Genomic DNA, 56,492 nt, shown 5'->3' with positions numbered 1-56,492 from the left:
GGAGGCCGGCGACGAGCCGCTGACGCTCACCCTGCTGGCGGCGGCCGTGCGGGTCGGCGACGACGCGTTCACCGTCACCAGCGGCGGCCTGGGCGACGTACCGCCCGAGGTGGTCGACGCGGCGGTGGACCTGGGCGCCCGGCGTCTGGCGGAGGTCCGCCGCCAGGGGAGGGTGCAGGTGTGAGCGCCCGCGCCTGATCCGCTACGGGGTCAGGTCCGGTTCGAGGCGCACCCGGTGCGTGACGATGTCCCGGGCCGCCTCCGGAAGGGTGCGGCCGCGGGCGAAGGCGTGGGCGCGCAGCCGGGCCAGCGCCTCGTCGGCGGCGATGCGCAGCCGGGCCATGATCATGCCGACGGCCTGGTGGACCGTGTCGTGCGCGGCGGCCAGCTCGCCGAGCCAGGGCGCCCGCCGTCCGTCCGCGTCGCCGTCCTCGGACTCGCCCTCCTCCCCGCGCTGCAGGGTGGTCAGCGCGACCGTCACCACGCCGGCCACGAGCTGGGCCGTGCGCAGGTCCGGGGCGGACAGTTCGCCGGGGGCGTCGCGGCACAGGTCGAGGGTGCCGACGCAGCAGGGGTCGCAGCCGAGCGGCAGGGCGTACAGGGCCCGTACGCCGACGCTGGTGGCGAGGGGCGCGAACACCGGCCAGCGGTCCGCGTCCGGCCCGGCCGACAGGTCCGGGGCGAGGACGGGCGTCCCGGTGCGGGAGGCGTCCAGCGAGGGCCCCTCACCGAGGTCGGTCTGCAGCTCCATCACCTGCGCGGCCCGCTCACTGGTCGCGGTCAGCGGCACCGGCATGCCGTCGCTGCACAGCAGCACGCCCGCACCGCTCATCCGCAGCAGCCCGCCGGCCATGCCGCACAGTCTGCCCAGCAGCTCGCCGGGCTCCGCGCCCCGTACCTCGTCGGCCAGCGCGTCGAGGGCCCGGTCGCGTTCGTCGCTCTGCCCCACGGCGGACCCTCCTCCTCGCGGGACCGGTGTCGCTCCGGGGCCCGCGCGTGGAGCGGCGTCGCCGCAGGTGGCGGCGTCACCGTCCTCCGCTCGCGGGCGCCGTCCGACTACCCGGGGGGTGCCGGGCAAAACCATTCGTCACCGCATCTCCCGAGGGGCCGACGCGGCGGTCACAGGGGCGGCTGGGCGGGTGCGGGTCCGAGGGTGGTCGTGCCGGGGGCCGTACGGTGCCCGAGTCCGGTCCGGTACGCGTCGAGGGCCGCCTCCACCCGCCCGGTGCGCCGCAGCAGATCCCCGAGCATCCGGCACAGGTCGGCGAGGTCCCCGGCGGCTCCGGCCCGCTCCAGCAGGCTGAGGGCGCGGACGTAGTGCTCCTCGGCCGCCTCGGTGTCGCGGGCGTCCTCGGCGATGATGCCGAGCAGCCGGTGGGCGGCGGCGGAGTGCACGGCCCCGCGCTCGGACGACAGGTCCCCGAGGACGCCGTGCAGCAGGGCGGATGCCTCCTCGGACTTCCCGCGCCGGTGCAGTACGTCGGCCAGCTCCACGGCGACCTGGCTGCTGTAGAGGGCGGACCGCTGGGAGGCGAGCATGTCCTGGGCGGCGCGCAGCTCGCTCTCGGCGCGCTCCAGCTCGCCGTTCTGGGCGCAGACGTAGCCGCGCATCCAGTGGCAGTTGGCGAGCTCGGTGCGGATCTTCAGCTGCCGGTACATCTCGGCGGCCTTGGCGAGGGAGGCGTCGGCCTCGGCGACGCGCCCCTCGGCGAGCAGCGTCCGCGCGACGGACCGGTGCATCCGCGCCACCAGCGCCGGGTCGCCGGCCTGCGGGGCCAGCGCGAGGGCGAACTCGGCGGCCTGGGCGGCGCGGGCGTGGGCGCCCATGTCCATGTACGGCGCGATGGCCCCGGTGTAGAGCAGCAGCAGGGCGTCCGGGTCGTGCAGACCGCCCCGGTTGAGCTCGTCGAGGGTGGACTCCAGCAGGTAGACGGCGTACCGAAGTTCACCGGCCAGGTAGTGGGCGACGGCCCGCCCCCGCAGGGCGGGCACCCGGGCGGGCAGCGGCGCGTCGGCGTCGGACAGGACCCGCTCGGCCCGCTCGAAGTGCTCGCGGGCGGCGGTGATGTCCCCGGTGTCCAGGCCGCACTCCCCGAGCCCCAGCAGGGCGGTGGCCTGCTCCTCCACCAGGCCGAGCCCCTCGGCCTCCGCCAGCAGCCCGGCGTACAGCGCGGCGGCCTCCTCGGCCTCCCCGACCGCCAGCGTCCGCTGCGCCTCGGTGAGCCGCAGCCGCAGGTCGGTGGCGAGCCGGGCGGGCCGGCCGGTGGCCAGCTCCTCGAACTCGACGCCGAGCCGCTCGGCGAGATGCCGCAGCGCGTCGTCGGAGGGCCGTACGCGGCCGGCCTCCAGGGTGGAGACATAGGCAGGCGTGTAGACGGGCTCCGCCAACTGCCGCTGTGTGAGGCCCCGTTCGCGCCGGAGCCGCTGCACCCGCCGTCCGATGACCTCGGGGTCGTCCCTCTTGGACATGGGCCTCATCATGCCAACTCACGCCCCGCCCTTGTGCCTTGCTCGACCGAGCCCCTAACTTAAGCGACCAATTAAGCACACTTAACCAGTCTCTATCGAGAGGTCGCCGTGCCCATACGCAACAGCACGCGCACACGCTGGATCGCCTCCCTCGGGGCGGGAATCGCCGCGACGGCGGCCCTGATCGCCGCCGGAAGCGCCGTACCGGCCCAGGCGGCGGGGGGTTCGGGCGACATCCACGAGGTGGAGTACTTCACGTCGGGCCGCCCGCACCACACCGGCGTCCGCACGGACAGGGCCCCCGTCCGGCCGCAGGCCGCCACGGCCACCACCCCGGTCACGCCCTTCCAGCGGACCGGCCCCACGTCGGGCCGCCTGGACCTCGTCGTCATGGGCGACGGCTACACGGCGTCCCAGCAGGGCGACTTCACCGCCGACGCCCGCGAGAAGCTGGAGCAGATCTTCGCGATCGAGCCGTACCGCAGCTACCGGGGCCTGTTCAACATCTGGCTCGTGGAGTCCGCCTCCGCCGACTCGGGTGTCACCGGCGACCCCACCGCCGACGTCACCCGTGACACCGCCCTCGGCTCCTACTTCTTCTGCGACGACATCGAGCGCCTGCTCTGCGTCGACCCGGACGCCGTCACGGCCTACGCGAACAGGGCCCCGGCGGCGGACATCGTCTTCGTGGTCGCCAACTCCGCCAAGTACGGCGGCGCGGGCTACACCTTCGACGAGCCGCCCGCCGGCGCCACGTACCGGGGCATCGCCACGATGTCCTCCGACAACGCGCGCTCCTACCTGATCGGCGCCCATGAACTGGGCCACTCCATCGGCAACCTGGCCGACGAGTACCAGTACGCGGGCTACGGCGCCTACCCCGACCCCGAGCCGGCCACGGTCAACCTCACCACCCACCGCGACCTCGGCACGGCCAAGTGGTACCGCTGGCTGGGCGAGCAGGACCCGACCGGCTCGGCCGTCGGCACGTACGAGGGCGGCGGCTACTACGAGACGGGCATCTACCGCCCGACCGACACCTCGATCATGCGCACCCTCGCCTCCACCGAGTTCAACCTCGTCGGCCGCGAGGCGATGATCGCCGGCTTCTACGCCCACGCGGACGCGCTGACGTCTCCGATCCCGACGACGGTGCCCCTCACTCGGTCGACCCGTGTCACGGTCGACGTGGCCCCGGTGACCGGCCTGGCGGCCCCCACCGTGACCTGGTCGGTCGACGGCAAGCGCGTCACCCGCGCCACGGGCGACCTCTCGGTCACACCGCTGGAACTGGGCGTACGGGGTGCGGGGCCGCACACCATCAGGGCGAGTGTCTCCGACGGTTCAGCGGCCCTGCGTGATCCGGGTGCCCGGGCGGCGGCCACCAACTCCCTTACCTGGTGGCTCCGCTGAGGAAATCGGCCCACGCACGGGGGCTGAGGGTCAGCACCCCGTGCTCGGGGTTCTTGGAGTCGCGCACGGCGATGGCGCGGGGGAGGCCGGCGACCTCGACGCACTCGCCGCCGGTGTTGCCGCTGTAGGACGACTTACGCCAGCGCGCGGCTCCGAGGGTGGCGCACTCCACGCAGTCTCCACCGCTGCTGCCGCTGTACGACGACTTACGCCACTGGCTGCTTCCCATAGCGTTCCTCCATCACGCGAGTGATCAGCGCGGCTGACTCCCTCGGCGAGAGGGCCTCGGCCTGCAGCCGAGCGTAGCCGACCGAACGCTCCCTGATCACTTGCGGATTGGCTGTCATGTGCCCGTGATCGTAGTTCTCGCTGTAGTAGAGGTCGGGGTGGTTTTCGAAGCGCAGGAGGTTGAACGAGCCCATCACCCCGGTGTGCTCTCCAGCGGTGTAGGGCAACACCTGCAATTCCAGCCACGGGTTGCCGAACAGCCCCAGTAGGTGTGCCAGTTGTTCGCGCATTACCTCACGGCCGCCGATCTCGCGGTGCAGGCAGGCCTCGTCCAGCACAGCCCACAGGACCGGCGGCTCCTCGCGTTGCAGTATCTGCTGACGCTCCAACCGCGCGGCGACCATCTCGTCGAGCCGCTCGCTGTGCTCCACGCTCATCACCGCGCGGGCGTAGGCCTTCGTCTGCAGGAGCCCGTACACCAGCTGGCACTGGTATGTGGAGATGTAGGTGGCCTTCGCCTCCATCTCCGCATACGGCTGGAACCAACTCGGTAACTGGCTCTTCAGAACCAGCCCGACCAGCCGCGAGAAGAACCCGTCCGTCAGCAGCGCCGCGTCCACCCGCTCGGCGAACTCCCGGGTGGGAACCTTCGCCGCGGTCTCGATCTGACCGATCAGGGAGCCCGTGCAGAAGACGACGCCCCCCAACTCCTTCTGCGTGAGCCCGGCCGCCTCCCGCTTACGGCGGAGCTCAAAGCCGAAGTAGTCCAACGGCGAGGCGTTCGGGTCGAGTTCGCGCACGTGAACCATGCGACCGAGCGTAACGGCGCCACTCCGCTCCGCTCAGGGGAACCGGGAAATCCCCGTAACGAAAATCACGACAAAACAGCCTCTGCACACCCACCCCGCCCCCTTACCTTGGAGAAATGTCGCCTCTGGCCAGGATCAGCACCTCGTACGGACCCCGCTTCGCGGAGTTCGCGTTCGAGCCTGCCTTCACGGCCGCGGTGGACCAGCACGTGGCGGAGATCAGGGAACGGCTCGGGGTGACGACCCCCGACTTGAGCCCCCGGCCGCCCCATCCCGAGGCGCTCACGGACTACGCGCTGGGCTTTCTGGACGCGCTGGCGGAGATGGACTGGCGCGAACCCGTCGGGCACGACTACGCGGTGTGCCGCCTGACCGCCATCACCTGGCTGGTCAAGCGGCACGGCCTGCTTCCGGAACCCCGTAAGGCCCAGGACTGACTCACCTCTCGGTGGAGCCGGGCGGCATGTCGCGCCGCCCCTCCATGCCCCGGTCCATGCCCATGTCGGTGCGCTCGCGGGCGGGCTGGTTGCGCATGGCGTCCTCGCGGCCGGCCTGGTAGGCGGACATGCTGCCGCGGGCGGACGTGGTCTCCCGCTCGGCGGCGGTCAGCCACCGCTCCCAGCGCTGCCGCATCGGCATGATCATGCCGCCGCCGACACCGACCACGACGACACCGACGATCATGGCGAGGGCGGCGTAGAGGATCGGCCCGGTGATCGCGGTGGCGATGCCGGCCTGGCCGAGCGCGGCGATGACGCCGAGGGCGACGATGGCGGCCCAGGCGATGGCGGCGACCGTACTGCCATAGGGGAGGGACGACAGGGCGCCGGCCACGATGGAGCGCACGGCGTTGGCGATGGCCATGGCCACGACGACGAGGACGACGGCGACGATGCCGCGGGGCAGCCAGGCGACGATGCCGTTGATCATCGAGCTGACCGGGTTGGGCCCGAAGACGCCCAGCGCGAGCTGGATCGTGATCAGCATCAGCGCGTAGAACACGATCCGGCTGATGATCCCGGTCATGTCGTACTTGGAGTCGCGCAGGAGGCGTGCGGTTCCGGCCCGTTCCGAGAGGTTCTCGGAGCCGACCTTGCGCAGGACGCGGTCCAGCACCTTGGAGATCATCTTCGAGATGAACCAGCCGATGGCCAGGATGACGAGGAAGGCGACGAGTTTCGGCACGAACGTGGCGATCTTCGACCAGGCGTCGTTGAGGCCCTGGGTGAAGTCGACGGCGAGGCTGGCCATGGCGGCACTTCCTTCGGTCGGAGGCAGAGGCTCGCGGTTCCCCCTGCATCCGGGATATCAGCGGGCCCGAGCGGGCGGCCCGTTGTGCACCCCCATCCGAGTGGTTGTCAGTGCCGTGACCTAGGGTGCGGCTCTACATTCTTTTCGTACCGGGGGGTTCGAAACAGCGTGCGTATCCGCACTCTTCCGGCTGCCACCGCCCTGGCAGTCCTCTTCAGCTCAGCCGTCCTCACGGCGACGCAGGCATCCGCCGACACCGACCGCCCGGTCGCCGTGTACGACGCGGACGACACCGTCGTGGACGGCGTGCACCAGCGCATCTTCTTCAGCGACCGGTCCCGCGATCAGATCGTCGCCACCACCTACTCGGGCACGGTCGTCGGCACCGTCAGCGGCCTGCCGCAGGTCCGGGACCTCGTGATCACTCCGGACTCCAAGACGGTGTACGCCGCGGTGCAGGGCGCCGACAAGATCGTCGCCATCGACACCGAGCAGCTCACCAAGACCGCCGAGTATCCGACCGGCACGGGGACGATCCCCTCCACGGTCGCCTACACCGACGGCACGGTGTGGTTCGGCTACGGCGACCAATGGGACTCCGGTCTCGGCGCGGTCGACCTGACGCCGCCGGCACCGGAGCCGGCGGAGACGCCCGCACCCGCACCGACCGTGCGCCTCGGGCTGGACGCCGGCCACGACTGGTCCAGCCCGCCCATGCTGTACGCCGACCCGGACAACCCGGGCACGCTCGTCGCGCTGGACGGCCACATCAGCTCAGGGCCGATGGTCGTGTACGACGTCTCCTCGGGCACCCCGGCGATCCGGACCTCGGCCACACCGGGCGGCTTCCACCGGGACGCCGCGCTCAAGCCGGACGGCCAGTCGATCGTGGTGGCCGGTCCCGGCAGCCGCGCGCTGACCGAGTACCGCCTGTCCGACCTGTCGGTGGCGCACACCTACCCGGTCGCGGACCAGCCGCTGTCGGTCGACGTCGCCCCTGACGGCACGGTCGCCGCGACCGTCCGTGACGTGGACGACCTCGGCGACACGTACGTCTTCAGCGGCGGCCCGGCCAAGCCGGCGAGCGTGCGCAACCTGACCCATCAGTGGATGCCGGAGTGGGGCCACCAGCTGAACTGGTCCGCCGACGGGTCCAGGCTGTTCGTGCTCACCGGCGACAGCGAGAACACCCGCTTCCACCGGATCGACGAACCCCGCAAGTACCTCACCACGGCGACGGTCAGCGCGCCGGCCACCGCCCCGCGCGCCAAGCCCCTCACCGTCACCGGGACGCTGGTGTCCGGCGCCAAGCTGCCGGCCGGCACGCCGATCACCGTCACCCGCACCGACATGGAGTCGCCCGACGGCCGGTCCCTCGGCACCAAGACCCTCGGCACCGGCGGCAAGTTCTCCTTCAGCGACACCCCGTACTCCGGCGGCAAGGTCAGGTACACGGTCCGATACGCGGGCGACGCGACGCACACCCCCGCCGCGGCCTCGGACACCGTCGAGGTCTCCCGGGCCACGCCCGCGCTGACCCTGAACAACAACGGCAGGCTGTACAGCTACGGCGCCGACGTGCGGTTCACCGCCCACCTCGGCACCACGTACAAGAACCGCACCGTCGAGCTCTGGGCCGACCCCTTCGGCACCGACCGGCCCAAGCGGCTGATCAGGTCCGGGACCGTCAACTCCGCCGGCAACATCTCCGGCGTCGTCGACATGGCCCGCGACACCACCGTCTACGCCGTCTTCAAGGGCGACTCCCGCTACAAGCCGCGCACCGTCAAGGTCACGGCGTACGCCAAGGTGCGGGTCTCGACCTCCGTGTCCCGGCACTACCGGACGGCGAAGATCGGCTCGACCACGTACGCCTGGTTCCACAAGAACACCAACCCGCTGATCACCACGGCCATGCCCGCCTACCCGGGCCGCATGCAGCGCTTCGACCTCCAGGCCTACTACCAGGGCGGCTGGCACACCCTGGCTTAGGAGTACTTCACGCTCGGCACCGACGGCAGGTCCGTCGTGGAACTCGGCGCCCCCGGCGAGGCCGGCGTCAAGGCCCGCGTCCGGTCCGTCTACGTCAACGGCTCGTCCGGCGACTCGGTGAACTCCACCACCTACGGCAGCTGGAAGTACCTGTACTTCAGCAACTGATCAGGACGCGGCAGGCACGGCTCAGCCGGCGACCGACTCCAGCCGGCTGAGCCGCCCCCGCACGTCCTCCAGGGCGCCCTGCCGCCGGCCGGGCACCCTGGAGCGCAACTCCGCGAGCGCGGGCCCCAGTTCACGGGCCCGCGCTTCGTCGTCGATACGGCCCCACTGGTGATGGGCGCGGTCCACCGCGGCCTCGACCTCCGGGGCGTCCGGGCCCTGTCCGGCCGCGAGCCTGGCGGCGGCGACCGCGAGCCAGGTGCGGCAGCTGCCCACCGGGTCCCCGGCCAGCATCGCCAGGTCGGCGCGGACCTCCGTCCAGTGCAGGGCCTCCGCGGACCCGGGCCCGTGGGCGCGTACGGCGGCCACCTCCCAGCGCGCGGCGAGCGCGTCGGCGTCGGTGTGGCGGCCGGCCTCCACGGCGGCGGTGATCGCGGCGTGCGGGTCGGTCCCGGCGTCCTGGGCGACGGGCGGCGCGGGGGTGCGCAGCTCCAGACCGACGGCCTCCTCCGCGGCCACCCTGCCCAGCGCCTCCTCGTGCAGCCGCTCCAGCGGCGGCCGGTGCCCGCTGCGCAGCACGGTCGCGACGGCCTTCATGTACGACGGCCGCCCCACACTCCGTCTGCCCGGCGGCGGCGCGATCCTGCCGTACACCGTCGTACCGCGGCCGCAGTCCAGCGGCCGGTCCCGCAGCTGGTCCCAGGTCTCGGCGTCCGCGTGCAGGTCGAGGACGAGCGTGGTCGTGCCCGGCGGGCGCAGCCGCAGTTCCTCGCGGAACCAGTGCCAGGGCAGGGCGGTGTAGCGCACGGTCGCCGGGGTCGTGCGGGCCAGCGCGAGATGGGGCAGGCGCTGGCGGCGGTCGAGCTGGAGCTGGCCGGCGACGAACACGGTGAGCGGGCCGGGCGCCGCGGCGGCCGCGCGCAGCCGCGTCAGCACGGCCTGCGGGTCCAGCGGGTCGGCGAGCTCGACGACGTTGGCGGTGTCGGTGCCGGACAGCACGCCGGGCGCCACGGCCGCCAGCACCGGCAGCACCGCCACGGCGTCCACCAGCCGTCCCCGCCCCACCGGCGAGGCCGCGAGCAGCAGCACCGTTCCGGGCATTGGTCGCCTCCCCTGTAGATCACGTACCGCGGTGGATCACGGACCGCGCCCTCACCGTAACGGGTGGCCATCGGATGCCGCTGCGGAAGCCCGCCCGTTAGCTCTGACGCCGTACCGCGAACACCGTCGTGTCGTCGGCCAGCCGTCCGCCGCAGTGGCGCAGGGTGCCGTCGCGGACATAGGCGACCAGGCGGGAGGGGGCGGTGGTGCCCGGGTCGGCGGTGACGGCGCGGGCGACCTCGGCGGCGAGGGGGTAGAAGGTGCCGGAGCGGTCGCGGGCCTCGGTGACGCCGTCGGTGGTCATCAGGACGGTCTCGCCGGGGGCGAGGGGCATCCGGTGCACGGGCGGGGGCCCCGCAGCGGCGGCCAGCTCGCCGAGGCCGAGGGGGAGGCCGTCGGCCCCCGGGAGGGCGCGCACCCCGTGCGGGCCGACGACGAGCGGCGGCTCGTGCCCGAGGACGACGACGTCGACGGCGTCCGGGGTGTCCTCGGGGAAGCCCAGCAGCACCGCGGTGGCGAAGCGGTCGCCGTCGGGCAGGCCCAGGTCCGCGTAGTGGCCGCGGTGGCGGATCATCCGGGTCTCCAGGCGTTCGGCGACCGTGCGCAGGTCGGCCTCGTGGTAGCCGGCCTCGCGGAAGGTGCCGAGCAGCGCGGCGGCCGTCTCCACGGCGGTCAGGCCCTTGCCCTGGACGTCGCCGAGAAGGACACGCGTGCCGTGCGGGCCGGGCTGGATGTCGTAGAAGTCGCCGCCGACGCGGGCGTCGGTGTCGGCGGCCAGGTACACGGCGGCGTGCTCCAGGCCGCCGAAGCCGGGCGGCAGCGGGCGCAGCACGGTGCGGCGGGTGGTGTCGGCGATGTTCTGCATCCGCAGGATGTGCCGCTCCCCGCGCACCCGGACCACGCAGGCGAGGGTGGCGAGGACACCGCCCAGCGCGGCCAGCACGAAGTCGGCGGGTCCGGCGTCGTACTGGGTGGGCAGCAGGGCGTCGGCGACGAGGTAGACGATCGGCGCGAGCACCGCGAACGCGGCCGTGCCCGCGATGCCGCAGATCGCGGCGGCGATGCCCGGCACCAGCACCACCCAGGAGATCATCCGGAAGTCGGGGCCGGTCCAGTAGTCGGCGCCCACGACCGCGAGGAGCAGCAGCAGCGGCGGCACCCAGGCCACGCTGCGGCCGCGGAGCCGGAGCAGCTGGTGGCGGTGCAGGGCGTCCCGGTGCCCGGCCCGGGGATACCGGTCGAGCAGCCGCTGCCCGCCGCCACCGACTCTCACCGGACGACCACCGCTCACGGGCCCAGCGAAACACGGCCCGGCACACCCCGCATCCGCTCGGCTACCGGCCGACTTGCCTTCGGGGCGCCGCAGGTGTGCCCTGGAAGGCGGGGGCGAGAGAGAGGAGTGCTCTCATGGCTCATGCGGCACCCGCGCCGGGACGACGTACCGGCCGTACCTCCGCGGCGCCGACCGGGGCTCCGTCCAGGACCCCGGATGTGTTCGGCGCCCGCACGCACCGGATCGCACACTGGGCGGTCCCCGTCACGCTGGGACTGGTCTACGGCTACTGGGTCGCGGCCAACAACCGCAGCGGCGGCGAGATCACCGGCTGGAACGTGCTCCTCGGCTTCCTCAGCGCGCTGGCGTTCATGGCGCTGTGGACGGCCGTGCGTGCGGTGGCCCCGCGGATGAAGCGCGAGCTGCACGCCCTGCTGTGGGCGGCCTTCGCGGGTTCGGCCTTCGGGTTCCTGTACAGCCAGGCCGGGAACACCGTGCTGCGGTCGACGGGCATGGCGCTGGCGGTGGCGGCGACGGTGTTCGTGATCGTCTTCTACCGCTACTACACGCACGAGGACGCGGAGGGGCACCGCATCCGCTGAGCCCCGGCTCCGGGCGGACAGCCGTGAACCCCGGTGGGGTCGGCCGCCGGGGTTCACGTTTCCCTCATCCCTCCACTCACCGCACGACGGGGGAGCTGGTCCCGGCCGTCGTCCGACGAGGCTCAGGAAACGCTCCAGCTCCAGGAGCCGGAGACGCTCCACGACCCGGAGGCGCTCCAGGAGTCGCCGACGAGCGGGTCGTTCCAGTTGGTCCAGTGTCCGTCCCGCCATGCGGGACAGGGGTCCGCGCAGGCCGGCACATGGTGCCGGTCGGTGTCGACGAAGGCGGCGCTCGCCCAGCCCTGGGCGCCGACGAGCCAGTACCAGTACGGGTTGCCGTTGACGCTCTGCCCGATGACCTTGCACTTGATGCGGTCCTGGCTGCCGGGCGCGAGCCGGTCGACGGCCGGTGCGTGGGTGGTGGGTGCCATCCGCACGTTGAGCGCGGTGCGGGAGACGACCGTGCCCCAGATCGGACCGTGGGATCCGTCGCCGCCGTGATCGCCGCGGAGTTCGGCGGCGGACGTCGGTGGGGCCGCCGCTGCCGCCGTGGTCCCCGCCGCCGTGGCGGCGAGCGCGGCACCCGCGAGCAGGGCTGCGGTCAGGGTCCGCAGGGCCAAAGTGGTGCGCATGATCGGCCTCCTTTCCCCAACTCCAGGAAACACCCGTTCGGGTGAACGCTCCACCGGAGGCGAGAACGCCCAGCTCGGCGCGGGTGTGCACCCGTACGGCCGCGGACCGCTGGCGTGCGCGTGCTGGAGCGCCTTGCCTGGAAGGGTGTCCCCGCGCCTGCGGACCGCCCTGTCGGCCGCCCTCATCGCCCTGTCCTGCCTGCTGGTGCCGTTCGGCGCGCTGGCGGCGTGGGCCGCGTACGGGCTGGCGGACACGGGCCGTTACGTGCACGCGATGGCGCCGCTGGCCGGCGACCCGGCCGTCCGGGACGCGGTCGCGGACACGGTCACGGACGCGGTCGGGGACGGCCTGGCGAGGGAGCTGCGCGTCGAGGGCCTCGGCCGCCCGCAACTGCGGGACGCCGTACGGTCCTTCACCGCGACCGCCGCTTTCCGCGCGGGCTGGGACCAGGCGAACCGCACCACGCACGGTGCCGTGCTGCGTGCCCTGCACGGCGAGGCCCCGGGCCCGGTCACGGTCGACCTGGCACCGGTGGCGGCCGGCGTGCGCGAGCAACTCGCGGCGGACGGCGTGCCGTTCGCCCGGTACGTCCCCGTCACGCACCGGGAGGTCGCGGTCGTACCGGCCGGTGAACTGGCCCGTATGCGCGAGGGGTTCCGGGCCCTGGAGGTCGCCGCGTTCTGGCTGCCCTCGGCGGCGGCCGTGCTCGCCCTCTCCGGGATCGCCGTCGCCGCCTGCCGCCGCCGCGCGGTCACCGCGACGGCCCTCGGCACGGCCCTCGGCGGCGCGCTGCTCGGCGTGGCGGTGGCCGTCGGGCGGCACCTCACGGTCACCGACCTGCCCGCCGAGGTCTCCACGGCGGCGGCGGGCGCGGTCTACGACGCCCTGACCGCGACCCTGCGCACGGTGTCCTGGCTGCTGCTGGGGCTGGGCCTCACCGTGGCGGGGGCCGCCCGGCTCACGGGGTACGCGGGCCGGTCCCGCCGGGCGCCCTGACGGACGGGCTCACGGACGGGCCGCCTCGGGCGACAGCGGCCAGCGTCCGCAGCGCCCGCACCAGGTCCTCCTCGGGGGCCGAGGCGAGTCCCAGCCGGACCGCGTCCGGGGTGCGGGACGGGTCGACGGCGAAGGCGGGGCCGGGGGTGACGGCGATGCCGCGGGCGGCGGCCGCGGCGGCGAAGGTGTCCGCCCGCCACGGCGGGGGCAGCTCCCACCAGGCGTAGTAGGCGTGCGGGTCGGACCGTACGGAGAAGCCCGCCAGGTGCTCGGCGACGAGGCGCTGCCGCCGGGCCGCGTCCGCCCGCTTGGCCGCGACCAGCCGCTCCACGGTGCCGTCCGCGCACCACCGTACGGCCGCCTCCAGCGCGAAGCGCCCCGCGCCCCAGCCGCCCGAGCGCAGCGCGGCCGCGACCGCCGGCACCCGGTCGGGCGGGACGACGAGGAAGCCGACGGTCAGTCCGGGCGCGACCCGCTTGGACATGCCGTCGACGACATGGGTGACGTGCGGGGCGTGGGCGGCCAGCGGGGTGGAGCCGGGGCGGAGGAAGGACCAGATGCGGTCCTCGACGATCGGAACGCCCGAGTCGGCCGCGGCCCGGGCCAGTCGCGCACGGCGCTCCTCGCCCATGGTCCGGGACGTCGGGTTGTGCAGCGTCGGCTGGAGGTAGAGCGCGGACAGCGGGGACCGGCGGTGGACGGCGGCGAGCGCGTCGGGAAGCGGGCCCTCCTCGTCACCGGGGAGGGGCACCAGACGGATGCCGAGCCGGGCGGCGATCTCCTTGACCAGCGGATACGTCAGCTCCTCGACACCGGCCCGGCCGCCGGGCCGCACCAGTGAGGCGAGGGCGGCGGCGATGGCCTGGCGGGCGTTGCCCGCGAACAGCACCTGCCCGGGGTCGGGGTTCCAGCCGGGCGCGGCCAGCAGCGCGGCGGCGGCCTCCCGGGCGGGCCCGGTGCCGGTCGCGGCTGCGGGGCGCAGCACCTCGCCCAGCACGTCGGGCCGGCGCAGTGCCTCCAGGGCCGGCGCGAGCAGCTCGGCCTGGCCGGGCGCGGAGGGGTAGTTGAGCTCCAGGTTCACCGGCGCCGAGGTGTGGGCCTCGGTGAGGGCCCGCCCGCCCGCGGTGGGCGGCGCCGCCCGCACGAAGGTGCCCCGCCCGACCTCGCCCACCACCAGCCCGCGCCGCACGAGTTCGCCGTAGACCCGTCCGGCGGTGGACGCGGCGATACCGCGGCGGCGGGCGAACTGCCGCTGCGGAGGCAGCCGTTGCCCCGGGGCGAGGCGCCCGGAGGCGATGTCGGCGGCTATGCGGTCGGCGATACGCCGGTAGTCGTCCATGGCCCCCATGATGTGGCACGCCGTCGGCATTGCACCGAGGGCAATGATCTTATTGCGCCGAGGAGTTGGGGCCGCCTAGGGTCGGGGACATGGCACCCTTCCTCGCATACGAGGACAAAGGCGGCGATTCCTCGGCGACGCCGCTCGTCCTCGTCCACGGCCACCCCTTCGACCGCACGATGTGGGCCCCGCAGATCGAGGCGTTCGCGCCCGAGCGCCGGGTGATCGCCCCGGACCTGCGCGGCTACGGCGCCTCCCCGGTCGTCCCCGGCATCACCCCGCTGTCCCGCTTCGCGCAGGACATCGAGGAGCTGCTGGACGAGCTGGAGGTGGACGGCTTCGTGCTCGGCGGCCTGTCCATGGGCGGCCAGATCGCGATGGCCTGCCTCGCCCTCTTCGGCGACCGCGTGCGCGGCCTGCTGCTGGCCGACACCTTCGCCGAGCCCGAGACGGAGGAGGGCAGGCGCGCCCGCAACGCGATGGCCGACCGCCTGCTGGCCGAGGGCATGCGCGGTTACGCCGACGAGGTCCTGGAGAAGATGGTCGCCCCCTACGCCCGCCCCGAGGTCAAGGCCCACGTCCACCGCATGATGACCGCCACCGACCCCCGGGGTGCCGCCGCGGCCCTGCGCGGCCGCGCCGAGCGCCCCGACTACCGGCCCCTGCTGTCCGGTGTCACCGTCCCCGCGCTGGTCGTCGTGGGCGCCGACGACGAGTACACCCCGGTCGCCGACGCCGAGACCCTGCACGCCGCCCTGCCCGACTCCGCCCTCCATGTCGTCGAGGGCGCCGCCCACATGCCGAACCTGGAGCGGCCCGAGGAGTTCGACACGGCACTGGCGCGGCTGCTGGCACGCGTCGACGAGGGCTGACCGACAGCCGTCCGGACGGGCCGCGTTCACCGTCGGTTCACCCCGATTCCCCGCTCTCGCACACACGTGCTCCTAGCGTCCGAGGCGCTGAGTCCAAGGGGAATCCAGGGGAGAACCACGTGCGCATTCCGCTGCCGATCATCCGAACGTCGAACGATTCGCATCCGGGCGGCCGTTCCGCCCTGACCTGCCGCTTCCGCTGCGGTGACGCGTGTTACCACGAGGTGCCCAACACCAGCGCCAACGACTACGTCGGCGATGTCATCGCGGGCGCGCTGAGCCGGCGGAGCGTGATGCGCGCCGCTGCCGTCGTCACGGCGGCCGCCGCCGCGGGCACGGCCGCCACGGCCGCCGTGGCCCCGGAGGCACAGGCCGCCGCGGCGGACCGCCACGCCGCCGCCCGGGCCGCGCGCGGGCTGCGGTTCACGCCCGTCGCGCCGAACACCGCCGACCAGGTCACCGTGCCCGAGGGCTACGCGCAGAACATCGTCATCCGCTGGGGCGAACCGATCCTGCGCGGTGCTCCCGCCTTCGACGCGGCCCGGCAGAACGCCGCTGCCCAGGCGGGCCAGTTCGGCTACAACTGCGACTTCCTCTCCCTGCTGCCGCTGCCCGGTGAGCCCGGCCGGCAGGTGCTCGTCGCCAACCACGAGTACACCGACGAGATCCTCATGTTCCCCGGCTACGACCCCGCCGACCCGACCCGTGAGCAGGTCGAGACCGCCTGGGCCGCGCACGGTCTGTCCGTGGTCGTCGTCGAGGGCAACCGCGCCGACGGCAAGCTCGTCCCGGTCTCCCGGCACCCGCTCAACCGCCGCGTCACCGCCACCACCGCCTTCCGCCTGACCGGCCCGGCCGCCGGCTCGGACCTGCTGAAGACCTCCGCCGACCCGACCGGCACCCGGGTCCTCGGCACCCTCAACAACTGCTCGGGCGGTACGACGCCGTGGGGCACGACCCTGCACGGCGAGGAGAACTTCAACCAGTACTTCGCCAACGCCACCCGGCCCACCGACAAGCGCTACGGCCTGGGCACCGGCGCCACCGAGCGCAAGTGGGAGCGCTTCGACAAGCGCTTCGACGTCGCCCAGGAGCCCAACGAGGTCCACCGCTTCGGCTACGTCGTCGAACTCGACCCGTACGACCCGCAGTCCACGCCCCGCAAGCACACCGCGCTGGGCCGCTTCAAGCACGAGGGCGCCACCGTCCGGCTCACCGAGGACGGCCGTCCGGTCGTCTACAGCGGCGACGACGAGCGGTTCGACTACTTCTACAAGTTCGTGTCCTCCAAGCGGATGCGGAAGGGCACGTCCCGCGCGGTCCGTGAGCACAACCTCTCCCTGCTCGACGAGGGCACCCTGTACGTCGCCCGGCTGACCGGCGACTCCCCCGCATTCGAGATCGACGGCACCGGCAAGCTGCCGTCCGACGGGGAGTTCGACGGCTCCGGCGAGTGGATCCCGCTGGCCACCGCCACCGCCGACGGCGCCGTCAGCCACGTCGACGGCATGACCGCCGAGGAGGTGTTCGTCTTCACCCGCCTCGCCGGTGACAAGGTCGGCGCCACCAAGATGGACCGGCCCGAGGACATCGAGCCCAGTCCGCACACCGGCAAGGTGTACGTGGCCCTCACCAACAACTCCCGCCGCGGCACGGCCGGCAACGCGCCCGTGGACGAGGCCAACCCGCGCATCGGCAACAAGCACGGCCAGATCCTGGAGCTGACCGAGCGCTGGAACCGCGCCGAGAGCAGGTCCTTCGCCTGGAAGCTGTTCCTGGTCGCCGGCGACCCCGACGACCCGGCCACCTACTTCGCCGGCTTCCCCAAGGACCAGGTCAGCCCGATCTCCTGCCCGGACAACGTGGCCTTCGACCCGCACGGCAACCTGTGGATCTCCACCGACGGCAACCAGCTGGGCTCGCACGACGGGCTGTTCGGCGTGGCGACCCGCGGTTCGCGCCGGGGTGAGCTCAAGCAGTTCCTGACCGTGCCCGCCGGTGCGGAGACCTGCGGCCCGCTGGTGCAGAGCCGGCGCGTACTGGTCGCGGTGCAGCACCCCGGGGAGATCGACGGGGCTACGGCCGAGAAGCCGCTGTCGGCCTGGCCGGACGGGCCGGGGAAGGTCAACCGGCCCGCGGTGGTGGCCGTGTGGCGCAAGGACGGGTCGGACATCGGTATGTGACCGGTCAGGGGGTGCGCGGCGAGGCGATGGCCCGCGCCGCCGCCACCTCCTGGCGGAGCCTCTCCAGGACGCTGTCGGGCGGGCCGGTGAGGTCGGTGCGGACGGCGACCAGGGTCTCGGACCGGCGCACGCCCTCGGCCAGCTCGCGCAGCTGACGGGTGACCTGGACGATCTCCGCCTCGGACGGCGGCGCGGCTCCGTGCTTGACGCGGACCCGCGCCGCCGTCGTCGCGTCGACGATGCGCTCGACGGCGACGACGAGCGGCCACCAGGCGGCGGCCCGGCGTCCGGTGGGCGGCGGTTCGGTCAGGGCGCGCTGGAACTCCGTACGGATGACGGACAGGTCGCGGTAGAGGCGGCGGCGCATCCGGGCGCGGGCGGCGGCCTCGGTGGCGTCGCCGAACGCGGACTCCACATAGCGGGCGGTGTCCGCGACCGCGTCCGCGAGCCGGTCGCCGACACGGGTGTGCCAGCTCTCCGGCCACAGCAGATAGCCCACGGCCAGCGCGATCGCGCAGCCCATGAGGGAGTCCACCAGGCGCGGCAGCAGCAGCGCGGTGCCCTGGCGGTTCAGGACGTCCGACAGCAGCAGGATCACCGGGGTGATGGCCGCGGTCTGATAGCCGTAGCCGCGCGGTGTGAGGGCCGGGATGAGCGGGGCGAGCACGAGCATCACCGGCACGTCCCACCAGCCGCGGGGCACCTCCGCGAGCACCGCGGCGGCGATCACCAGCCCGCCGACGGTCCCGAGCGCGCGCAGCAGGGCGCGGGAGAACACCGACCCGAAGTCGGGCTTGAGCACGAAGGTGATGGTCAGCGCCACCCAGTAGGAGCGCGGCACCGGGATGATCGACACCAGCGCCTGGGCGATGCCGATGCACAACGCCAGCCGCAGCCCGTAGCGCCAGGAAGCGGCGGACAGCATGACGTTGCGGGCGCCCTGCGCGGCCCGGCTGCGCAGCGCGGCGGGGCGGCCGAGCCGGTCGTCGAGGGCGTACGGGTCCACGTCCGGGGCGGTGACGACCTCGGCGGTGTGCCGCAGGGCGTGGTCGACGGCCCGGCTGGTCTCGTCGGCGGGCGTGGGCAGGCCCAGCGCTATCGGCCCGGTGTAGCCGGTCCGCACGGCCTCCGCGAGATGCCGGACGGCCGCCGGCACCTGCTCCGGCAGCGGCTTGCCGCGCAGATGGGCGGCGGGCGCGGCCTCGACCACGGCGATGACGGAGTTCAGCTGGGCGAGCAGCCGGGTCAGGTCGGGGCTGCGGCCGTGATGGCGGGCGCGCCGGGCGAGCACCAGGTCGTACGACTGGTTCAGCGACTGGGTGACGGCGTGCCGGGCGTCGTCGTAGCCGTCGGTGCCGCAGGCGGCGAGCAGGTCGGCGACCGTGCGGTAGGTGTCGGCGACGGCGTCCCGCTCCGGCACCCCGGAGCGCAGCGGCCAGGCCAGCAGGGCGAGCACGAGGACGAGGAGTCCGCCCCCGGTCATCAGCAGCGGTGCCAGCCACCACTGCCCCGGCATGGGCAGTCCCGCCCCGACCACGGCGTTGAGCAGGAGCAGCAGCCCCGACACGGAGGCGACGGCCCCGATGGTGGAGATCATCCCGGACACCAGCGCGATGGCCGTGACGGCGACGACCGCCACCCAGCCCTGTCCGAAGGCGAGCGCCCCGAGGGTGATCCCGATCGCCCCGAAGGCCTGCGGGATCGCGATGTTCAGAATCCGCATCCGATAGGCGTCCGCCGTGTCACCGATGACCCCGGACAACGCCCCCATGGACGCCAGCGCCCCGTACTCCGGCCGCCCCGCGAGGAGCCCGACGACGAGCGGCAGCGTCATCGCGATCGCGGCCCGCGCCACGGCCGCCTTGTTCACCGGGGCGGCGGGCTGCGACTGCAGGTTCCGCACCAGCCAGTCGGGAGGAGTGAGGCTGATGGGGAACTCTCGCGACATGCGCCCATTATGGGTCGCGGGGCGCATTCGCCCGCCTGAGCGGGCAGCAGCCGCCCCTCCCCAAGATCTTCATTCCGGGCCGCTAACCTTACGTGTCCGTCCTGGCCAGCGATCGACGGGCTACAACTCACGCGAAGGGTTGCGCACATGGGCATTCTCACTCTCCTGCGGAACGCATTCGGCCGGTCACGCAAATCCCGTCCCGCCGAGCCGGAGGGTACGAACCCGACGTCCGCATCCCCCGAACCGACCCCGGCCCCGGCCCCGACCGCCCAGGTCCCCGAGCCCCGCACGTCCTCCTCCCCCCTCACCGAGGCCGAGGAACACGAGCTCGTCGCCGCGGCCTTCGACAACGTGACCGTCCCGAGGCCGGCCCGCTCGGAGGACGCCGAGGAACGAGCGGCGTCAGAGGAACCGACGAAGCCGAAGGCGGAGCCGGAGCCGGAGCCGGAGCCTGCGGCGGCTGAGGAGCCGAAGCCGACGACCGCACCGGAGCCTGCGGCGGCTGAGCAGCCCGAGCCCGAGCCGAAGCCGGTCGCGGCCGAGGAGCCCGAGCCGGTGGCGGCTGAGGAGCCGAAGCCGACGACCGCACCGGAGCCTGCGGCGGCTGAGGAGCCCGAGCCCGAGCCGAAGCCGGTCGCGGCCGAGGAGCCCGAGCCGGTGGCGGCAGCCGAGCCGGCGCCGAATGCCGAGGCGGAGGCGGAGGCGGAGACGCCGTTCGAGCCGGACCCCCAGGCTCTGGCGGAGCTGGTGGAGGTGTTCGAGAAGGGCACGGCGGAAGCGAAGCCGACGTCGGCCGAGGGCGAAGCCGAGGCGGAGCGGACGGCCCCCGAGCCGGAGGCCGCCGACGGCGAGACCGTCCCACAGGGGCCACCGGCAGCCGACGACGAAAGCCGCACGGGCGGTGCGGGTGGGAACCCGGAACCGGCCGAGGGCGAAGCCGAGGCGGAGCGGACGGCCCCCGAGCCCGAGGCCGCCGACGGCGAGACCGCCCCACAGGGGCCACCGGCAGCCGACGACGAAAGCCGCACGGGCGGTGCGGGTGGGAACCCGGAACCGGCCGAAGGCGAAGCCGAGGCCGAGCGGACGACCCCCGAGCCCGACGCCACCCCCAAGCCCGCCATCCCCCTCAGTCGCCTCAAGACCCGCGCCCCCTCCCTCACGACGGCGTACAAGGCAGCCACCAGCGCCCTCAAGAAGACCGGCCTCACCGGCACCCGCGCAAAGACCTACCTCGTGCTGGACCGCTCGGCGAGCATGCGCCCGTACTACAAGGACGGCTCCGCCCAGGCCCTCGCCGACCAGACCCTCGCCCTCGCCGCGCACCTCGACCCCGAGGCCACGGTCCACGTCGTGTTCTTCTCCACGGAGCTGGACGGCACCACCGACCTCACCCTCACCCCCGGCCACGAGACGAAGATCGACGACACCCACGCCGAGCTCGGCCGCATGGGCCGCACCAGCTACCACGTGGCGGTCGAGGAGGTCGTGGCCCACCACGACAAGCACGCCGCCCCCGGCACCCCCGCCCTGGTGATCTTCCAGACGGACGGCGCCCCGGACGCGAAGACCCCCGCGACCCAGGCCCTCACCGAGGCCGCGGAGAACCACCCCCACATCCACTTCGCCTTCGTCGCCTTCGGTGAGCACGACAACAAGGCCTTCGACTACCTCCGCAAGCTGAGGACCGGCAACACCTCGTTCTTCCACGCCGGCCCCACCCCGCGCGAGCTGACGGACGCCGAGCTCTACAGCGGCGTACTCGCCACCTGGAAGCCGTAACCGCGCAACCCCCCGAGGCCGCCCCTTCCACCCTGCAGAACGGGAAGCGGGCGGCCCACCCATGTCGGCTACGATTTCAAGGTTCGTACAACAAAACCCGACCTGGGAGCAGCCAAGCCATGGCTCGACACCTCATCACCAGCGCCCTTCCGTACATCAACGGGATCAAGCACCTGGGCAACATGGTGGGGTCCATGCTCCCGGCGGACGTGTACTCCCGGTACCTCCGCCAGCGCGGCCACGACGTCCTCTACATCTGCGCCACCGACGAGCACGGCACGCCCGCCGAGCTGGCCGCGAAGGAGCAGGGCCTCGCGGTGGACGAGTTCTGCGCGCAGGCGCACGACGCGCAGAAGGCGGTCTACGACGGCTTCGCGCTCGCGTTCGACTACTTCGGCCGCAGCTCCTCCCCGGAGAACCGGGACATCACCCAGCACTTCGCCCGCAAGCTGAACGAGAACGGCTTCATCGAGGAGCGGGCGATCCGCCAGGTGTACTCGCCGGCCGACGGGCGTTTCCTCCCGGACCGCTATGTCGAGGGCACCTGCCCCCACTGCGGCTACGACAAGGCCCGCGGCGACCAGTGCGAGAACTGCACCCGCGTGCTGGACCCGACGGATCTGATCAACCCGCGCTCGGCGATCTCCGGCTCGACGGACCTGGAGGTCCGCGAGACCAAGCACCTCTTCCTGCTCCAGTCCAAGCTGCAGCACGAGGTCGAGGCCTGGGTCGCCCGGCACGAGGACGACTGGCCGCAGCTGGCCTCCTCCATCGCCCGCAAGTGGCTGAACGAGGGCCTGCACGACCGCGCCATCACCCGTGACCTGGACTGGGGCGTGCCCGTCCCGGCGGACACCTGGCCGGAGCTCGCGGCGGAGGGCAAGGTCTTCTACGTCTGGTTCGACGCGCCGATCGAGTACATCGGGGCGACGAAGGAGTGGGCGAACGCCGCGCGGGACACAGACCTGGAGAACCGGGACTGGAAGTCCTGGTGGTACGAGGCCGACGACACCGTCCGCTACACCGAGTTCATGGCCAAGGACAACGTCCCCTTCCACACCGTCATGTTCCCGGCCACCGAGCTGGGCGTGCGCGAGCCGTGGAAGAAGGTCGACTACGTCAAGGCCTTCAACTGGCTGACCTACTACGGCGGGAAGTTCTCCACCTCGCAGAAGCGCGGTGTCTTCACCGACCAGGCGCTGGACATCCTCCCGGCCGACTACTGGCGTTACTTCCTGATCGCCAACGCCCCGGAGTCGGACGACTCGTCGTTCACCTGGGAGCACTTCACGGCGACGGTGAACAAGGACCTGGCCGACACCCTCGGCAACTTCGTCAACCGTGTCCTGTCCTTCTCGCGCAAGCGCTTCGGCGACGACGTCCCCGCGGGCGGCGAGCCCGGCGAGGCGGAGGCGCGTCTGGGTGAGGAGATCGCCCGGCTGCTCGCCGAGTACGAGGAGCAGATGGAGGCCCTCCAGTTCCGCAAGGCCGCGGCCGCGCTGCGCGCCCTGTGGTCGGCCGGCAACTCCTACCTGGAGGAGAAGGCCCCCTGGCTGGAGATCAAGACGGACAAGGACGGCGCGGCCCTCACGCTGCGGACCGCGATGAACCTCATCCACCTCTACGCGGTGGTCTCCGAGCCCTTCATCCCGGCCACGTCCGCGGCGATGCGGCAGGCCTTCGCGCTCCCCGACGACACCGCCACCTGGGTGTCGCAGGACGAGGCGAAGTCCCTGTCCGCCGTCCCGGCCGGCACCCCCTTCACCGTGCCGCCGGTCCTCTTCGCCAAGCTGACGGACGAGGACCTGGCCGCGTACAAGGAGCGCTTCGGCGGCGAGCCGGAGGCCTGAGCCGGGCGGTCAGTCGCCCATGAACCACACATGGCTGCCCGGCGTCGCCGCGCACTGCGCGAGGAGCGCGGCGAGGTCGAGCAGCGCGGCCTTCTCGCTCTCCCTGTCCCACCGCCCGGCGAGGCCCTCGGCCTCCCGCGCGGCGGCATCGGCTCGATTCCCGTGGCCATAGCCTCGCAGGCTGTGTCAGCAGCGACACAGCCGGGTAACAGCCCTTCTCGGGCCCTCGCCCACCGGATATACCTGGTCCAAGATCACGTGACCGGCCAAGGTCACGGGGCATTCGAGTGGGGGGTCCTCTCATGGCTCTTTTCGGCAACGCGCACCCGATCGACCCGGCGCAGGCGGCGCAGGACTACGCCCGGCTGCTGGGCCAGGGCGAGCAGGTGCACGCCGCCTACCTGCTGATCCGCGACACCATCCTGCTGACCGACCGCCGTCTGATCCTGGTCGACAAGCAGGGCATCACCGGCAAGAAGACGGAGTACCACTCCATCCCCTACCGCAGCATCACGCACTTCGCGGTGGAGACGGCCGGCACCTTCGACCTCGACGCGGAGCTGAAGATCTGGGTGTCGGGCGCGCAGCTCCCGATCACCAAGACCTTCACCAAGGGCGTCGACATCTACGAGGTCCAGGCGATCCTCACGCAGTACGTGGCCCGCTGATCGCCAGGTAGGATTCGGCCACTTGTGCGAGGGCGCGGGCCCTCGCTGGGGAGGGTTCTCACGTGGGCAGATTCGCCCCGGGACGGGGCGGTCTGACCGTGTCCGTCTCCTCGCTCGTGGTCGCCATGGCGGCGACGTCCCTCGTCGTCCTTTCACCGAAGGACGGCGAGGCCGTGGAGTCCGCCGCCGCGGACACCACCGGGATCACCCTGACCGATCCCAGCACCACCAAGGCACGCACCGAACGCCCGTACGTCGTGGGCGACACCGGCTTCCTGCACCGCCATGAGGGCCGGGACGGCCTGCTGTGGACGGACTACGCGACGGGCCGGACCGTCACCGTCGGGGACGCGAGCGGCGTCTACACGCCCGACACCGCCTGCGCCGACGTCGATGCGGAATGCCGCGACGCCTGGTACGGCTCGGACAGCGATGTGATCGCGCTGCCGAAGACGGCGTCCGACGCCCGGGCAACCTTGTGGGACCCGGCGGCGGGCACCACCAGGTCGGTGGAGTGGAACGCCACGGACCACGGCTACTACCGGGCCCTGGCGGGCGACACGATCCTCACGAGCTACTCCCTGCTGGACGAGGTCGACGGCACCTGGCGCACCCGTCCCATCGGCGGTGAGCCGACGAGCGTGGAGAGCACGGACGTACGCGCCGCGGACTCCTCCGGTGTTCTCGTGGCGTACGGCAACTACGGGCTCGCCTACATCGACGTCGAGACGGCCACGGCCACCGTGGCTTTCGACGACACGCAGTACCGCCCGGACACCGTGATGAGCGAGGACCGCGTCGGCTGGTACGACACCTGGAGCGGCTATCTGCACCTGAAGTCCCGCGCCGACCTCGCCGCCGAGGAACAGCTGGTCGAGGTGCCCGAGCTGTCCTCCGGCCTCGACGGCGAACCGGTCCTGGTCGGTGACTGGCTGCTGGTGCAGCGATACGTGAACGACACCACCACCAGGCTTGTCGCGGTGAACGTCACCGACCCGTCCGTGAAGTACACCCTGCTGCCCAGCGCCGGCGGGTACACGCTCGCGAGCGGTGACGGCTCCGCGCTCGTCACCGGCGGCAGCACGATCACCGACCGGTGGGTCCAGCGGGTGAGCCAGGCCGCGGACGGCACGCTGAAGCTGGAGAAGGTCTACCAGCCCCCGGCCCTGGAGAACACCAAGACCGGCATCGCGCTCAGCCGCGGCAGCCTGCGCGTGGCCGCGGACAACCCGGCGAGCACCACCACGGACACCACGTCCGTGCGCACCCTGACCACGAACGGCTCGACCACGCTGACGGCGTCCGCCGCCACGGCGAGCGGCTCGATGTATGAGCCCGTGTGCCCCTACCCCGGCACCATCTGCTCGGCGCTGTGGGGCAACGTCGACGGCGAGCACGTCTACCTGGACACCAACGGCGGCTCCGGCGAGGGCGGTTTCGGCGACGACGACCGGCTGGTCTCGATCGGCGGCTACAAGCTGGAGTTCGGCACGCGCGGCGGCTCGATCGTCGACGTCTCCGACGAGTACGCGGTCTACAACGCGGCCGGCACGCAGTACGTCGGCCGGTTCGGCTACGGCCAGCGGCTGAAGCGGACCGCCCGCGCCGCCGCCCTGAACGGCACCACGCTCTGGAGCGCGGGCACGCTCGGCACGATCTCGTCGTACGACCTCGTCGCGATGAGGTCGCTCGCCACGGTGACCGTGCCGGGCCTGTCCTGTGTGCCGAGCGAGCTCCAGGCGGCCGGCCGCTGGGTGTACTGGGCCTGCGGCTCGGCCTCGGCGGGCGTGTACGACACCAGGGCCCGTACAGCGAGGGCCGTCGCCCCCGGTGACGTGCTGCTCGGCGACGGCTTCACCGTCCGCCACGACCACGGCACCGACGAGCTGGTCCTGACCGAGGCCGCCACCGGCGCCACCCGCGTCGTCGCCTCCGGCCTGCCCGACACCGGCCTCGCCGCCGACCGCCGCTACCGCTGGACGGTCGACGAGTACACGGGCCTGGTCGCCTGGTTCGACGGCTACGAGCGCACGCACGTCGCCACCACCGGCATCACGCCGTCCGCCGTGACCGCCGTCGACTCGGAGACGGAGGACTACGCGGAGCCGTCGACGTCGCTGCCGTGGAACGGCCAGTGGCTGCTGTCCCGTCCGGTCACCTCCTGGTCCCTGACCTTCACGTCCGTCCAGAGCGGCGCCAACGGCAAGGCCACGCGCACGATCACCGGCGGAGCGACCCCGGCCCGCGTGGCGGTGCGGTGGAACGGCCTGGCGTCCGACGGAACCCGCTTCCCCAACGGCCACCTGACCTGGACCCTGAAGGCGACCGGCGTCGGCAGCACCTCCGCGAACACGGTGGCCACGGGCCGCGTCTTCCTCCAGCGGGGCATGCCGGTCCGCCGCGACTTCGTCAGCCCCGACGGCCCCGACGGCCTCGGCGATCTGCTCACCCTCGGCTCCACGGGCGCGCTGACGTTCCACGCGGGCACGGGCACGGGCAAGCTGGGCGAGCGGACGGCCGGCACCGGCTGGCCCACCTCCGTCACCGCCGTCCCCTTCGGCGACCTCAGCGGCGACCGCTGCAACGACGTCCTCGTCCGCCTGTCCAGCGGCGCCCTGCGCCTGTACAAGCCCGGCTGCAACGCCGCGCTCAGGCCGTCGACGCCGTACACCACGCTCGCGACCGGCGGCTGGACGACGTTCGACGTCCTCACCTCGCCCGGTGACGTGACCGGCGACGGCCGCCCCGACCTGATCGCCCGCACGGCGTCCACGGGCGCGGTGTACCTCTACAAGGGCCTCAGCACGGGCAAGCTGTCCACCGCGGTGAAGCTCTACGCGGACTGGCGCACCTACAGGAGGATCGTCGGCGTCGGCGACATCACCGGCGACGGCCGCCCCGACCTGATCGCCCAGGACCGGGCCAACGCCCTCTACCGCTACGACGGCAAGGGCAACGGCACGTTCGCGTCCCGCGTGAAGCTGGCGTCGAACTGGGGCAGCCGCTACAACGCGGTCGTGGGCGTCGGCGACCTCACCGGCGACGGCAGGGCCGACCTCGTCGCCCGCGACACCAGCGGGTACCTGTGGCGCCTGTCGGGCACCGGCAGGGGCACGTTCGCCTCACCCGTGAAGATCGGGACCGGCTGGGGCGCCTACAAGTCCCTGTCCTGACCGGCATACGCCACGAAGCCGGCCCACGCCTCCAGCGCGAGCGCGAGGCGGGGGCCGGCGTCGCGGTACTTGGAGTCGCGGACGTGGACGGTGCCGGGGGTGGCGGCGACTTCGACGCAGGAGTCGCCGTCAGGGCCACTGCTGTAGCTGCTCTTGAACCACGCCGGCTCGGAGGCGTCACCGGCGGGGGCCTTGCGGATCATGTCTCTCCCAGCAGTTGTTCGATGAAGGCCAGCGACTCCCCTGGCGGGAATGCCTGCGCTCGGATGGTGCCATATCGCAGCTCAAGAATGCGGAGCTGCCTCAGGTCGGTCACGGGACGCCCGTTGAACGCCCCGTCCGAGCGCCCCACCGCCGTACCGTCCTCGAACTTCAGCAACTCGATCCTGCCGCTCATGCCAGGGTGTGGCGCACTGTCCAGCGGCATCACCTGGAGGGAGACGTTGCTCAACCGCCCCACCTCCAGCAAGCGTTCGAACTGCTGCCGCCGGACCATTGTGCCTCCAACCCTGCGCCGTAGCGTCGCCTCTTCCAGGACGAAGCTCAGGGCCGGCGCAGGGCACCGCTCATAGACCGCTTGCCGAGCGACCCGGGCGGCCACTCGGCGTTCCAAGTCCTCCGGTGTGTAGGCGGGCAGCCATGACATCAGCAGCGCCCTCGTGTAGTCCGCCGTCTGCAACAGACCTGGGATGTTGCTGCTCTCGTACACCCCGATCTCGACCGCGCGCGCTTCCATCTGCGCCAGGTCCCGCACTTTCTTCGGGTATCGGACCTTGGCCACGTCCTCCTTCATCGCCGCGAGCAACCCACCCGCGCCCAGCACCTCGTCCGCTCTGTCCAGGAACTCCGGCCGGGGAATCCGCTTGCCGCTCTCGATCTTGTAGACCAGGTCCTCGCCGTACCCCACGGCCTTGCCGAAGTCGCCGGCGCGCATGCCGACGGCCTCGCGCCGGAGCTTGAGCTGCCGCCCCACGGTGGCGACCACCGCCACACCCCACTCGTCGTCCGGGTCGACCTCCCAGCCCGGCTCGTCAGCCTCGGTCCTGAGCTGCCGGACCTCGTCGTCCACCGACATGCGCGCGCCCCTCTGTCGTCGCCACGTACCAGCCCCGCCCTACCCGTACGCACCGCCCCGACAAGCCCGGACACCACCGGACAACCGCTGGACAGTCACCGTACGCAACCATGGGGTGACTCCCCACGGTAGGCACATCCGGCCACGCTGAGTGACGTGAACCAGAAACTCCCCCAACCCGGCGGCCACATCCGCAACTTCAGCGCCCTGCTGTCCCCCACGCCCAGAGGCGCCCGTCTCGCCCGGCTGCTGGCCGTGGAGCAACTGCGTTCCTGGGGGTTGCCGTTGGACCCGGCGCAGCTCGTCGTGGCCGAGCTGGTGAACAACGCCGCCACCCATGGCCGCGTGCCGGGGCGGAACTTCCGGCTGCTGCTCCATGCGGTCGGGCGGACCCTCCGCATCGAGGTCACGGACACGCGCGGTGACCGGGTTCCGGAGGAGCCCCGTCCCGTCGGCCCGGACGAGGAGTGCGGGCGGGGTCTCGCTCTCGTGGCTGCGCTGGCCGATCGCTGGGGGGTGGTTCCGGGCCTGCCGCCACGCAAGACGGTCTGGGCGGAGCTCACCTTCGCCGCCGCCGGGACACCGGAGCTTCACGGGCCGTGCTCCGGTCCGGCGGGTGATCTCCAACTACCAAGAACCGGGGAGAAAGAACCCTGCCAAGCCCCACCCCTCCCTCCCGCCGGGCAAACTCACTCCCGCGAGTGAATATGCCCAACTGAGCTGGCTATCGGCCCGGTTGCGTGCCCTACGCTCAGCCCCGGCGACACCCGGCCACCCCAGACATGCGACGGCCCTCGCCGGGACTGCCATCCCAGTGCGAGGGCCTGACCACCGAGGAAGAGAAGAGCTTCCCGATGGACACCGAAAACGGTACCGCGCCCACGCGCATCCAGTCCCGTATCCCGGCGAAAAACCACCCCGACGGGCACCGCACCGCCGGCGTCGTCCACGACCACGTCCGCCACACCGAGAACTTCACGGTGATCGGCAACGACCTGGCCCAGCACCCCGAGCTGTCCCTGCTGGCCATCGGACTGGCCTGCTACATCCAGTCGGTGCGGCCGGGCACCGCCGTCGACATCAAGACCCTCGCCGCCCGCTTCCCCGAGGGTCCCACCCGCATCGCCGGAGCCCTGCGACGAACTCGAAACGCACGGCTACCTGCACCGCACCCGCGAACGCACCGCCACCGGCCGGATCGTCACCCGCACGGTCTCCTGCAACAGGCCCGGTCACCGCGCTGCCTGCGAGTCGTCCGCCCGCAGGCCCACCCGGCGCACGGCCCCCGACGAGCCCGCGCCACGCAAGCGCCTCCCTGGCGTCCCTCAGCCGTCGTACCCCACGCCCGCCCTTCTCCAGTCAGCCGTCGACGTCCTCGCCTGCCTGCGCCGCCACGACCCCCGCCTGCTCCTCTCCGCCACCGACGCCGAGCACCTCGCCCCGGGCGTGGCCGCCTGGCTGGAGCGCGACCTCACCCCCACCGCCGTACGCCACGTTCCTGACCGCGAACCTGCCGAACGAGCCCCTGACCCGCCCGGCCGCCCTCCTGGCCCACCGCCTGGCCGCGCAGCTACCACCCCCGCCACCACTGCGGCCACCGGCCGCACCGGTCCCGGAACCCCGCCACCCCCTCCAGACCTGCGACGGCTGCGACCGCGCCTTCCGGGCGCCTGAGCCGGGCCGCTGCCGCGACTGCAGATCCGATCGACAAGCCGGGGGCGGCCTAGCATGAGAGCGACGATCCTTGCCCCTGGGCACAGACGACGAGGAGCGAGCGCCATGACCATCGCCCCGGACAACGCGCGACAGGGCGCCTCCCCACACCGGTACCGGGCCATGCGGGACTTCGTGGAGTCCACGGACGACACCATCCCCGGCAAGTTCGAGATCACCAAGGAAGGGATCGTCCACGACATGATGTCGCCGATCGGCCGACACGAACTGACGACGCTGCGGCTCCGGAAGCGACTGGAGAAGCTGATGCCGGAAGAGATCGTGGCCCATACCGGTAGGCCCGACGTGGAGGACGAACCCGAAGGCATCATGCGCCGCCCCGACATCATGGTGATCGCCGAGGCGGACATGGAGGGGCAAGGGGCGTTCGACCCCCGTACGCTCATCGCCGCCGTCGAGATCGTCTCCCGGTCCAACCCTGACAACGACTGGGTCACCAAGCTGCGCGACTACCCCCTGATCGGCATCCCGGTCTACGCGGTCTTCGACCCCCGCACCGGCACCGGTGCCGTCCTCACCGACATCCACAACACCCCCGGCGGCCCCCGCTACGCCACCCGCAAGGACTTCGTCTACGGCGAGGACGTCACCATCGCCGACTGGACCATCCCCACCGACGGCCTGCCCCGCTACGAGGCGGAAGGCGACGAGCGGCACTGAGCCCCGCTCACGCCGTGCACGTCCAACTCCCCTGCCACGCAGGGCTGATCTTCTTCACCGTTCGATCACACTGGACGTAGAGTCCCCCCGGGGCGGCACCCGCCGCCCACGGGGAGGGAACATCACATGGGCATATCAGCCCTGCCGCGGCGCCGTGCCGCGGCCACCGCGCTCGTCGCCGTCTCACTCGTCCTCGGGGGCGCCGCGCTGCCGGCCGTCCCGGCCGCCGCCGCGGACGGGCTGCCGCCCTGGACGGGCGCGGTGACACTGTCGAGTGAGAGCAGCAGAGTCCAGGACGTCGCCGTACGCACCGACGGCAGTGCCGTCGCGGTGTGGATACGGCGTGACGACAACGGCGACGCCGGCATCCTGTGGGCCGCCACCCGCGCGGCCACGGGCGACGCCTGGAGCAGCCCGGTACAGCTCAGCACGGCGCCCGTCCAGGAGGCCGAACTCGCGGCCCGGGCGGACGGCTCGGTCGTCGCCCTGTGGGCCGAGTTCCCGAGCCCGACCAACCAGGGCCCCGCCACGGGCCCGTCCCGCCTGTCCCGGGCCGTACTCGGCGCCGGGCAGACGGAGTGGTCGATACCCACCGACCTGGTCATCCCCGAGCAGCAGCTCGGTGTCCGCGGCCTGGACCTCACGGAGGGCCGGGACGGCACCCTCGCCGCCGTATGGACCGCCCTGCCGGTGAACGCCGTGGCGGCCACCTCGAGCGAGGTGTACGCGAGCGTCATCGCGCCGGACGGCAGCCACACCATGCCGCGGAAGGTCAGCAACGCCGCCGCGTACGCCGGGCCCTACAGCGGCATGCGGGTGAGCAACCCCGAGGTGGCCTCCGACGCGTCCGGCGAGATGGTCGTGTCGTACCGGATGGAGCCGTTCGGGTACGGCACCGTGCACGTCATGACCGTCGTCCGGCCCGCCGGGAGCGACGTGTGGCAGACCCCGCAGCTGGTCACCACCGACGTGGCCTCCCTGGGGTCCCCCACGCTGTCCGCAGGTCCGCAGGGGGCGGTGCTGGTGTGGCCGGACAAGAACAAGACGCTCCAGGTGATGCGCCGGTGGTCGTACGCCGGGGAGTGGGGGCAGCCGGAGACCGCCGCCACGGGCGTGGAGCAGCTCGCCCAGTCCCCGGACCCGCTGGTCGCCGCGGACGGTGATGTGACGCTCGTCTGGGCCGACCGGGGCGACCCCGGCATCCGGACCACCAGCGTCGACACCGACACCGGCCGGTGGTCGGCACCCCAGCTGCTGTCCACCGGCCGCCTCGGATACGACGGCATCTCCGTCCCGGTGTACGACGTGGAGATGGCCCCCGACGGGTCGGTCCACGCCCTGTGGCACCAGGCCGGTGAGTACCCCAACACCCAGTACCTGCTGGAGGCCACGCGCGTCGGCGGGCAGTGGACGACCGCGCGCGGGGTCAGCGGCAGCCTGCACGAGTACCTCAGCGGGCAGATCGCGGCGCGGTCGGCGACCGACGCCACCGCCGTCTGGCACTGGTCGCAGTCCACCACCACCTGGGCCGCGGGCCTCCAGGCGTCCCGCACGGCGTGGCCCGAGCTCGACGTCGTCACGTCGAACGTGCCCGGCTCGGTGAACTTCCAGAACATGCTGTGGGAGCCGACCTGGCAGACGAACCGACCGGTCGCGACCTGGACGCTCACCCTCACCGACCGGTCGGGCCGCACCCTGCGCACCCTCACCGGTGCCCCCGCGTCGACGTTCTTCCGGGCCTCCTGGAACGGCCGCACCACCTCCGGCGCCTGGGCCGTCAACGGCAAGGTGAACTGGACGCTGAAGGCCACTCAGCCCGATGTGCCGGGGACGACCACGCTGGCGAGCGGCTCGGTCATGGTGGCCGGCGCCGCGCCCGCCTTCCACGACTTCGGCGGCTCGTACGGCGTCCCGGACGGAGGCGGCGACCTGCTCATGCTCACCTCCACCGGGCGCCTGCACATGCGCCACACCGAACTGACCGCCACCCGCGAACTGGGCACCGGCTGGCCCACCACCGTCCGGTTCGTGGCGCTCGGCGACCTGAGCGGCGACCGCTGCAACGACGTCCTCGTCCGGCTGAGCACCGGCGCCCTGCGCGCCTACAGGCCCACCTGCGGCGGGGCCCTGAGGACCAGCACGCCGTACACCGCGCTCGGCACCGGCTGGAACCAGTACGACGTGCTGACCGCCCCCGGCGACCTCACCAAGGACGGCCGCCCGGACCTGATCACCCGCAACTCCTCGACGGGCGCGGTGTACCTCCACAAGGGCACGAGCACGGGCAAGCTGGCCGCGCCCGTGAAGCTCTACACCAGCTGGAAGACGTACAAGAAGATCGTCGGCGCCGGGGACCTCAACGGCGACGGCGTCGGCGACCTGCTCGCCCAGGACACGTCGAACAACCTGTACCGCTACCTCGGCACGGGCTCCGGCACCTTCGGCGCCCGGGTGAAGCTGGCGGCCGGCTGGGGCTCTTCGTACAACCTCGTCCTCGGCACGGGCGACGTCACCGGCGACGGCAGGGCCGACCTCGTGGCCCGTGACACGGCCGGGGTGCTGTGGCGGCAGACGGGCACCGGGACGGGGACGTTCGGGACGCGCGTGAAGGTCGGCACGGGCTGGGGCGCGTACAAGGGCGTGTTCTGAGCACTTCGCCGGGCGTCGTGAAGAGGCGTACAACCAACTGAAGCCGTGACATGTCCCCTTTTCCACAAGCGCGTTGGGGAAGGGGACAGACATGGGCAGATGGGGGGCGGCCGCAGTCGTGGCCGCCGGACTGATCGCGGGGACACTGGCCCCGGCCGGCCCCGCCGCGGCCGTCCACGGTGCCGCGCCGGGGGACTTCGACGGTGACGGCTACCGGGACGTGGTGCTGCCGATTCCGGGCGCGGACGTCGACGGGCACCTGCGGGCGGGCGCGGTCGTCGTCCTGTACGGCTCCGCGAACGGCGTGACGACCCGGAGCCGGCGTCAGGTCGTCACCGAGGACTCGCCCGGTGTTCCGGGACAGGTCGGCGCCTACGACCGGTTCGGCACCTCCACGGCCACCGCGGACCTGAACCGGGACGGCTACGCCGACCTGGTCGTCGGCACGCCGTTCGAGGGCGGCGGCGGCACGGTCCGGGTGCTCTGGGGCGGCCGGAGCGGCCTGGGCAAGGGCAGCTACCTGCCGATCGTCGCGGACGGCGGCGACAACCACGGCCTGGACGTGGCGGCGGCCGGGGCGGGGCCCGGCGACCGGACCAAGGTCCTGGTCGGCGGATCGGAGCACACCACCGTCTACAAGGGCCCGTTCAGCAGCACCGGCAACGCCTTCGCCTCGGCCTACCAGATCAGGTGGAACGGCGTCGTAGGGTCGGTGGCGCTCGGCGACTTCGACCGCAACGGCACTCCCGACCAGGTGTACTTCGGCCCCCGGCGGGCCGATGTGACGGGCAGCGACATCGTGCTGGTCGAGGACGGCTTCACGGGCGGCCGGGAGACCCTGCAGTGGGGCAACGGGCTCATCGCCGCGACCGGTGACGTCGACGGCGACGGCTACCCCGACCTGGTGGTCGGCGACCCGCTGACGCCGGTGACCCCGGGCGTCGACGGCGAGCTCGGCGGGCGGGTACTGGTCTGGCGCGGCTCGGCGGGCGGCCTCGACCCCTACGCAAGGCCCGAGGTGATCACCCAGGACACCGAGGGCGTGCCCGGCACCAGCGAGAAGCAGGACGCCTTCGGGGCCGCCCTCGCGGTGGCCGACCTCGACCGGGACGGCGCCGCCGAGATCGTCGTCGGGGCGCCGTACGAGGCCGTCGGCACGGTCCGGCGTGCCGGCATGGTCACCGTGATCCCCGGCCGCCGCTCGGGCCCGCTCGGCGCCGGCGGGTACTCCTTCCACCAGGACAGCTCCGGCATCCCCAGCGTCAACGAGACCCGCGACTGCTTCGGTACGACGGTGTCGGCCGGGGACGTGGACGGGGACCGCAGGCCCGAGCTGTTCATCGGCGCGGCCTGCGAGAACCACTACAACGGCGCGGTGTTCATGCTGCCCGGCGGCACCAGGCGGCCCACCGGCACCGACAGCCGCGTCTTCACCCTGGACTCCCTCGGCATGCCCCAGGGCTACGAGGGCTGGCTGGGCGGCAACGGGCTGTTCTGGGTCATCTGACCGGACCGCGGCCGGCTCAGGTGCCGGTGTGCGTGGCCCCGGGGTCGACGCCCACCGTGATCGAGCCGACCACGCCCTTGGCGATGTTCTTCCTGCCGTACGTCAGCTTGAGGAGCCCGCCGGCGGTGCCGCTCCCGTCGTAGATGGTGTCCTCGGTGAGCGTGGTGCGTTCCGTCGTCGAGGTGGAGTACGGCGCCACCTCGGCGACGGCCAGCACGGCCTCCTCGGCGAAGAAGAACTGTCCGGTGTGGCAGGTCGTGCCGCCCTCGTAGCCGGCCTCGGTCCACTTGCCGCCGACGTGCACCTTGGTGTGGATGTGGACGCAGCGGCCCCGATACCAGCCGGGGAAGATCGTCCGGAAGGTGACGTGGCCGCTGCTGTCGGTGCGCCAGGTGCCGCGCAGATAGCGCTCGTCGTCGGTGGGTTCCTCGTGGATGCCGCCGCCGGTACCGCCGCCCGGGCCGCCGGAGGGGGCTCCGGACGGGGGCTCGCCCGTCGGGGCGCCCGACGGCAGGTCGGTGGGCGCGCCGGAGGGCATGCCCGTGGGCGGCGTACCGCCACCGCCGCCCCCGCCGCCTCCGGTCGACAGGCTCTCGTAGCCGGAGTAGATGCCCAGGGCGTCGCAGTGCCAGATGTCGACGGCCGCGTCACGCAGCGGCCGGCAGGTCTCGGCGTCGATCACCCTGAGCCGCAGGACCAGCGGGACGCCGTCCTTGTCCTCGGTGATGTCCTGGCGGAGCTTGTCGGCGTCGATGTAGTAGGGGCCTTCGGTGGTCTCGGAGGTGAGCCGGTAGCAGGACTCGGCGCTCGGCGTGCTCTTGTCCTCGTCGGCGAACGCGCCGGCGGCCAGCGTGCCGCCCACGCCGGCCGCGGCGACGGCGCCCGCCCCCGCCACGAGGACGTTGCGGCGGGTCAGGCTCTTCTTGTGCGCAGGTGTTCCCGTCATGGCAAGCGACGGTAGGGACGCTCCCTGTCAGGAACATGAGCGCGAGCTGGGAGCCCGCCAGGAAGCGCGAAGGCGCCCCGGACCGGGAGGGTCCGGGGCGCCTCGGCAGCGGTTGCTGCTCGGCCTTACTTCGGCTGCGGCTTGCGCACCGACAGGTGCAGTTCCTTCAGCCGCGCCTCGTCCAGCTCGGTCGGCGCGCCCATCATCAGGTCCTGGGCGTTGCCGTTGAGCGGGAAGGCGATGGTCTCGCGGATGTTGGGCTCGTCGGCCAGCAGCATCACGATGCGGTCGACGCCGGGAGCGATGCCGCCGTGCGGCGGGGCGCCGAAGCGGAAGGCGCGCAGCATGCCGGCGAACTGCTCCTCGACGGTGTCGCGGTCGTAGCCCGCGATCTCGAAGGCCTTGAGCATGATCTCGGGCTCGTGGTTCCGGATGGCGCCGGAGGACAGCTCGACGCCGTTGCAGACGATGTCGTACTGCCAGCCGAGGATGTCCAGCGGGTCCTGGGTCTCCAGGGCCTCCAGACCGCCCTGCGGCATGGAGAAGGGGTTGTGCGAGAAGTCGATCTTCCCGGTGTCCTCGTCCTTCTCGTACATCGGGAAGTCGACGATCCAGCAGAACCGGAAGACGCCCTCCTCGAAGTGCCCGGCCCGCTTGGCGGCCTCGACCCGGACCGCGCCCATGATCTTCGAGACCTCGTCGAACTCGCCCGCGCCGAAGAACACGGCGTGGCCGGGGGCCAGGGAGAGGCGCTTGGTCAGCTCGGCGACGTTGTCCTCGGTGAGGAACTTGGCGATCGGGCCGGACAGCGAACCGTCCTCGGCCACCCGCACCCAGGCCAGGCCCTTCGCGCCCTGGGAGACGGCGAAGTCACCGAGCTGGTCGAAGAACTTGCGGGGCTGCGCGGAGACGTCCGGCACCGGCAGCGCACGCACGTGCTTGCCGGCGAACGCCTTGAACTCCGAGCCCTCGAAGACGTCGGTGATGTCGACGAGCTCCAGCTTGGCGCGCAGGTCGGGCTTGTCGGAGCCGTACTTCAGCATCGCCTCGCGGAACGGGATCCGCGGGAACGGCGAGGTGACGTGGCGGCCGCCGCCGAACTCCTCGAACAGCTCGGTCATCAGCTTCTCGACGGGCTGGAAGATGTCCTCCTGCTCGACGAAGCTCATCTCGATGTCGAGCTGGTAGAACTCGCCGGGCGAGCGGTCGGCGCGGGCGTCCTCGTCGCGGAAGCAGGGCGCGATCTGGAAGTAGCGGTCGAAGCCGGAGATCATCAGCAGCTGCTTGAACTGCTGCGGCGCCTGCGGGAGGGCGTAGAACTTGCCCGGGTTCAGACGGGAGGGGACGACGAAGTCGCGGGCGCCCTCGGGGGAGGTCGCGGACAGGATCGGCGTCGCCATCTCGTTGAAGCCGAGGGCCGTCATCTTGTGACGGATCGCGGAGATCACGGCCGTGCGCAGCATGATGTTCTTGTGCATGCGCTCGCGGCGCAGGTCGAGGAAGCGGTACTCCAGGCGCCGCTCCTCGTTGACCCCGTCCTCGGTGTTGATCGTGAACGGCAGCGGGGCGGCGGCGCCCAGCAGCTCGACCTCGCCGACCTCGACCTCGATCTCACCGGTGGGCAGCTCGGGGTTGATGTTCTCGGCGCCGCGGGAGACGACCTTGCCGTCGATGCGGAGGGTCGACTCCTTGGAGATCTTGTCCAGCGCCTCGTAGGCCGGGGTGCCGGGACGGGCGACGAGCTGCGTGATGCCGTAGTGGTCGCGCAGATCGATGAAGAGGATGCCGCCCAGGTCGCGCCGATTGTGCAGCCAGCCACTCAGCCGGACGTCGGTGCCGACGTCAGAGGCGCGGAGCTCGCCGCAGGTGTGGGACCTGTACCGATGCATCGTCGTTCATCCAGTCTTCGCGGATCGGGGTCTGTGTTCCAGGTTGTTTCACGTGAAACACCCCCAGCGTACCGGGCAGCCATGCGTCGCCTCCCCTTCATTGCGGGCGGGGCTTCGCGCGGGGGCTCCGCGCGGCCGGGGCACCCTTCGGTGGCAGGATGCGAACACCCTTTCTTAAAGTGGGGCAATGCGCACTGGTGAGCCCCTGCCCCTGCCCGCCGTGGAGCAGGTCCTCGCCACTCTCGCGACCGGCCTGTGGCACTGGGACACGTCGACGAGTCTGGTCAGGGTGGACGCCGAGGCGGCCCGGCTGCTCGGGCTGCCCGCCGAGGAGACCACCCTTCACGAGTCCCAGGTGCGGGCCCGGCTGCATCCGGTGGACTGGAACGAGATCACCGGGGTGGTGCAGCTGGCGGTCGCCGAGTCGACCCTCGCCGAGGTCCGCATCCGGATCATGGACGAGCAGGGCCGGATCGTCCGGGTGGTACGCAGCCGCTCCAAGCCGTCCTTCGACCCGCACAAACGGGCCTACGAGCTGATCGGCACCCTCCAGGAGGTCACCGAGCCCGTGCCGGGCACTCCGGCGGACCGGCGCACGGTCACCGGCGACTGGCGGCGCTCGCGGGAGGCGTTCCTGCTGGACGCGGGCCGGGCGCTGGCCGAGGCGCGGTCCACGGCGGAGGTGCTGCGGGTGGCGGCCGGGCTCTCGATGCCGGGGTTCTCGCCGGACGGGCTCGCGGTGTTCGGGGTGTCGGGCGACCGGCTGACGATCATCGGCCATCACGGGCACCGGCCCGGCGACGAGGGCCCCTTCGCCCAGATGTCGATGAACACCGCCTATCCGGCCGCGGACGTGGCCCGCACCGGGCGGGCCGTGTATCTGCCCTCCCCGGAGGAGTACGCCCGCCGCTATCCGCTGACGTGGCCGCTGGCGCAGCAGTTCGGCCGGCAGTCGTGGGCGTTCCTGCCGCTGACGGTCGCCGGGCGCACGATCGGGGCCTGGATGGCCGCCTTCACCTATCCGGTGGCGTTCACCCCGGACGAGCGCTCGGTGCTGACGACGGTCGCCCGGATGCTGGCGCAGGCCCTGTCCCGTGCCGGGACGGCGGAGTCGGAGCGGGAGCTCACCGACGGCCTCCAGCGCTCGATGCTGCCCTCGCTGGGCCCCGAGATCCCGGGCATGTCGGTCGCGGCCCGCTACATCCCGACCGGCGGCGGCCTCCAGGTCGGCGGCGACTGGTACGACCTCATCCCGCTGCCCAACGGCAGGTTCGCCCTGGTCATCGGGGATGTGCAGGGGCACGACGTACGGGCGGCGGGGCTGATGGGCCAGCTGCGGATAGCCCTGCGGGCGTACGCCTCGGAGGGGCACCGGCCCGATGCCGTGCTCTCGCGTGCGTCCCGTTTTCTGCACGGCATCGCCGACGACGGTGCCGACCTGCGCTTCGCGACCTGTCTGTACGTCGAGGTCGACCCGGAGACCGGTGTGGTGGAGGCGGCCCGGGCGGGGCACCTGGACCCGGTGATCCGGATGCCGGACGGCACGGTGCTGCTGCGGGACACCGCGGGCGGGCTGCCGCTGGGCATCGACCCGGACACCGACTACCCGACCACCCGGCTGGCACTGGAGCCGGGCGAGGTCATGATGATCTGCACCGACGGTCTGATGGAGACCGGCGGCCACGACCTGGACACCGGCTGGACCCGCATCCGCCGGACCCTGGAGCGGCACGACGGCGACCTGGAGGAGCTGGCCGACGCGCTGGTGCAGGCCGTGCACGGGCCGTCCTCGCACCACACGACCGGGCCGCTGGCCGACCGCCGCGAGGACGACATCGCGTTCCTGCTGCTGTGCCGCAGGGGCGAGGGCTGCGGCTGCGGCGACTCCCTCGCCGTGCGGCCCCCTGTGCGGCGCACGATGCTGACCGTCGCGCAGGCCGAGCCGGAGCGGATCGCGGTGGCCCGCCGGCATCTGCGGGAGCTGCTGCACGACTGGGCGTCCCAGGACCAGCTGGACTCGGCCGTGCTTCTCGTGTCGGAGATGCTCACCAACGTCCTGGTGCACACCGACGCCGACGCGCTGCTGGTCGCCCAGGTCACCGGGGAGGGCTCCGGGCGGCGCCTGCGCGTGGAGGTCTCCGACACCAGCGACGACCTGCCGCACCGGCGCCACCCCGGGGAGCTGGCCTCCTCCGGGCGCGGCCTGGTGCTGATCGAGCTGCTCGCGGACGAGTGGGGGGTCGCGCCGCGGGGCGAGGGCAAGAGCATCTGGTTCGAGCTGTGCGAGGGCGAGGACGCGACGCTCTACGACGGTGACGGCCCGGCCGGTCCTGCGGACGGGCCGCCCGGCGTGTAGCGGGCGCGCAGCTCGCTCACCACCCCGAAGGCCGCGGCCGTGACCGGCACGGCGAGCAGCATGCCGAGGACACCGGCGACGGAGGCGCCCGCGGTGATGGCGACCATGACGACCGCGGGGTGCATCTGCACGGTCCGGCTCTGGATCACCGGCTGGAGCACATGCCCCTCCAGCACCTGCACGGCGAGCACCACGCCGACCGTCCACAGCGCGATCACGAACCCCCGGTCGGCGAGCGCCACGAGCACCGCGACCGCGCCGGAGAGGAAGGCCCCGAGATAGGGGATGTAGGCGCCGACGAAGACCAGCGCCCCGAGCCCGACCGCGCCCGGCACGTCGAGGATCAGCAGCCCCACGGTGATGCAGACGGCATCGATGAACGCGATCAGGGTGGTGCCCCGCATGAACCCCTCGACGGCGCGGAAGGCGCGGCGCGCCATGGCCTCCAGGGTGTCGCCGGTGCCGCGCGGGGCGAGCGCGCGCAGGGTGCCGGCGGCCTTGTCGGAGTCGCGCAGGAAGAAGAAGACCAGCAGCAGGGCGAGTACGGCCATGGCGATGCTCTCGCCGACGACGCTGACCCCGCTGATCACACCGGAGGCGGCGGTGCTGCCGAACTTCGACGCCAGCTCGCGGGCGTTGGAGGCGAGGTCGTCGAGGGAGGTCCCGGCCGCCCCGAAGTGGTCGGCGACCGTCTCGGCGGCGTCCTTGAGGGAGGCGACGATCTGGTCCCCGCTGTCGATGAGCGCGGCGACGACGATGTACACGGCCCCGCCGACCACGCACACCACGGCCACGCAGGTCAGGGCGGCCGCCAGCGACCGGTGCACCCGCGCTCCGACCAGCCGCCGGTGGAAGGGCCCGAGCAGGGCGGTGCCGAGCAGTGCGAGCAGCACGGGTACCACCGCCGTACGGAACACGGCGCACAGCCGCACCGCGACCCAGCCCACGCCGGCGAGGAGCAGGAGAACGGCGCACCAGGCGGCGAGGCGGCGGACGGGGCGGGGGAGCAGCGGGGCGGAGTCCTGCACCCCTCCAGCGGACCACGCCCGCCGCGGGCGGGCCCGCCCGGACGGCCGGGCGGGTGACGGGTCGTCAGGGTGCTGCGACGGGGCACGCGAGCGCGGACGCCGGGGTCAGCGGCGCTAGCGGGCCGCCCGGTTCCTGGGGTGGTCGCGGGCGGTGCGCTCGTTGCCGAACTTGTACGAGCCGGTCCAGCGGGCCATCACGAGCTGGGCGTCGCCGGCGCCGGCCTCGTCGAGGAAGCGGACGGCGCGCTCGCCCCGCAGGGTGGCGGCGCGGCGGCCGCGGTGGGTGATGACGACGCTTCCGTCGCCGTGGGCGGTGTAGGTGAAACCGGAGGGGGCCGGCATGGATGCTCCTCGGGGCAGGTGTCGCCCCACATCCTGGACCGGCCCCGGCCCGGACCGCCCCCGGTTTTCTCCGGGTGTCAGGCCTGCGGGCCGCTCGCGTCCATGCCGTGGACGGCCGGGATCGTGCCGAGGCGGCCCTTCTGGAAGTCCTCGAAGGCCTGCATCAGCTCGTCCTTGGTGTTCATGACGAACGGGCCGTAGTGGGCCATGGGCTCCCGGATGGGCTGTCCGCCGAGGAGGACGACCTCCAGGTCCGGGGTGTGGGAGTCCTGCCTCTCGTCCGCGCGGACGGTCAGCGAGGAGCCGGTGCCGAACACGGCGGTCTGGCCGACCTGGACGGGACGCCGCTCGGCGCCGACCGAGCCCCTGCCCGCGAGCACGTACGCCAGGCCGTTGAAGTCCTCGCGCCACGGCAGGGTGACCTCCGCGCCGGGTGCCACCGTCGCGTGGATCATCGTGATCGGGGTGTGGGTGATGCCCGGACCGGCGTGTCCGTCCAGCTCACCGGCGATGACGCGGAGCAGCGCGCCGCCGTCGGGGGTCGTCAGCAGCTGGACGTTGCCGCCGCGGATGTCCTGGTAGCGCGGGGGCATCATCTTGTCCTTGGCCGGCAGGTTCACCCACAGCTGGAGGCCGTGGAAAAGGCCGCCCGAGACGACCAGGTGCTCCGGCGGCGCCTCGATGTGCAGCAGGCCGGCGCCCGCCGTCATCCACTGGGTGTCGCCGTTGGTGATGGTGCCGCCACCGCCGTTGGAGTCCTGGTGGTCGAAGATCCCGTCGATGATGTAGGTGACGGTCTCGAAGCCCCGGTGGGGATGCCAGGGGGTGCCCTTGGGCTCGCCCGGCGCGTACTCCACCTCACCCATCTGGTCCATCATGATGAACGGGTCCAGATAGCGGTAGTTGATCCCGGCGAACGCTCGGCGCACCGGGAAGCCCTCGCCCTCGAAACCGCTCGGCGCGGTCGTGACAGCGAGCACGGGACGTGCCACGGCGTCGGCGGGCGCGGTCACGCGGGGCAGCGTCAGCGGGTTCTCGACGGTCACTGCAGGCATGTCGGTACCTCCTTGTGCTCCGATTTTAGTTGACGGTTGAACTTTCTGCCACCCGCAACGCGAAAAACCCGGAGGGCATTCCCTCCGGGCTTCCCACGCACCAGCGGCTCACTCAGTCCCACGCCTCCCACAGCTCAGGGAAGAACCGGTGGGCGGCCCGGGCCCGCAGATAGGGCGACCCGCTGCTGCCACCCGTCCCCCGCGCGGCGCCGAGCTGCCGCTCGACCACGCGGACGTGCCGATCCCGCCACAGCGACCAGCCCCGGTCGTACTCCAGCAGCGCCACCGCCAGCTCACCCGCCGCGGTGCCGCCCCGCCCGATCCGGTCGTACGTCCGCCTGCGCTCGGCGCGGTTGCCGCAGGCCAGGCCCTGCGCAGCCAGCGCGGCGAGGAAGGCGTCCCACAGCGACGGCTCCAGCAGCCTGCGGTCCAGCCGGGCCCGCTCGGCGGGGGTCAGCCAGGCGCCGAGGCCGACCGGGGCCACGTCGGTGCGGCCGGAGAGCGCCTCGATCTCGTGGAACTGCGCCGACTGCGCCCCGCTGGCCGTGCCGAGCGCGCCCCGGAACACCCGGAAGTCGACCGGCGCCATCGTGTCCAGCACCTCCAGCGCCGCCAGCAGCGCGGCCTCGATCTCCCGGCAGCGCCGTAGCCGCAGCACGGGGACCGCGGTCTCCCCCGCCAGCATCCGGTCGCGGGCGTCGGTCAGCTCGGCGAGCAGCAGCTTGAACCACAGCTCGTGCACCTGGTGCACGGCGATGAACAGCGGCTCGTCGTGCGCCGCGCCACCCGCGCGCGGGGCCTGCTGGGCGAGCAGCGCGGGCAGGCGCAGGTACTCGGCGTAGGTGAGGGTGTCCGCAGCGGTCAGGGGCGTGTTGTTCATGAGCGCTCCAGGGGTCCGGCGCCGCTTCCGTCGTCGTCGAGGTGTCCGGCGCCGTATCGGTCGCCGATGGGTCCGGCGGCGCGTCCGGTGCCGCTTCCGTCGCCGGCGCGTCCGGTGCCGCTTCCGTCGCCGGCGCGTCCGGTGCCGCTTCCGTCGCCGGCGCGTCCGGTGCCGCTTCCGTCTCCGAGGTATACGGCGCCGCTTCCGTCTCCGATGGGTCCGGTGCCGCTTCCGTCTCCGAGGCCGTGGGCCGCGAAGTGGGCGCGGATGCCGGGGAGTTCGAAGACGCCTGTCGCGGCGCACAGCCGCAGCAGGGCGCGGGCCATCTCGTTGAGCCGTCGCTCCCCCGGCCCGTCCGCGTAGGTGTCGGCCACCACCTGCCGGGCCGTGTCCGCGTCCAGCCCCGCCAGCCGCAGGGAGGCGTGCACAGGGCCGAGGTCCCAGGTCAGGGCGGCCCGGATCAGCGCGGGCAGGGCACGGGCGGCGTCCGCCTGCTCGGCCGGGGTCAGGCGTACCCACAGCTCCTTGAAGAACAGGGAGAAGAAGCGATGGTGGCGTCCCTCGTCGCGGGCGTGGTCGCGCAGCAGGTCGCGGACCGGGGCGGCGACCGTCTCGTCGGCCGGCACCTCGTTCAGCACGGCCGTGATCAGGGTCTCGAACACCACGGCCTGGAGGAGTTCCGCGAGGCGGGGTGCCTGCGGGAGCTGGGCCCGTCCCGTCTCCCGCAGCCGCTCCACGAAGCCGCCGTAGTCCCAGCCGGGGACGGCGATGCCGGTCACGGCCGCGATCTGGCCGGCGAGGTCGAGGCTGTAGAGGGCGTGGTAGCCCTCGTCGCAGTAGACCTTGAAGGCGTCCAGGCGCAGTGCGGCCGGCAGGTCCAGGCCCGCGCGGCCGTTGGCGACCGGCTCGGCGGCCGCGTTGACCACCCGGGTCTCCAGATGGGTGGTGGACAGCAGGAACTGGTACAGGTGCCGGACCGTCAACTCCCGTATCCGCTCCGGCGGAAGCGCCCGTACCGCCTCATGGGTGGCGTACGGCACGAGGGCGGCCGGGAAGAGGACCTTGCCGCGCTCGGCGTCCTCGTGGAACATCCGGCGCACCCCGGTGCGCACGCCGGCCTGCTCATACCAGCGGTCGAGCGGTCCCGGCGGTGTGCTGTCGTCGCTCCGCACGGCGGCCTCCTCTCCCGTCCAGGAACCGGCCGAGCCGGGTCAGGGCCTCCGCGACGACGGCCGCGTCGAGCGAGTGGCAGATGCGGAACCAGCCGGGGCGCGGGGCGTGGAAGGCCTCGCCCGGCAGGATGCTGACGCGGGTGCCGTCGAGGATGTCCCGCCACAGGGCGCGCTCGCCCCCGAAGCCGGAGCCCGGCGGCAGCCACGCCCCGAGGTCGGCCCAGACGGAACAGCCCGCCCCGGCCGGGGCGTACGGGATGCCGTACGCGGTGAGCAGCGCGGCGGCCCGCTCGTACGAGGCCCCGAGGCGCCGGCGGTTCTCGGCGAGGAACGCGTCGACCCGCGCGGGCTCGGCGAGCAGGTCGGCGAGGACGGCCTGGGTGTGGGTGGACACGGGCGCGAAGTAGGCGAGCGCGCGGGCGGCCTCGCGCACCCGGGGGTCCGGTGTGTGCAGCACGCCCGCCTTGAGCCCGGACAGCCCGAAGTCCTTGGCGAAGCCCCACACGGTGTGCACGCGCGGCCCGTCGATCTCACGCAGAGCGGTGAAGGTGCCCTCGAACACCGACCCGGCGTAGATCTCGTCGGCGATCACGTCGACGCCGGACTCGGCCGCGACGGCGGCCAGTTCACGCAGGAGGGCAGCGCAATGGACGCTCCCCGTGGGATTGCCGGGCGAGGCGAGCGCGACGGCCCTTACGGCCGTCCCAGACCGCCGCGCCTGCTGAAGCACCCGCCGCACACCCTCGGGCCACAGCCCGTACCCGTCGGCCGGGTCCGGTGGCGCGGGCAGCAGCCGGGCGCCCGAGCGTCCCGCGAGGTCGGTGTCGAAGGCCCCGTAGTACGGCGTCGGTACGACGATCCCATCCCCGGGGTCGCACAGCACGCTCGCGATCACGTCCAGCGCGGCCGTCGCCCCGGCCACGACGACCAGGTCCTCGGCGTCGGCGCCCCGGCCGAGATGCCCGGCGACCCGCTCCCGCAGCCCGGCGCCGCCGTACAGGGGCGCGTAGCGGGTGGTGGCCTCGGTGAGGGGCGGGGTCCGGTGCGCGCTGTGCAGGTCGGCGAGCAGCCGGTTCTCGGCGGTACCGAGGTTGAGCCACCCGTCGGGCCGCAGCCGGGGGTGGTACGGGCGGGCCTCCGCCCGGAAGTGGGCCTCGGCGATCGCGGGGGTGTCGGCCAGCAGCCGGGCCGCCTGCCGCGAGACGCGCCTCATCGGGGGGCTCCGGCGGGCGCGTGGTCGAGGACACCGGGGCCGGTCAGCAGGCCGGGGTGGGCGCCCAGACCCATGGACGCGTCGATCACCGCGCCGTGCAGGACGCCGGAGTCGGCTCCGGCGAGCCACCAGACCAGTTCGGCGACCTCGTCGGGGCGGATGAGGCGCCCGCGGGGGAGGGCGGCCTCGACGGCGGCCCGGCGTTCGGGGCTCAGACCGGCGAGGGTGCTGGCCTCGAACATGGGCGTCCCGACGGCACCGGGGCAGACGGCGACGACGTCCACGCAGGCGTGCGCGAGTTCGGCGGCCAGATGCCGGGTGAGGTAGGCCAGCGCGGCCTTGCTCATGCCGTCCGCGATCCGGAAGCCCGGGAAGGGCGCCACACCGCCGCCGACACTGGAGACGTTGACGACCTTGCCGCGGCCGCGCGCCAGCATGCCCGGCAGCACCTGCTGCACGAGCCACAGCGGGCCCACCGCGTTGATCTGGAGGAACGCCGCGTCCCTGACGTGGTCGGGGCCGGGGACGTAGGACTCGACGGTCTTGGAACCGACCGCCGCGTTGTTGACGAGGACGTCTACCGGGCCCGGCAGCTCGCGCAGGAGCCGTTCGTGGTCGTCCCACTCGCCCTGCCGGAAGGCGAAGGCCCGCACGGGGTGCGGGCTGCTGCGGGCCAGGCGGGCGACCAGCTCGGCCGCGCGGTCGTGACCCGAGTGATAGGTGAACCAGACGTGGTCGCCGGCCCTCGCGAACCGCTCCACGCATGCCCGGCCGATACCCGCCGAGCCTCCGGTGATCAGTATGTTCCGTGCTGCCGCCATGCGGGCCCCCAGGGGATGGTGCCGTGGACGCGGACACTTCACGGGGAAATGTAGAGAACCTGTGAAGGAATATGCCCCGGGCGCCCCTGGGAGGTGAATGACTACATGAAGTCGGCCACCGAACGGCCGGATCCAGCCGCCCGGTCATCCGGAGGCGGTCAGCCGTACATCCTGCGCATCGCGAATTCGACCATCTGTTCGACGGCCTTCGCGTCGAAGACGATCCGGTGCTCGCCCTCCATGTCCAGGACGAAGCCGTAGCCGGTCGGCAGCAGGTCGATCACCTCGGCGCCGGTGATGACGAAGTACTTGGACTCCTTGCCCGCGTACCGGCGCAGCTCCTTCAGCGAGGTGAACATCGGGATCACCGGCTGCTGGGTGTTGTGCAGGGCGAGGAACCCGGGGTTGTCGCCGCGCGGGCAGTACACCTTGGAGGTCGCGAAGACCTGCTGGAAGTCCTCGGCCGCCAGCTGGCCGGTGGTGAAGGCGCGCACCGCGTCCGCGAGCGAGGGCGGGGACGGCTCGGGGTACAGCGGCGGCTGCTGCCCGTATCCCCCGGACATCGGCTGCTGGGGAGCGGCGTACTGCTGCTGAGCACCACCGACGTTCTGGTCGTAGCCGTACATGCCAGAAAGAGTAACCAGTCACAGATGGCCGGTTCGGGGTTGCGTCTTATTACTGGCGGGTAGCATCATCGTAGCTACTTGTTGGTACGTGAACCAGCGCGAGGATCCAGTGCCTCGCCGATCTCTCTACTCTCGCTACGGAGCCGTCGCCATGGGGCACTACAAGTCGAATCTCCGCGACATCGAGTTCAATCTCTTCGAGGTACTCGGGCGCGACAAGGTGTACGGCACCGGACCGTTCGAGGAGATGGACGTCGAGACCGCCAGGAGCATCCTCGAGGAGATGACCCGCCTCTCCGAGAACGAGCTGGCCGAGTCCTTCGCGGACGCCGACCGCAACCCGCCGGTCTTCGACCCGGAGACGAACACCGCCCCGGTCCCCGCGTCCTTCAAGAAGAGCTACCAGGCCTTCATGGACTCCGAGTACTGGCGCCTCGGCCTGCCCGAGGAGATCGGCGGCACCACCTCGCCGCGCTCCCTGATCTGGGCCTACGCCGAGCTGATCCTGGGCGCCAACCCGGCCGTGTGGATGTACTCCTCGGGCCCGGCGTTCGCCGGCATCCTCTTCGAGGAGGGCAACGAGGTCCAGAAGCACATCGCCAAGATCGCCACCGAGAAGCAGTGGGGCTCCACCATGGTCCTCACCGAGCCGGACGCCGGCTCGGACGTGGGCGCCGGCCGCACCAAGGCCGTGCAGCAGGAGGACGGCTCCTGGCACATCGAGGGCGTGAAGCGCTTCATCACCTCCGGTGAGCACGACATGTCGGAGAACATCCTCCACTACGTGCTCGCGCGCCCCGAGGGTGCCGGTCCCGGCACCAAGGGCCTGTCCCTCTTCCTCGTCCCGAAGTACCTCTTCGACTTCGAGACCGGCGAGCTGGGCGAGCGCAACGGCGTCTACGCCACCAACGTCGAGCACAAGATGGGCCTGAAGGCCTCCAACACGTGCGAGATGACCTTCGGCGACCAGCACCCCGCCAAGGGCTGGCTGATCGGCGACAAGCACGACGGCATCCGCCAGATGTTCCGCATCATCGAGTTCGCCCGCATGATGGTCGGCACGAAGGCGATCTCCACCCTCTCCACGGGCTACCTCAACGCCCTGGAGTACGCCAAGGAGCGCGTCCAGGGCCCGGACCTGGCCAACTTCATGGACAAGACCGCGCCCAAGGTCACCGTCACCCACCACCCCGACGTGCGCCGCTCGCTGATGACGCAGAAGGCGTACGCGGAGGGCATGCGCGCCCTCGTCCTCTACACCGCCTCGATCCAGGACGCGATCCAGGTCAAGGAGGCGAACGGCGAGGACGCCTCCGCGGAGATCGCGCTGAACGACCTGCTCCTGCCGATCGTCAAGGGCTACGGCTCCGAGAAGGGCTACGAGCAGCTCGCCCAGTCGCTGCAGACCTTCGGCGGCTCCGGCTTCCTTCAGGAGTACCCGATCGAGCAGTACATCCGGGACTCCAAGATCGACACCCTCTACGAGGGCACCACGGCCATCCAGGGCCAGGACTTCTTCTTCCGGAAGATCGTCCGCAACCAGGGCGCGGCCCTGAACTCCCTGGCCGAGGACATCAAGAAGTTCCTGGCGCTCGGCACCGGCGGCGAGGAACTGGCCGGCGCCCGGGAGCAGCTGGCGAAGGCCGCCGTCGAGCTGGAGGCCATCGTCGGCCTGATGCTCACCGACCTCGCCGCCACCGAGCAGGACGTCAAGAACATCTACAAGGTGGGCCTGAACACCACCCGCCTGCTGATGGCCTCCGGTGACGTCGTCGTCGGCTACCTGCTGCTCAAGGGCGCCGCGGTCGCCGCCGAGAAGCTGCCGACGGCCTCCGCCAAGGACAAGGCCTTCTACGCGGGCAAGATCGCCGCGGCGCGGTTCTTCGCGGCCAACGTCCTGCCCGGTGTGACCCTCGCCCGCAAGGTCTCGGAGAACGTCGGACTGGACCTGATGGAGCTCGACGAGGCCGCGTTCTAGTCGACCCCGAGGCGCACCCGAAACCCTCACGAGGGCCCGCTCCCCAACTAGGGGAGCGGGCCCTCGTACGTCGTTAAGGTGAACCCCATGAGCGAACCCCCACGCAGCGATCGCGGACACACCGACGACCTCATGTCCTTCCTGACGGCGAGCCCCACGCCGTACCACGCCGTGGCGACCGCGGCCGAACGGCTGGAGAAGGCCGGTTTCCGCCAGGTCGCGGAGACGGACGCCTGGGACGGCACGCACGGCGGCAGGTACGTGACGCGCGGCGGCGCCATCGTGGCCTGGTACGTCCCCGAGGGCGCGGCGGCCCACACGCCGTTCCGGATCGTCGGTGCGCACACCGACTCGCCCAACCTGCGGGTGAAGCCGCAGCCGGACACCGGGGCGCACGGCTGGCGCCAGGTGGCCGTGGAGATCTACGGCGGGCCGCTGCTCAACTCATGGCTGGACCGGGACCTGGGCCTGGCGGGCCGGCTGACCCTGCGGGACGGCTCGACCCGCCTGGTGAACGTCGACCGCCCGCTGCTGAGGGTGCCCCAGCTCGCCATCCACCTGGACCGCTCGGTGTCCTCGGAGGGGCTCAAGCTCGACAAGCAACGGCATCTGCAGCCCGTGTGGGGGCTCGGCGACGAGGTGCGCGGCGGCGACCTGATCGCCTTCCTGGAGGAGGAGTCCGGCGTCCCGGCCGGCGAGGTCACCGGCTGGGACCTGATGACCCACTCCGTGGAGGCGCCCGCCTACCTCGGCCGCGACCGCGAGCTGGTGGCCGGCCCGCGCATGGACAACCTGCTGTCCGTGCACGCCGCCGTGGCCGCGCTGACCACCGTCGCCGGGCAGGACCTGCCGTACATCCCCGTCCTGGCCGCCTTCGACCACGAGGAGAACGGCTCCCAGTCCGACACCGGCGCCGACGGCCCGCTGCTCGGCAGCGTCCTGGAGCGCTCGGTGTTCGCGCGCGGCGGCTCGTACGAGGACCGGGCCAGGGCGTTCGCGGGCACGGTCTGCCTGTCCTCCGACACGGGCCACGCCGTGCACCCCAACTACGCCGAGCGGCACGACCCGACGCACCACCCGCGGATCAACGGCGGTCCCATCCTCAAGGTCAACGTCAACAACCGGTACGCCACGGACGGTTCGGGGCGGGCGGTCTTCGCGGCGGCCTGCGAGAAGGCGGGCGTGCCCTTCCAGTCGTTCGTCTCGCACAACTCCATGCCCTGCGGCACCACGATCGGCCCGATCACCGCCGCCCGGCACGGCATCCGCACGGTCGACATCGGCGTCGCGATCCTGTCGATGCACAGCGTCCGTGAACTGTGCGGGGTCCAGGACCCGTTGCTGCTGACCCGCTCTCTGACGGCGTTCCTCGAAGGCTGATCAGCCCCTCCCGGGTGTCCGACGGGAGGGTCCGGGGTACCCGGACCCTCCGAGCACAACGACATCCCTATGAGGGGGGCAGCTCTGATGGGCCTGGGCGGATGCATCATCCTCATCGCCGTGGGAGCCATCCTCACGTTCGCGACCGACTGGGACATGGAGGGGGTCAACCTCGACCTCGTCGGTCTCATTCTCATGATCGTGGGCCTGATCGGCGTCACCACGTTCAGCAGCATCGCCCGCCGCCGGCGGGTGGTCGTCCCTCCGGCCACGCCCGTGGTCGACGACGACGTACACCACCATCACCACCACCGCGACGGCTACAGCGACGGCTACGGCGTCTGAGTCAGGCGAGCGCGTGACCGGTCGTCGCGTCCACATGGGACGGGACGGCCTCGTGCCGGTCGCCGACGGTGGAGGTCCCGGTGGGCTCCAGCAGCAGGATCTCGGTGGGCACGGGCGCGTACGGCTTGTGCTCCGTGCCGCGCGGGACGGTGAAGACGGAGCCCCGGGGCAGCACGACGGTGCGCTCGCCGGCGGGTTCGCGCAGGGCGATGTGCAGCTCGCCGCCGAGGACGAGGAAGAACTCGTCGGTGTCGTCGTGGGCGTGCCACAGGTGCTCGCCCTCGACCTTGGCGACGCGCACGTCGTAGTCGTTGACGGTGGTGACGATGCGCGGGCTCCACTGCCGGGAGAAGGAGGCGAGCGCGGCGGCCAGGGAAACGGGTTCGTCGGTCATGTGCCGATGCTCGCCGGTGGTGCCCGTCGGCCGCGAGTGCTAGGAATCGCACATGCCGCAAGATTCCTCTCACCCGCACCGGGTCGTCCTGGTCGTCGACGACAACTCCAACCCCTTCGAGATGAGCTGCGCCATCGAGATCTTCGGCCTGGACCGTCCGGAACTGGGCCGACGGCTGTACGACTTCCGCCTGTGCGCGGCGGACTCCCGTACGCGGATGAGGGACGGGTTCTTCACCCTGACCGGGGTCGCCGGCCTGGAGGCGGCCGAGGACGCGGACACGTTGATCGTGCCGAACCGGCCGGACACGGATGTGCCGCGCGCCCCTGAGGTACTGGACGTGATCAGGCGGGCCCACGCACGCGGGGCCCGCCTGATCGGCTTCTGCTCGGGCGCGTTCACGCTGGCGGAGGCGGGCCTGCTGGACGGCCGGCGTGCGGCCTGCCACTGGATGTAGGCCGACTCCTTCCGGGCCCGCTTCCCGCGGGTGCTGCTGGAGCCCGACGTGCTGTTCGTGGACGACGGCGACATCCTCACGGCCTCCGGCAGCGCCTCGGCCCTCGACCTGGGCCTGCACGTCGTACGCCGTGACCACGGCGCCGAGATCGCGGGCCATGTGTCCCGCCGCCTGGTCTTCGCCGCCCACCGCGACGGCGGTCAGCGCCAGTTCGTGGAGCGCCCGCTGCCGGAGGTACGCGACGAGTCCCTGGCCCCGCTGCTGGCCTGGGCGCAGGAACGCCTCGGTGAGCGCCTCACCGTCGCCGACCTGGCCGCCCGCGCGGCGGTCTCCCCGGCCACCCTCCACCGCCGCTTCCAGTCCCAGCTGGGCACGACCCCGCTGGCCTGGCTCACCGCCGAACGCGTCGACCTCGCCCGCCGCCTGATCGAACGGGGCGAGACCCGCCTCGACGTGGTGGCCCGCCACAGCGGCCTCGGCACCGCCGCCAGCCTCCGCACCCACCTGCGCCGCGAAACGGGCCTGAGCCCTTCGGCGTACCGGCGGCGGTTCGGGGTGCCCGCGGAGAGTGCCTCGGGCTGAGGGGACGTCACTCCGTCGGCCCACGTGTCGCGTCGGTCGGCGAGCGGCGGGGAACCGGTCTGGCATGAGATTCCTGGTGCGTGACCGGCTGCTCGGATTCGGTGAGGACTACTGGATCGAGGACGAGCGCGGACAAAAGGTGTACCTCGTCGACGGCAAGGCGATGCGGGTACGGGACACCTTCGAGTTGAAGGACCCGCAGGGGCGGGTGCTGGTGGACATCCGGCAGAAGATGTTCGCCCTGCGGGACACGATGGTGATCGAGCGGGAGGACCAACCGCTCGCCACCGTCCGGCGCAAGCGGCTGTCGCTGCTGCGCAACCACTACCGGGTGACCCTGGTCGACGGCACGGAGCTCGACGTCAGCGGGAAGATCGCCGACCGGGAGTTCGCCATCGAGTACGACGGTGAGCTGCTGGCCGTGGTGTCGCGGCGGTGGCTGCACGTGCGGGACACCTACGGCCTGGACGTCGTACGGGAGGACGCGGACCCGGCGCTGCTGATCGCGGTGACGGTGTGTGTGATCCAGCTGTCGGAGAAGGAGCGGGAGGACTAACCTCTGGGCGCCTTCAGGCCCAGCACCCTGTCCTTCAGCGCCGGGAACCGGTCCCTCGTCGCCGTGACCTCGGCCGGGTCGAACTCCACCGTGAGGATCTCCTCGTCCGCCCCGGCCCGGGCCAGCACCTCGCCCCAGGGATCGACCACGATCGAGTGACCCGCCTGGGGAACTCCGGCGTGCGTACCGGCCGTTCCACACGCGAGGACGAACGACTGGTTCTCCACCGCCCGCGCCTGAGCCAGCAGCGTCCAGTGGGCCCGCCGCCGCTCCGGCCAGCCGGCGGGCACGACCAGGGTCTCGGCGCCGGCGTCGACGAGACCGCGGAAGAGTTCGGGGAAACGGAGGTCGTAACAGGTCGCCAGGCCCAGGGTGGTGTGCGGCAGACGGGCCGTCACCAGTTCGGTGCCCGCGCCCATCAGCACCGCCTCGCCCTTGTCGAAGCCGAAGCGGTGGATCTTGCGGTAGGCGGCGACGAGGTCGCCGGAGGGGGAGAAGACGAGGGAGGTGTTGTACAGGGGCCCTTCACCCGCGGCGGAGCCGCTGTCGGATGGCGTGCGCTCGGGGATCGAACCGGCGTGCAGCCAGACGCCCGCGTCGCTCGCCGCCTTGGCCATCGCCTCGTACGTCGGGCCCTCCAGCGGCTCCGCCTCGCGCCCGAACTCCTCGTAGGCGAACGCCCCGGTGGTCCACAGCTCGGGCAGGACGACCAGGTCGGAGCCCGACTGCTCACGGACCAGCGCGGCCGCGCGCCGTCTGCGGGAGGCGACCGATTCGCCCTCGTCTACGGCGATCTGGATCAGAGAGGCGCGCACACTACCACCGTCCTGGCGTTCGGGCCGTCGACACCGGCCTACGATCGTCACACGAAAGCACTGCCGGGGTGCCTCGGAGCAGCGTAACTTAGCGTCCCAAGACACCCGCCGACAGCTGCCGCCACCTCCCACTGGCAACGCCGCCACCACCTGACCGTGCACCGACCGCCGAGGGGTCCCGTTCCGTGAGTCTGCATCCCACCCTCCAGCCCTACGCCGACGCCTGGACCCACTCCATCGACGCGATATCCGAGCTGGTGCAGCAGCTGGTGGAGGCCGACTGGAACCGTCGCACGCCGTGCCCGGGCTGGTCCGTGCGCGATGTCGTCTCGCACCTCATCGGCCTGGACAACGAGATGCTCGGCGACCCGCGGCCCATCCACACGCTGCCGCGCGACCTGTTCCACGTCACCAACGACCACCAGCGCTACATGGAGATGCAGGTCGACGTCCGCCGCCACCACACGGCGCCGGAGATGACGGCCGAGCTGGAGTACACGGTCATCCGCCGCAACCGCCAGCTGCGCAACGAGTCCCGGGACCCCGGCACCAAGGTCCGCGGCCCGCTCGGCGCCGAGCTGACGCTGGAGGAGGCCATGCGCAACCACGCCTTCGAGATGTGGGTGCACGAGCAGGACCTGCGCACCGCCCTCGGCCGGCCCGGCAACCTCGACTCCCCGGGCGCGTCCGTCGTCCGGGACGTCCTGCTGGACGCCCTGCCCGAGGTCGTCGCCGCCCGCGCGAACGCCCCGCGCAGCTCCGCGGTCGTCTTCGACGTCCACGGGCCCGTGGAGTTCCTGCGCACCATCCGCATCGACATCCAGGGCCGCGGCTCACTGGAGACCGTGCCCGCCCTCGGCCCCGCCGCGTCGTTCACCCTGGACTGGGAGACGTTCGTCCGGCTGGCCTGCGGCCGGGTGTCGCCGGAGTCGGTGGCGGACCGGGTCAAGGCGGAGGGGGACCCGGAGCTGACGGCGGCGATCCTGCGGAACTTCACGGTGACACGCTGAGGGTGCCGGAGTCTGGGGGCGGAGCCCCCAGGCACGGGGCCCCAGGCACGGGCCCCACGGGCGCAGCAGCGCCTTCACACGGGGACGTGCACGGAGGCGACCCGGCTGGCGACCAGCCGCTCCCGCTCCCGCAGGGCCGCGCGCCGGCGCAGCCGCAGTATCTGACCGACGCCGAGCGCCTGGAGGAAGAACACCACCGAGAAGGCGATCCGGTAGTCGTCCCCCGTCGCGTCCAGCAGCACGCCCACCAGGAACAGGGTCGTCATCGAGGCGACGAACCCGCCCATGTTGGTGATCCCGGAGGCGGTGCCCTGCCGCTCGGGCGGATTGGCCGGCCGCGCGAAGTCGAACCCGATCATCGACGCCGGCCCGCACGCCCCGAGCACCGCGCACAGCACGACCAGCAGCCACATCGGCGCGTGCGGCCCCGGCCAGTACAGGGTCACCGCCCACAGCACGGCCGTCGCCCCCACGCTCCCCAGCGCCAGCGGCAGCCGCGCCCCGTGGTGCCGGGCGACGATCTGGCCGTAGACGAGCCCCACGGCCATGTTGGACAGCACGACGAGGGTCAGCAGCGATCCGGCCGTCCCCCGTGACAGACCCTGCGCCTCGACCAGGAACGGCAGCCCCCACAGCAGCAGGAACACCATCGCCGGGAACTGCGTGGTGAAGTGCACCCACAATCCCAGCCGGGTGCCCGGCTCGCGCCAGGACGCGGCGATCTGGCGGCGGACGTAGGCGGCGCCCCGGTGCTCGACGGGCTCGGGCTCATGGCCCTCGGGGTGGTCCTGGAGGAACAGCAGCAACAGCACGAACACGACCGCACCGGCCAGCGCGCTGCCGGCGAACGCGGCCGTCCAGCCGACGCCGTGCAGCAGCCGGGCCAGGACCAGCGTGGAGACGAGGTTGCCCGCCATGCCGACCAGGCCCGCGAGCTGGGCGATCAGCGGCCCGCGCCGGGCGGGGAACCAGCGCGTGCCGAGCCGCAGCACGCTGATGAAGGTCATCGCGTCGCCGCAGCCGAGCAGCGCGCGCGAGGCGAGGGCCATGCCGTAGGAGGGGGAGAAGGCGAAGCCGAGCTGGCCGAGGGTAAACAGGACGACGCCCAGGCCGAGCACCTTCTTGGTGCCGAGCCGGTCGACGAGCAGGCCGACGGGTATCTGCATGCCGGCGTAGACCAGCAGCTGGAGGATCGAGAACGTCGAAAGGGCCGAGGCGTTCACGTCGAAGCGGTCGGCCGCGTCGAGGCCGGCGACCCCCAGCGACGTACGGAAGATGACGGCGACGAAGTAGACGGAGACGCCGATGCCCCAGACGGCGGCGGCGCGGCGGCCGCCAGGGGGGTCACCCGGCAGGGTCGCCGAAGCCGGGGCCGGGCTCACCGCACCTCACCCCGGGCCAGGTGCGAGAACCAGCCGACGTGCCGGTGGACGAGGGCGACGGCCTCCTCGGCGTCGCCGGTGCGCAGCGCGTCGAGGATCTCCTGGTGCTCGGTGATGTTCTTGGCGATGCGGTCGGGGTGCGAGTGCATCACGGCGACGCCCATCCGCAGCTGGCGGTCGCGCAGCTGGTCGTAGAGGCGGGAGAGGATCTCGTTGCCGCCGCTGCGGACGATCTCGGCGTGGAAGCAGCGGTCGGTGACGGCGACGGCGGCCAGATCACCGGCGGCGGCCTCCCGCTTCTGCCGCTCCAGCAGCTCCTCCAGACGCTGGACGAGCCCGGCCGGGGCGGGGACCGCCTTGCGGGCCGCGTGCTCCTCGACCAGCAGCCGGGTCTCGACGACGTCCGCGATCTCCTGCGCGGAGACGGGCAGGACCAGGGCGCCCTTCTTCGGGTAGAGCTTCAGCAGCCCCTCGACCTCGAGCCGCAGCAGCGCCTCGCGCACCGGTGTGCGCGAGACCCCGACGGCCTCGGCGAGCTCGCCCTCGGTGAGGAGCGTGCCGCCCTCGTAGCGGCGGTCGAGTACACCCTGCTTGACGTGGCTGTAGACGCGTTCGGCGGCGGGAGGTTGCTTCACGGCCATGGTCATGCCGACAGGATAGATACAACACGTACGCATGCGGAGGGTCGTCCACGATACGGGCGGGTGATCCGGCCAAAGGCGCGCGCAACCATTCCCCGGTCTCGTGAGTCTCCCTTGTGCGGCCCTGTTGCCCCCTCTCAACTCGGCTGCAACAAAAGGGACTTAACCAACCATTCGGGGTAATCCTCTTGATGACTAGCATTTCGGGCGCCCGGATCCGCAAGGCGATCACGGTCGGACTGACGACCGGCG

At 72.4% G+C, this 56,492-nt stretch carries 50 protein-coding genes and 2 pseudogenes (2 of these 52 cut by a window edge); 26 read left to right on the top strand and 26 right to left on the bottom strand.

Annotation, left to right across the window (positions count from 1 at the left end; all coding sequences use genetic code 11):
- A protein-coding gene (locus ACIGXJ_RS11355) for a hypothetical protein (RefSeq protein WP_399643197.1) crosses the window boundary here: on the top strand, window positions 1-184 show its end. The gene continues 599 nt to the left of window position 1, outside the view; only the last 184 of its 783 coding nucleotides appear in the window; its start codon lies off the left edge, out of view; it ends in the stop codon at window positions 182-184.
- Window positions 185-202: 18 nt separating this feature from the next.
- Here ACIGXJ_RS11355 and ACIGXJ_RS11350 read toward each other — a convergent pair whose 3' ends face one another.
- Both ACIGXJ_RS11350 and ACIGXJ_RS11345 read right to left on the bottom strand, forming a co-directional pair.
- Window positions 203-949, bottom strand: a complete 747-nt coding sequence (locus tag ACIGXJ_RS11350; RefSeq protein ID WP_399643195.1) for a GAF and ANTAR domain-containing protein — start codon at window positions 947-949, stop codon at window positions 203-205.
- A gap of 170 nt (window positions 950-1,119) precedes the next feature.
- Entirely contained in the window at window positions 1,120-2,469 is a 1,350-nt protein-coding gene (locus tag ACIGXJ_RS11345; protein WP_399643193.1) for a helix-turn-helix domain-containing protein, read from the bottom strand.
- A gap of 108 nt (window positions 2,470-2,577) precedes the next feature.
- Here ACIGXJ_RS11345 and ACIGXJ_RS11340 point away from each other — a divergent pair, with 108 nt between their 5' ends.
- Entirely contained in the window at window positions 2,578-3,882 is a 1,305-nt protein-coding gene (locus ACIGXJ_RS11340; protein WP_399643190.1) for a M64 family metallopeptidase, read from the top strand.
- On the opposite strand, the gene ACIGXJ_RS11335 is transcribed toward ACIGXJ_RS11340, so the two are convergent.
- A complete protein-coding gene (locus tag ACIGXJ_RS11335; protein ID WP_399643188.1) occupies window positions 3,863-4,111 on the bottom strand; it encodes a DUF397 domain-containing protein in 249 nt (82 codons plus the stop codon). The genes ACIGXJ_RS11340 and ACIGXJ_RS11335 overlap by 20 nt on opposite strands.
- Window positions 4,089-4,919, bottom strand: coding sequence for a helix-turn-helix domain-containing protein (locus tag ACIGXJ_RS11330; protein ID WP_399643187.1), 831 nt, complete (start codon window positions 4,917-4,919; stop codon window positions 4,089-4,091). Before ACIGXJ_RS11330 ends, ACIGXJ_RS11335 begins: the two co-directional genes overlap by 23 nt.
- Before the next feature lie 116 nt (window positions 4,920-5,035).
- Between ACIGXJ_RS11330 and ACIGXJ_RS11325 the strand changes: the two genes are divergently transcribed.
- Entirely contained in the window at window positions 5,036-5,356 is a 321-nt protein-coding gene (locus ACIGXJ_RS11325; RefSeq protein ID WP_399643185.1) for a DUF6401 family natural product biosynthesis protein, read from the top strand.
- 1 nt (window position 5,357) lies between these two features.
- Here ACIGXJ_RS11325 and ACIGXJ_RS11320 read toward each other — a convergent pair whose 3' ends face one another.
- Entirely contained in the window at window positions 5,358-6,170 is an 813-nt protein-coding gene (locus tag ACIGXJ_RS11320; RefSeq protein ID WP_399643183.1) for a hypothetical protein, read from the bottom strand.
- Window positions 6,171-6,338: 168 nt separating this feature from the next.
- Between ACIGXJ_RS11320 and ACIGXJ_RS11315 the strand changes: the two genes are divergently transcribed.
- The gene (locus ACIGXJ_RS11315; protein WP_399643181.1) at window positions 6,339-8,162 is read left to right on the top strand and encodes an Ig-like domain repeat protein; all 1,824 of its coding nucleotides are present in this window, start codon (window positions 6,339-6,341) and stop codon (window positions 8,160-8,162) included.
- Window positions 8,163-8,198: 36 nt separating this feature from the next.
- On the top strand, window positions 8,199-8,330 hold the full coding sequence (locus tag ACIGXJ_RS11310) for a hypothetical protein (protein ID WP_399643180.1): 132 nt from the start codon (window positions 8,199-8,201) through the stop codon (window positions 8,328-8,330).
- Between the two features lie 21 nt (window positions 8,331-8,351).
- Here ACIGXJ_RS11310 and ACIGXJ_RS11305 read toward each other — a convergent pair whose 3' ends face one another.
- Window positions 8,352-9,428: a hypothetical protein gene (locus tag ACIGXJ_RS11305; protein WP_399643178.1), complete on the bottom strand. Its 1,077-nt coding sequence runs from the start codon at window positions 9,426-9,428 to the stop codon at window positions 8,352-8,354.
- Window positions 9,429-9,525: 97 nt separating this feature from the next.
- The gene (locus tag ACIGXJ_RS11300; protein ID WP_399643176.1) at window positions 9,526-10,719 is read right to left on the bottom strand and encodes a PP2C family protein-serine/threonine phosphatase; all 1,194 of its coding nucleotides are present in this window, start codon (window positions 10,717-10,719) and stop codon (window positions 9,526-9,528) included.
- 116 nt (window positions 10,720-10,835) lie between these two features.
- Here ACIGXJ_RS11300 and ACIGXJ_RS11295 point away from each other — a divergent pair, with 116 nt between their 5' ends.
- Window positions 10,836-11,303: a hypothetical protein gene (locus tag ACIGXJ_RS11295; protein ID WP_399643174.1), complete on the top strand. Its 468-nt coding sequence runs from the start codon at window positions 10,836-10,838 to the stop codon at window positions 11,301-11,303.
- Window positions 11,304-11,425: 122 nt separating this feature from the next.
- Here the strand turns inward: ACIGXJ_RS11295 and ACIGXJ_RS11290 are convergent, their stop codons facing one another.
- The gene (locus ACIGXJ_RS11290) at window positions 11,426-11,935 is read right to left on the bottom strand and encodes an SH3 domain-containing protein (protein ID WP_399643173.1); all 510 of its coding nucleotides are present in this window, start codon (window positions 11,933-11,935) and stop codon (window positions 11,426-11,428) included.
- A gap of 145 nt (window positions 11,936-12,080) precedes the next feature.
- Between ACIGXJ_RS11290 and ACIGXJ_RS11285 the strand changes: the two genes are divergently transcribed.
- Complete coding sequence (locus tag ACIGXJ_RS11285; RefSeq protein WP_399643171.1) at window positions 12,081-12,932, top strand: hypothetical protein; 852 nt, start codon at window positions 12,081-12,083, stop codon at window positions 12,930-12,932.
- Here ACIGXJ_RS11285 and ACIGXJ_RS11280 read toward each other — a convergent pair.
- Entirely contained in the window at window positions 12,895-14,271 is a 1,377-nt protein-coding gene (locus ACIGXJ_RS11280) for a PLP-dependent aminotransferase family protein (protein WP_399643169.1), read from the bottom strand. The two genes, ACIGXJ_RS11285 and ACIGXJ_RS11280, sit on opposite strands and share 38 nt — an antisense overlap.
- Before the next feature lie 89 nt (window positions 14,272-14,360).
- Here ACIGXJ_RS11280 and ACIGXJ_RS11275 point away from each other — a divergent pair, with 89 nt between their 5' ends.
- Window positions 14,361-15,143, top strand: a complete 783-nt coding sequence (locus tag ACIGXJ_RS11275) for an alpha/beta fold hydrolase (protein ID WP_399643167.1) — start codon at window positions 14,361-14,363, stop codon at window positions 15,141-15,143.
- Between the two features lie 119 nt (window positions 15,144-15,262).
- A complete protein-coding gene (locus tag ACIGXJ_RS11270; protein WP_399643166.1) occupies window positions 15,263-17,326 on the top strand; it encodes a PhoX family protein in 2,064 nt (687 codons plus the stop codon).
- A 4-nt stretch (window positions 17,327-17,330) separates the two neighbouring features.
- On the opposite strand, the gene ACIGXJ_RS11265 is transcribed toward ACIGXJ_RS11270, so the two are convergent.
- Window positions 17,331-19,274, bottom strand: coding sequence for an FUSC family protein (locus ACIGXJ_RS11265; RefSeq protein WP_399643164.1), 1,944 nt, complete (start codon window positions 19,272-19,274; stop codon window positions 17,331-17,333).
- 147 nt (window positions 19,275-19,421) lie between these two features.
- Between ACIGXJ_RS11265 and ACIGXJ_RS11260 the strand changes: the two genes are divergently transcribed.
- The 4 genes from ACIGXJ_RS11260 (at window position 19,422) to ACIGXJ_RS11245 (ending at window position 26,747) form a co-directional block, all read left to right on the top strand.
- Window positions 19,422-21,056, top strand: coding sequence for a VWA domain-containing protein (locus ACIGXJ_RS11260; RefSeq protein WP_399643160.1), 1,635 nt, complete (start codon window positions 19,422-19,424; stop codon window positions 21,054-21,056).
- Window positions 21,057-21,175: 119 nt separating this feature from the next.
- Window positions 21,176-22,906 carry a methionine--tRNA ligase gene (gene metG / locus ACIGXJ_RS11255; RefSeq protein WP_399643158.1) on the top strand — a complete coding sequence of 577 codons (1,731 nt, stop codon included), beginning with the start codon at window positions 21,176-21,178 and terminating at the stop codon, window positions 22,904-22,906.
- Window positions 22,907-23,208: 302 nt separating this feature from the next.
- On the top strand, window positions 23,209-23,574 hold the full coding sequence (locus tag ACIGXJ_RS11250; protein ID WP_189695881.1) for a PH domain-containing protein: 366 nt from the start codon (window positions 23,209-23,211) through the stop codon (window positions 23,572-23,574).
- A 62-nt stretch (window positions 23,575-23,636) separates the two neighbouring features.
- The gene (locus ACIGXJ_RS11245; protein WP_399643156.1) at window positions 23,637-26,747 is read left to right on the top strand and encodes an FG-GAP-like repeat-containing protein; all 3,111 of its coding nucleotides are present in this window, start codon (window positions 23,637-23,639) and stop codon (window positions 26,745-26,747) included.
- Here ACIGXJ_RS11245 and ACIGXJ_RS11240 read toward each other — a convergent pair.
- Together ACIGXJ_RS11240 and ACIGXJ_RS11235 are read right to left on the bottom strand one after the other, a co-directional pair.
- Window positions 26,729-26,950 carry a DUF397 domain-containing protein gene (locus tag ACIGXJ_RS11240; RefSeq protein WP_399643154.1) on the bottom strand — a complete coding sequence of 74 codons (222 nt, stop codon included), beginning with the start codon at window positions 26,948-26,950 and terminating at the stop codon, window positions 26,729-26,731. The two genes, ACIGXJ_RS11245 and ACIGXJ_RS11240, sit on opposite strands and share 19 nt — an antisense overlap.
- Window positions 26,947-27,822, bottom strand: coding sequence for a helix-turn-helix domain-containing protein (locus ACIGXJ_RS11235; protein WP_399643152.1), 876 nt, complete (start codon window positions 27,820-27,822; stop codon window positions 26,947-26,949). The genes ACIGXJ_RS11240 and ACIGXJ_RS11235 overlap by 4 nt, the downstream gene beginning before the upstream one ends.
- Before the next feature lie 156 nt (window positions 27,823-27,978).
- Between ACIGXJ_RS11235 and ACIGXJ_RS11230 the strand changes: the two genes are divergently transcribed.
- The 5 genes and pseudogenes from ACIGXJ_RS11230 to ACIGXJ_RS11210 all read left to right on the top strand — a co-directional run bounded on the left by ACIGXJ_RS11230 (window position 27,979) and on the right by ACIGXJ_RS11210 (window position 34,372).
- Complete coding sequence (locus ACIGXJ_RS11230; RefSeq protein WP_399643150.1) at window positions 27,979-28,527, top strand: ATP-binding protein; 549 nt, start codon at window positions 27,979-27,981, stop codon at window positions 28,525-28,527.
- A gap of 149 nt (window positions 28,528-28,676) precedes the next feature.
- Window positions 28,677-29,554 (top strand): annotated as a pseudogene (locus tag ACIGXJ_RS11225) (helix-turn-helix domain-containing protein).
- A 47-nt stretch (window positions 29,555-29,601) separates the two neighbouring features.
- Window positions 29,602-30,216 (top strand): Uma2 family endonuclease, encoded by a 615-nt coding sequence (locus ACIGXJ_RS11220; RefSeq protein WP_399643148.1) that lies wholly within the window; start codon window positions 29,602-29,604, stop codon window positions 30,214-30,216.
- A gap of 126 nt (window positions 30,217-30,342) precedes the next feature.
- Window positions 30,343-32,865: an FG-GAP repeat domain-containing protein gene (locus ACIGXJ_RS11215; RefSeq protein ID WP_399643146.1), complete on the top strand. Its 2,523-nt coding sequence runs from the start codon at window positions 30,343-30,345 to the stop codon at window positions 32,863-32,865.
- A gap of 91 nt (window positions 32,866-32,956) precedes the next feature.
- Window positions 32,957-34,372 (top strand): FG-GAP repeat protein, encoded by a 1,416-nt coding sequence (locus ACIGXJ_RS11210; protein ID WP_399643144.1) that lies wholly within the window; start codon window positions 32,957-32,959, stop codon window positions 34,370-34,372.
- A gap of 16 nt (window positions 34,373-34,388) precedes the next feature.
- On the opposite strand, the gene ACIGXJ_RS11205 is transcribed toward ACIGXJ_RS11210, so the two are convergent.
- Both ACIGXJ_RS11205 and aspS read right to left on the bottom strand, forming a co-directional pair.
- Window positions 34,389-35,318 carry an intradiol ring-cleavage dioxygenase gene (locus ACIGXJ_RS11205; RefSeq protein ID WP_399643142.1) on the bottom strand — a complete coding sequence of 310 codons (930 nt, stop codon included), beginning with the start codon at window positions 35,316-35,318 and terminating at the stop codon, window positions 34,389-34,391.
- 125 nt (window positions 35,319-35,443) lie between these two features.
- Entirely contained in the window at window positions 35,444-37,207 is a 1,764-nt protein-coding gene (gene aspS / locus ACIGXJ_RS11200) for an aspartate--tRNA ligase (RefSeq protein WP_399643140.1), read from the bottom strand.
- Window positions 37,208-37,394: 187 nt separating this feature from the next.
- Here aspS and ACIGXJ_RS11195 point away from each other — a divergent pair, with 187 nt between their 5' ends.
- On the top strand, window positions 37,395-39,563 hold the full coding sequence (locus ACIGXJ_RS11195) for a SpoIIE family protein phosphatase (RefSeq protein WP_399643137.1): 2,169 nt from the start codon (window positions 37,395-37,397) through the stop codon (window positions 39,561-39,563).
- Here the strand turns inward: ACIGXJ_RS11195 and ACIGXJ_RS11190 are convergent.
- The 8 genes from ACIGXJ_RS11190 to ACIGXJ_RS11155 form a co-directional block, all read right to left on the bottom strand.
- Window positions 39,512-40,591 (bottom strand): AI-2E family transporter, encoded by a 1,080-nt coding sequence (locus ACIGXJ_RS11190; protein WP_399643135.1) that lies wholly within the window; start codon window positions 40,589-40,591, stop codon window positions 39,512-39,514. The genes ACIGXJ_RS11195 and ACIGXJ_RS11190 overlap by 52 nt on opposite strands.
- Window positions 40,592-40,705: 114 nt before the next feature.
- Entirely contained in the window at window positions 40,706-40,933 is a 228-nt protein-coding gene (locus ACIGXJ_RS11185; protein ID WP_399643133.1) for a hypothetical protein, read from the bottom strand.
- Between the two features lie 77 nt (window positions 40,934-41,010).
- A complete protein-coding gene (locus ACIGXJ_RS11180; RefSeq protein WP_399643132.1) occupies window positions 41,011-41,988 on the bottom strand; it encodes a pirin family protein in 978 nt (325 codons plus the stop codon).
- A gap of 112 nt (window positions 41,989-42,100) precedes the next feature.
- The gene (locus ACIGXJ_RS11175) at window positions 42,101-42,868 is read right to left on the bottom strand and encodes a tryptophan 2,3-dioxygenase family protein (RefSeq protein ID WP_399643130.1); all 768 of its coding nucleotides are present in this window, start codon (window positions 42,866-42,868) and stop codon (window positions 42,101-42,103) included.
- Window positions 42,865-44,040, bottom strand: a complete 1,176-nt coding sequence (locus tag ACIGXJ_RS11170; RefSeq protein WP_399643128.1) for a diiron oxygenase — start codon at window positions 44,038-44,040, stop codon at window positions 42,865-42,867. Before ACIGXJ_RS11170 ends, ACIGXJ_RS11175 begins: the two co-directional genes overlap by 4 nt.
- The gene (locus ACIGXJ_RS11165) at window positions 43,991-45,253 is read right to left on the bottom strand and encodes an aminotransferase class I/II-fold pyridoxal phosphate-dependent enzyme (RefSeq protein ID WP_399643127.1); all 1,263 of its coding nucleotides are present in this window, start codon (window positions 45,251-45,253) and stop codon (window positions 43,991-43,993) included. The genes ACIGXJ_RS11170 and ACIGXJ_RS11165 overlap by 50 nt, the downstream gene beginning before the upstream one ends.
- Window positions 45,250-46,074, bottom strand: a complete 825-nt coding sequence (locus ACIGXJ_RS11160; RefSeq protein ID WP_399643125.1) for an SDR family NAD(P)-dependent oxidoreductase — start codon at window positions 46,072-46,074, stop codon at window positions 45,250-45,252. Before ACIGXJ_RS11160 ends, ACIGXJ_RS11165 begins: the two co-directional genes overlap by 4 nt.
- A 158-nt stretch (window positions 46,075-46,232) precedes the next feature.
- Entirely contained in the window at window positions 46,233-46,700 is a 468-nt protein-coding gene (locus ACIGXJ_RS11155; protein ID WP_399643123.1) for an SseB family protein, read from the bottom strand.
- Window positions 46,701-46,851: 151 nt separating this feature from the next.
- Here ACIGXJ_RS11155 and ACIGXJ_RS11150 point away from each other — a divergent pair, with 151 nt between their 5' ends.
- The 3 genes from ACIGXJ_RS11150 to ACIGXJ_RS11140 all read left to right on the top strand — a co-directional run bounded on the left by ACIGXJ_RS11150 (window position 46,852) and on the right by ACIGXJ_RS11140 (window position 50,403).
- Window positions 46,852-48,678 (top strand): acyl-CoA dehydrogenase, encoded by a 1,827-nt coding sequence (locus ACIGXJ_RS11150; RefSeq protein ID WP_399643121.1) that lies wholly within the window; start codon window positions 46,852-46,854, stop codon window positions 48,676-48,678.
- An 87-nt stretch (window positions 48,679-48,765) separates the two neighbouring features.
- Window positions 48,766-50,058, top strand: a complete 1,293-nt coding sequence (locus tag ACIGXJ_RS11145; protein ID WP_399643119.1) for a M18 family aminopeptidase — start codon at window positions 48,766-48,768, stop codon at window positions 50,056-50,058.
- A gap of 87 nt (window positions 50,059-50,145) precedes the next feature.
- Complete coding sequence (locus tag ACIGXJ_RS11140; protein ID WP_399643692.1) at window positions 50,146-50,403, top strand: DUF6458 family protein; 258 nt, start codon at window positions 50,146-50,148, stop codon at window positions 50,401-50,403.
- Window position 50,404: 1 nt separating this feature from the next.
- Here ACIGXJ_RS11140 and ACIGXJ_RS11135 read toward each other — a convergent pair whose 3' ends face one another.
- Complete coding sequence (locus tag ACIGXJ_RS11135) at window positions 50,405-50,797, bottom strand: cupin domain-containing protein (protein WP_399643117.1); 393 nt, start codon at window positions 50,795-50,797, stop codon at window positions 50,405-50,407.
- A gap of 52 nt (window positions 50,798-50,849) precedes the next feature.
- Here ACIGXJ_RS11135 and ACIGXJ_RS11130 point away from each other — a divergent pair.
- Window positions 50,850-51,836, top strand: a pseudogene (locus ACIGXJ_RS11130) (GlxA family transcriptional regulator).
- Window positions 51,837-51,900: 64 nt separating this feature from the next.
- Window positions 51,901-52,392, top strand: a complete 492-nt coding sequence (locus tag ACIGXJ_RS11125) for an LURP-one-related/scramblase family protein (protein WP_399643115.1) — start codon at window positions 51,901-51,903, stop codon at window positions 52,390-52,392.
- On the opposite strand, the gene ACIGXJ_RS11120 is transcribed toward ACIGXJ_RS11125, so the two are convergent.
- Entirely contained in the window at window positions 52,389-53,207 is an 819-nt protein-coding gene (locus tag ACIGXJ_RS11120; protein WP_399643113.1) for a carbon-nitrogen family hydrolase, read from the bottom strand. The genes ACIGXJ_RS11125 and ACIGXJ_RS11120 overlap by 4 nt on opposite strands.
- 185 nt (window positions 53,208-53,392) lie before the next feature.
- Here ACIGXJ_RS11120 and ACIGXJ_RS11115 point away from each other — a divergent pair, with 185 nt between their 5' ends.
- Window positions 53,393-54,217 carry a maleylpyruvate isomerase family mycothiol-dependent enzyme gene (locus ACIGXJ_RS11115; RefSeq protein WP_399643112.1) on the top strand — a complete coding sequence of 275 codons (825 nt, stop codon included), beginning with the start codon at window positions 53,393-53,395 and terminating at the stop codon, window positions 54,215-54,217.
- Between the two features lie 74 nt (window positions 54,218-54,291).
- On the opposite strand, the gene ACIGXJ_RS11110 is transcribed toward ACIGXJ_RS11115, so the two are convergent.
- The gene (locus tag ACIGXJ_RS11110; protein WP_399643110.1) at window positions 54,292-55,599 is read right to left on the bottom strand and encodes a nitrate/nitrite transporter; all 1,308 of its coding nucleotides are present in this window, start codon (window positions 55,597-55,599) and stop codon (window positions 54,292-54,294) included.
- The gene (locus ACIGXJ_RS11105; RefSeq protein ID WP_399643108.1) at window positions 55,596-56,246 is read right to left on the bottom strand and encodes a GntR family transcriptional regulator; all 651 of its coding nucleotides are present in this window, start codon (window positions 56,244-56,246) and stop codon (window positions 55,596-55,598) included. Before ACIGXJ_RS11105 ends, ACIGXJ_RS11110 begins: the two co-directional genes overlap by 4 nt.
- 185 nt (window positions 56,247-56,431) lie before the next feature.
- Between ACIGXJ_RS11105 and ACIGXJ_RS11100 the strand changes: the two genes are divergently transcribed.
- Window positions 56,432-56,492 carry the 5' end (the start) of a D-alanyl-D-alanine carboxypeptidase family protein gene (locus ACIGXJ_RS11100; RefSeq protein ID WP_399643106.1) on the top strand. The gene runs 836 nt beyond the window's last position, so the window shows 61 of its 897 coding nt (coding positions 1-61); its start codon is at window positions 56,432-56,434; its stop codon lies off the right edge, out of view.

The organism is Streptomyces sp. NPDC053367 (assembly GCF_044545925.1).
GTDB lineage: Bacteria > Actinomycetota > Actinomycetes > Streptomycetales > Streptomycetaceae > Streptomyces.
The sequence above is the reverse complement of the archived record's forward strand: the minus strand, read 5'-3'. Positions and strand labels throughout refer to the sequence as shown.

Coding starts and splice junctions, on each gene's coding strand:
- ACIGXJ_RS11295 (WP_399643174.1), top strand. CDS start 10,836: ATGGCTCATGCGGCACCCGCGCCGGGACGACGTACCGGCCGTACCTCC.
- ACIGXJ_RS11260 (WP_399643160.1), top strand. CDS start 19,422: ATGGGCATTCTCACTCTCCTGCGGAACGCATTCGGCCGGTCACGCAAA.
- ACIGXJ_RS11305 (WP_399643178.1), bottom strand. CDS start 9,428: ATGCCCGGAACGGTGCTGCTGCTCGCGGCCTCGCCGGTGGGGCGGGGA.
- ACIGXJ_RS11290 (WP_399643173.1), bottom strand. CDS start 11,935: ATGCGCACCACTTTGGCCCTGCGGACCCTGACCGCAGCCCTGCTCGCG.
- ACIGXJ_RS11325 (WP_399643185.1), top strand. CDS start 5,036: ATGTCGCCTCTGGCCAGGATCAGCACCTCGTACGGACCCCGCTTCGCG.
- ACIGXJ_RS11195 (WP_399643137.1), top strand. CDS start 37,395: ATGCGCACTGGTGAGCCCCTGCCCCTGCCCGCCGTGGAGCAGGTCCTC.
- ACIGXJ_RS11320 (WP_399643183.1), bottom strand. CDS start 6,170: ATGGCCAGCCTCGCCGTCGACTTCACCCAGGGCCTCAACGACGCCTGG.
- ACIGXJ_RS11140 (WP_399643692.1), top strand. CDS start 50,146: ATGGGCCTGGGCGGATGCATCATCCTCATCGCCGTGGGAGCCATCCTC.
- ACIGXJ_RS11125 (WP_399643115.1), top strand. CDS start 51,901: ATGAGATTCCTGGTGCGTGACCGGCTGCTCGGATTCGGTGAGGACTAC.
- ACIGXJ_RS11175 (WP_399643130.1), bottom strand. CDS start 42,868: ATGAACAACACGCCCCTGACCGCTGCGGACACCCTCACCTACGCCGAG.
- ACIGXJ_RS11150 (WP_399643121.1), top strand. CDS start 46,852: ATGGGGCACTACAAGTCGAATCTCCGCGACATCGAGTTCAATCTCTTC.
- ACIGXJ_RS11275 (WP_399643167.1), top strand. CDS start 14,361: ATGGCACCCTTCCTCGCATACGAGGACAAAGGCGGCGATTCCTCGGCG.
- ACIGXJ_RS11345 (WP_399643193.1), bottom strand. CDS start 2,469: ATGTCCAAGAGGGACGACCCCGAGGTCATCGGACGGCGGGTGCAGCGG.
- ACIGXJ_RS11240 (WP_399643154.1), bottom strand. CDS start 26,950: ATGATCCGCAAGGCCCCCGCCGGTGACGCCTCCGAGCCGGCGTGGTTC.
- ACIGXJ_RS11220 (WP_399643148.1), top strand. CDS start 29,602: ATGACCATCGCCCCGGACAACGCGCGACAGGGCGCCTCCCCACACCGG.
- ACIGXJ_RS11180 (WP_399643132.1), bottom strand. CDS start 41,988: ATGCCTGCAGTGACCGTCGAGAACCCGCTGACGCTGCCCCGCGTGACC.
- ACIGXJ_RS11155 (WP_399643123.1), bottom strand. CDS start 46,700: ATGTACGGCTACGACCAGAACGTCGGTGGTGCTCAGCAGCAGTACGCC.
- ACIGXJ_RS11160 (WP_399643125.1), bottom strand. CDS start 46,074: ATGGCGGCAGCACGGAACATACTGATCACCGGAGGCTCGGCGGGTATC.
- ACIGXJ_RS11280 (WP_399643169.1), bottom strand. CDS start 14,271: ATGGACGACTACCGGCGTATCGCCGACCGCATAGCCGCCGACATCGCC.
- metG (WP_399643158.1), top strand. CDS start 21,176: ATGGCTCGACACCTCATCACCAGCGCCCTTCCGTACATCAACGGGATC.
- ACIGXJ_RS11185 (WP_399643133.1), bottom strand. CDS start 40,933: ATGCCGGCCCCCTCCGGTTTCACCTACACCGCCCACGGCGACGGAAGC.
- ACIGXJ_RS11145 (WP_399643119.1), top strand. CDS start 48,766: ATGAGCGAACCCCCACGCAGCGATCGCGGACACACCGACGACCTCATG.
- ACIGXJ_RS11330 (WP_399643187.1), bottom strand. CDS start 4,919: ATGGTTCACGTGCGCGAACTCGACCCGAACGCCTCGCCGTTGGACTAC.
- ACIGXJ_RS11105 (WP_399643108.1), bottom strand. CDS start 56,246: ATGACCATGGCCGTGAAGCAACCTCCCGCCGCCGAACGCGTCTACAGC.
- ACIGXJ_RS11165 (WP_399643127.1), bottom strand. CDS start 45,253: ATGAGGCGCGTCTCGCGGCAGGCGGCCCGGCTGCTGGCCGACACCCCC.
- ACIGXJ_RS11250 (WP_189695881.1), top strand. CDS start 23,209: ATGGCTCTTTTCGGCAACGCGCACCCGATCGACCCGGCGCAGGCGGCG.
- ACIGXJ_RS11135 (WP_399643117.1), bottom strand. CDS start 50,797: ATGACCGACGAACCCGTTTCCCTGGCCGCCGCGCTCGCCTCCTTCTCC.
- ACIGXJ_RS11210 (WP_399643144.1), top strand. CDS start 32,957: ATGGGCAGATGGGGGGCGGCCGCAGTCGTGGCCGCCGGACTGATCGCG.
- ACIGXJ_RS11215 (WP_399643146.1), top strand. CDS start 30,343: ATGGGCATATCAGCCCTGCCGCGGCGCCGTGCCGCGGCCACCGCGCTC.
- ACIGXJ_RS11235 (WP_399643152.1), bottom strand. CDS start 27,822: ATGTCGGTGGACGACGAGGTCCGGCAGCTCAGGACCGAGGCTGACGAG.
- ACIGXJ_RS11265 (WP_399643164.1), bottom strand. CDS start 19,274: ATGTCGCGAGAGTTCCCCATCAGCCTCACTCCTCCCGACTGGCTGGTG.
- ACIGXJ_RS11335 (WP_399643188.1), bottom strand. CDS start 4,111: ATGGGAAGCAGCCAGTGGCGTAAGTCGTCGTACAGCGGCAGCAGCGGT.
- aspS (WP_399643140.1), bottom strand. CDS start 37,207: ATGCATCGGTACAGGTCCCACACCTGCGGCGAGCTCCGCGCCTCTGAC.
- ACIGXJ_RS11205 (WP_399643142.1), bottom strand. CDS start 35,318: ATGACGGGAACACCTGCGCACAAGAAGAGCCTGACCCGCCGCAACGTC.